Below are 57,671 nucleotides of genomic sequence, written 5' to 3' on the forward strand. Positions count from 1 at the left end.
TCAGCAGCGTATCGCCGAGGCGCGCGCGCCACGAATCCTGGGGATCGCGCCAGCCGCGCAGGCTCTGGCTGCCCGTTGCCAGGGCTTTGCTGAAGTGCTGGCTCAGCAGCACCAGCAGCAGGCAGCAAGCCAACTGCAGCAGCGCCAGCAGCGCAGCCCGTGCGGGATCGTAATCAAAACTCAGCGCCTGATAGATGGCCAGCTCCAGCGTGGTGGCCTGCGGACCGCCGCCCAGCGCCAGCACGGTAGCGAAGCTGGCAAAGCACAGCATAAAAATCAGGGCGGCGGTGGGCAGAATCTGCCGGCGCAGCCACGGCCACTCCAGCAGCCGGAAGAGATGCCAGCCGCGCAAACCAAGCTGCGCCGCCACCTGGCGCTGCTCCCCCGGGATATTCTCCAGAGCCTGTAGCAGCATGCGCGTCGCCAGCGGCAGGTTAAAGAATACGTGCGCCAGCAGAATGCCCTGCAGGCCGTAGGGGGAGAAGTGATACTCAACGCCGACCGCTGCGCACAGCTGCGCCAGCCAGCCGCTGCGGCCATAGACGCTTAACAGACCAAATACCGCCACCAGCACCGGCAGCACCAGCGTCATGGCACACAGGCGCAGCAGCAGATTGCGGCCGGGAAAACGGCGGCGATAGAGCGCACGCGCCAGCAGAATGGCCGGCAAAACCGAGAGCAGGACCGAAAGCAGCGCCTGTTCAAATGAGAACGCCAGCACATGGTGCAGATAACTGTCGCTCAGCAGTGTGCGCCAGTCGGTCGCGGGAGCCACCAGCACCAGGGCGCCAAACGCCAGCAGCGCCACCGCACACAGCAGCAGCGCCGTAAAGGTACCGGGGATCAGCCAGCCGGGCATCAGCGGCTGACGGCTTGTTGCCAGGTGCGGATCCAGGCCGCACGGTGATCGGCTACCTCTGCCGGGGTGAACTGCAGCGCGTTTTCCGGCACGCTCAGTGACTGATAGCCCGCGGGCAGCGTGCTTTTGATCACCGGATACATCCAGTTGCCGGTCGGGATAGTCTGCTGGAAGGCGGGCGATACCATAAACTGCATGAACTGCTGCGCCAGCTGCGGCTGTTTGCTGCTGGCAAGCTGCGCGGCAACTTCTACCTGCAGATAGTGGCCTTCGCTAAACGTTGCGGCTGCGTAATTCGCTTTTTTCTCTTCAATCAGGTGATACGCCGGAGACGTGGTGTAACTCAGCACCAAATCTCCTTCGCCCTTCAGGAACAAACCGTAGGCTTCGCTCCAGCCTTTGGTGACGGTCACGGTTTTCTGCGCCAGCTTCTGCCAGGCATCACTGACGTTGTCGCCGTACACTTTTTGCATCCACAGCAGCAGACCAAGCCCGGGCGTGCTGGTGCGCGGATCCTCATAAATCACGCGCCACTTCTCCGGGCTTTCGACCAGCTCTTTCAGGCTTTTGGGCGGATTCTTGAGTTTGTTTTTATCGTAGACGAAGGCGAAGTAGCCGTAATCAAACGGAATGAAGGTGCTGTTGGTCCAGCCATCCGGCAGCTGCAGATTGTGGGTATCCACCTTGCTGGCAGCAAACAGGCCGGTCTTCTCTGCAGCCTGAACCAGATTGTTATCCAGGCCCAGCACCACGTCGGCTTTACTGTTTTTGCCCTCCATGCGCAGGCGGTTCAGCAGCGAAACGCCATCCTCCAGCGCAACGTAGTTCAGTTCGCAGCCGCACCCGGCCTCAAAGGCTTTTTTCACCGCCGGGCCGGGCCCCAGTCGGCAGCAAAAGAGTCATAGGTATAGACGGTTAGCACAGGTTTGGCGGCAAAGACCGGGGCAGAGACCAGCAGCAAGACAGGCAGAACTTTGTTTAACACTTTGCGCTCCTTAAGGAGAGGATAACGTTGCATCGCAAAGGATCTGAGCAGCAGGCATCTCAAATCCCTACGCCGGTATCAGCCGGATCAGGTTCGACGGGTCTCTCTCAGCCAGTTAACCGGCACCCCGTTGAGAACGGCCTATAGTAGACATTTCTGTGACAGCGCGAAAGCATCACAGCTCCGGTGGGGCGAACCACGCGGATTTAAAGTCAAACCAGCCCAGCGTATTGAGGCGCACGCCACGCATACTGCGCTGTCCCTCCAGCAGCAGCCAGTGGTGGAACAGCGGATGCAGATAATCACTGTTCACCAGCTGTTTGCTCCACTCCGCCAGCGGCAGTGACTTTTCGCGCCAGCGCGTCGCATCGCCCTGCCAGTCGATGGGGATGCAGTGCTGCATCAGCGGCAGCTCGTAGAGCTGGGCGAACAGCGCATAGTCGAGCGGCAGCGTGAAGTTAACGCTGCCGAGCCAGATATCGCTCTCGCCCGCGCCCTCGAACCACGCTTCATAACTCACTTCACGGGTAATCAGCTCCACGCCCTGCTGCGCCAGTAGCGGCCGCAGCGCATTAGCAATGCCCTCATGCTCAACGTGATGGCTGTACCAGCTGAGCGTCAGCTGCGTCAGGCCGGCAGGTTTGCTGGCGGGCGTCAGATCGCGGCGATGGTGCCAGCGCGGCAGTAAGCCATACGCCGGAAACCAGTAGCGTTGATAGCCAACGCCGGCGTGGTTCAGCAGGGCGATGGGATTGAGCAGATAGCTGGCCCAGCGGCGAAACGCAGCGTCGCGGCCGCGTGCCGAGCGTTGATCGAACAAAAGAAAATAGCAGCCCTCCTCCAGACGGCTCTCTTCCGATTTCTCGTCCGCCGTCTCCCCCTCCAGCTTCACGCCTGCGTAGACCAGTTCGTCGCTGATCTCCGGCAATACCCAGATGGAGACGTCATCGATCAGTGCGCGATAACCGAAGTAGTCATCAAAGGCGGCGATTTTGAGCTGGCTGTACTGATTGCGCACCACGCTGTAGGGGCCGGTGCCGATGGGCTGGCGGGCAAAATGGCGCAGCGTCGGCCATTCACGCGGCAGGATCATGGCGCTGACGCTGCCCAGCAGCCATGGCAGCCAGTCATCCGGCTGGCGGAGGTGAATATCCAGCGTCCAGGGAGCAGGGGAGTGCAGCGTGTCGATATGGGAGAACAGCGGCTGGCTGCGCACCCGCTCCAGCGAGGCGATGACATCTTCCATCTCCAGCTCGCGTCCGTGATGAAAGCGAATAGCCGGACGCAGAAAGAAACGCCAGTGCAGCGGCGAGGTTTGCTGCCAGTGGTGGGCGATATCCGGCTCGATTTCCCCCTTTTCCTCATTTATCCGCGTCAGACCGCTAAATATCTGGCGTGCCAGGTGGGTCTCTGAACGACGCAGCGGAGAGCCGGGCAGAAGATTAGGCAACGGACGGTAGTAGAGCACGCGCAGGATATGTTTACCCTGCCGGAAGCTGCGGCCAAGATGCGCCGCAATCATCTGGCGCACCTGATTTTTGTCGCCCACCAGCTGTACCAGCTGGTCGATGCGATCCTGCTCCAGCAGATCCTCCGCGCGCTGCTGCTGCAGGGCCAGCCCGGTGTAGCAAAAACGCAGCAGAGAGCGCTTACCGCGGCCAGCCTCAGCCTGCCAGATCAGCCAGCCGGCCTGTTGCATGGCATTGAGCAGGTTGCGCATATGCCGACGCGAGCAGTGCAGCAATGCCGCCAGCTCATTCAGGGTGGTCTCCTGATCCTGGCCCTGGCAGTGTTGCCACAGGCGGATAAATTGCTGCTGCAGGCGGGCAGAGGACATAAAAGGGGAACTCCTTCTCAACTTCGCTCAGTTTTTCCTGCCTCATATTAGAGGCATACTGGCGGGCAATGGAAGAGCGGGAGGCATTCAGCAATGAGTGGCGCTCTGCCAGCGGTTCCGCTGCGGTGGAACCTTTTCTGAGTAGGGTGCACTTTCACCGCCAGCAGGTTATCTCTGCTGGCTTTTTTCGTTTTGCTGTGAAATCTTCTACGCTGTTTTTTTGGTCCTGCTTTCTCCTCAAAGGGATTTCTGCATGAAATCGCTGTTAACGCGGCAGCGCCGCCTGAATCCGATCTATCTCTCGTTTATGGCCGTGTCGTTTATGGTGGGCGTGGCCGGTGCGCTACAGGCGCCAACGCTGAGTCTGTTTCTGACGCGTGAAGTACAGGTGCGGCCATTCTGGGTCGGGCTGTTTTTCACCATCAACGCCATTGCCGGCATCGCGATCAGCCTGCTGATGGCGAAACGTTCGGATACGCAGGGCGATCGCCGCAACCTGATTCTGTTCTGCTGCCTGATGGCTGTGCTCAATGCGCTGCTATTTGCTTTTAATCGCCACTATCTGACGCTAATTACCGCTGGCGTATTGCTGTCGGCCATCGCCAGCGTGGCGATCCCGCAAATCTTTGCGCTGGCGCGTGAGTACGCCGATCAATCCGCGCGCGAAGTAGTGATGTTTAGCTCAGTGATGCGGGCGCAGCTGTCGCTGGCGTGGGTGATTGGCCCGCCGCTGTCGTTTGCGCTGGCGCTCAACTACGGTTTCGTCACGCTATTTAGCGTAGCGGCGGCCATCTTTCTGCTCAGCATGGTGCTGATCTGGCGCACGCTGCCCTCGGTGCCGCGCGTGGTGGCGACGCCGGAGCAGGTGCTGACGCAGCTCAGCCCGTGGAGAGACAGCCAGGTGCGGCTGCTGTTTATCGCTTCGGTTGTCATGTGGGCGTGCAATACCATGTATATCATTGATATGCCACTCTATATCAGCGCAACGCTTGGTCTGCCCGAGAAGCTGGCCGGGCTGCTGATGGGCACCGCCGCCGGGCTGGAGATCCCGATCATGCTGCTGGCCGGGCACTATGCCAGGCGCTACGGCAAGCGCCCGATGATGCTGCTGGCGCTGGTAGCGGGCATTCTGTTTTATCTCGGCATGGTGTTGTTCACGTCGCGCACCGCACTGATGGCGCTGCAGCTGTTTAACGCGGCGTTTATCGGCATTATCGCCGGTATTGGGATGTTGTGGTTTCAGGATCTGATGCCAGGACGTGCCGGGGCGGCGACCACCATGTTTACGACATCAATCTCTACCGGGCTGATTATTGCCGGTTTGATTCAGGGAACGCTGAGTGAGCGGTTCGGTCATGAAGCGGTGTACTGGCTGGCACTGGTCATGGCAATTGTGGCGCTGCTGCTGGCCGCGCGGGTGCGGGACGTGCGTACGTAAAACAGTGCGCCGCTACAGATCAGCGTGTAGCGGCGCAATGGGCTGCCCGGAAACCTTAACGCAAAAACGCCGGCTGGCTGGCTTCATAGTCCGCGATTGATGCTTCGTGCTGCAGCGTCAGTCCGATGCTGTCGAGGCCATTGATCATGCAGTGACGACGGAAGCTGTCGATCGCGAAGCTATAAACCTTGTCGCCCGCCGTGACCGTCTGCGCTTCCAGGTCCACGGTAAAACGGATACCTGGCTGAGCCGCCACCAGCTGGAACATCTCCTCAACCTGCTCTTCACTCAGCTTCACCGGCAGCAGCTGATTATTGAAGCTGTTGCCGTAGAAGATGTCAGCGAAGCTTGGCGCGATCACGACATGGAAACCGAAATCGGTCAGTGCCCAGGGGGCGTGCTCACGCGAGGAGCCGCAGCCAAAGTTTTCCCGCGCCAGCAGGATGCTGGTGCCTTTGAATTCCGGCTTGTTCAGTACAAAGCTGGCGGTCGGTTGGGTGCCGGCATCGTCATCAAAACGCCAGTCGTGGAACAGATGTGCACCAAAGCCCGTGCGCGTGACTTTCTGCAAAAACTGCTTTGGAATAATGGCATCGGTATCGACGTTAGCGGCATCCAGCGGCGCCACGATCCCGGTGTGCTGGGTAAATTTGTTCGCCATGGCTTATGCTCCCTGAGTCAATTCACGAATGTCGGCAAAACGTCCGGTCACCGCGGCAGCGGCGGCCATCGCCGGGCTCACCAGGTGCGTGCGCCCGCCGCGGCCCTGACGGCCTTCAAAATTACGGTTACTGGTTGAGGCGCAGCGCTCGCCGGGATTCAGGCGATCGTTGTTCATCGCCAGGCACATCGAGCAGCCCGGCAGGCGCCACTCAAAACCGGCCTCCAGGAAGATTTTATCCAGACCCTCGGCTTCCGCCTGGGCTTTCACCGGGCCGGAACCGGGGACGACCATGGCGACCACGCCCGGAGCCACTTTACGGCCCTTCGCAATTGCCGCAGCCGCGCGCAGATCTTCGATACGTGAGTTGGTGCAGGAGCCGATAAACACTTTATCGATCGCCACATCCGTGAGTTTGATACCCGGCTGCAAATCCATATAGGCCAGCGCTTTCTCCGCTGACGCGCGCTCGACCGGATCGGCAAACGACTGTGGATTGGGGATCGCCTGATCCACGGCCATTACCTGGCCCGGGTTAGTGCCCCAGGTCACCTGCGGCGCGATGTCGGCGGCGTTCAGGGTGACCACGGTATCGAATTTTGCATCGCTATCAGATTTCAGCGTGCGCCAGTAGTTCACAGCCTGCTCCCACTGCTCGCCCTTCGGTGCGAACTGCTTGTCTTTCAGATAGGCGAATGTGGTGTCATCCGGCGCAACCAGACCGGCTTTTGCACCCATCTCGATAGCCATGTTACACAGCGTCATACGGCCTTCCATGCTCAGCGCCTGGATGGCCGGACCGCAGAACTCAACAACGTGGCCGGTACCGCCCGCGCTGCCGGTTTTTCCAATAATGGCCAGCACGATATCTTTGGCGGTAATGCCCGGCGCAGCTTCGCCCAGCACTTCAATCTTCATGGTTTTAGCACGGCCCTGCTTCAGGGTCTGCGTGGCAAACACGTGTTCTACTTCAGACGTACCGATACCGAACGCCAGCGAACCGAATGCGCCATGCGTCGCGGTGTGCGAGTCACCACATACGATGGTCATGCCTGGCAGCGTCATGCCTTGCTCGGGGCCGATCACGTGAACGATGCCCTGGAACGGGTGATTCAGGTCATACAGCTGAATGCCAAACTCGGCGCAGTTCTTCATCAGCTCCTGCATCTGAATGCGCGCCATCTCGCCTGATGCGTTGATGTCTTTGGTCTGCGTCGAGACGTTATGGTCCATGGTGGCGAAGGTTTTTGACGGCTGGCGCACTTTGCGGCCGTGCGCACGCAGGCCATCAAAGGCTTGCGGCGAGGTCACTTCATGGATCAGATGGCGATCGATATAGAGTAACGGTGTCTCATCAGGCGCTTCGTGAACGACATGTGCATCAAATAACTTCTGGTATAAGCTTTTCATTTTGTTATTTTTCCTCGGCGATGAAGCCGGCAATAATGCTGCCCATTTCATCGGTGCTCACGGCAGGGCCGTTACCGGCCAAATCACGGGTGCGATGGCCCGCCTCCAGCGCGCGGCTGACCGCGTGCTCAATGCTATCGGCTGCAGCAGCAGCGTTCAGGCTGAAACGCAGCAGCATGGACAGCGAGAGAATTTGCGCAATCGGGTTAGCGATGTTCTGGCCCGCGATATCCGGGGCAGAGCCGCCAGCCGGTTCAAACAGGCCAAAGCCCTCTTCATTCAGGCTGGCAGACGGCAGCATACCCATTGAGCCGGTGATCATGGCGCACTCATCCGACAGGATGTCGCCAAACAGGTTAGAGCAGAGCAGCACATCGAACTGCGACGGATCTTTAATCAGCTGCATGGTGGCGTTATCAATGTACATGTGGCTCAGCTGCACATCCGGGTAATCTTTTGCCACTTCATTCACGATCTCGCGCCACATCACGGAGGTGGCCAGCACGTTCGCTTTATCAATCGACGTCACTTTGTTACGACGTTTGCGCGCAGCCTCGAAAGCGTTACGGGCAATACGTTCAATCTCAAAGCGGTGATAAACCTCAGTGTCGAAAGCACGCTCATGCGGACCGCTGCCTTCACGACCTTTGGGCTGACCAAAATAGATGCCGCCGGTCAGCTCACGCACGCAGAGGATATCGAAACCGCGTGCGGCGATATCGCTACGCAGCGGACAGAACGCTTCCAGACCTTTATACAGCGCAGCCGGGCGCAGATTGCTAAACAGTTTGAAGTGCTTACGCAGCGGCAGCAGCGCACCGCGCTCTGGCTGGCTGGCCGGTGGCAGATGCTCCCACTTCGGGCCGCCCACGGAGCCGAACAGAATGGCGTCGGCCTGCTCTGCACCATTGACGGTGGCGGGCGGTAACGGCTCACCGTGACGATCGATGGCGATGCCACCAACATCATATTCGCTGGTGGTGATACGCATGTCGAAACGCGTACGGATCGCATTGAGGACTTTCATGGCTTGCGCCATCACTTCCGGACCGATTCCGTCGCCTGGCATGACCGCGATATGAAATGACTTAGACATAGTTACACCGTTTCCTTCTGATCTTTAAATTTACGCTGCAATTCTTTCTCAACCTGTTTGGCACGCCAGATGTTGTTCAGGGCGTTGACCATCGCTTTAGCGGATGACTCAACGATATCGGTCGCCAGGCCTACGCCGTGGAATTTACGGCCGTTGTAGTTGACCACGATATCCACCTGGCCCAGCGCGTTCTCGCCGTGGCCTTTGGCGGTGAGTTTGTAGTTCACCAGCTCGGCTTCAAAGCCGGTAATGCGGTTAATGGCCTGATAGACGGCATCCACCGGGCCGTTACCGGTAGCGGCATCGGCTTTGCTCTCTTCACCACAGCCCAACTGCACAGATGCCGTGGCGGTAACGCTGGAGCCGGTCTGCACGTTAAACTCTTTCAGCTGGAAGTACTCCGGCTCTTCGTTCTGCTTATTAATGAAGGCCAGCGCTTCCAGATCGTAATCGAAGACCTGACCTTTCTTATCGGCCAGCTTGAGGAAGGCGTCGTACAGCGCATCCAGGTTATAGTCCGCATCTTTGTAGCCCATCTCTTCCATGCGGTGTTTCACGGCTGCACGGCCGGAGCGCGACGTCAGGTTGAGCTGGATTTTGTGCAGGCCTATCGACTCCGGCGTCAGGATTTCGTAGTTTTCGCGATTTTTCAGCACGCCATCCTGATGAATGCCCGATGAGTGGGCGAAGGCGTTGGAGCCCACGACCGCTTTGTTAGCCGGGATCGGCATGTTGCAGATTTGGCTGACAATCTGGCTGGTACGGTAAATTTCCTGATGATTGATGTTGGTGTGCACGTTCATGATCTGCTGGCGGGTTTTGATCGCCATGATCACCTCTTCCAGCGCACAGTTACCGGCACGCTCACCCAGTCCGTTCAGCGTGCCCTCTACCTGACGCGCACCGGCCAGCACCGCAGCGATTGCGTTGCCGGTTGCCATGCCCAGGTCATCATGGGTATGCACTGACAAAATGGCTTTGTCGATGTTAGGCACGCGATTGATCAGCTGACCAATAATGTTGGCGTACTCGCCTGGCAGGGTGTAGCCAACGGTGTCCGGGATATTAATGGTGGTGGCGCCAGCGTGAATCGCGGCTTCAACCATGCGGCACAGATCGTCGATAGGCGTACGTCCGCCATCTTCGCAGGAGAACTCCACGTCATCGGTGTAGTTGCGGGCATGTTTGATCATGTGCACCGCACGCTCAATTACCTCGGGCAACGTACTGCGCAGTTTGGTCGCAATATGCATCGGCGAAGTGGCAATAAAGGTATGGATACGGAAGGCTTCGGCAACGCGCAGCGATTCGTAAGCGGCATCAATATCCTTCTCAACGCAGCGGGCCAGACCACAGACGCGGCTGTTTTTAATGGTGCGCGCAATGGTTTGTACGGATTCAAAGTCACCAGGCGAGGAGACCGGGAAACCCACCTCCATAACATCCACGCCCATACGTTCCAGCGCCAGGGCGATCTGCAGTTTTTCTTTAACACTCAGGCTGGCCTGTAAAGCCTGTTCACCGTCGCGCAGAGTGGTATCGAAAATAATAACTTGCTGGCTCATGGTCTCTTCCTTTTTACATTTACTTCGCCGGTGCAACGAGCATAAAAAAACCCGCGCAGTGGCGCGGGTTTTTAACTTTCAGCAGGTTCGAATCAGTTGTTGATTCCGCCCACGAGTCTACCGCGCAAACTGGATGCGTTAAGTAGTAGACCGAGTAGGCGAGAAGTACGGAACATGAATCAAACCTCGTAAATTGAGTGCTGTACATATTGGTACTGGATTCGCCAGGCGATGTCAACCCTGATGCAAGGGGTATTTTGCCGAAGGATTAAGGGCGATGTGCTGGGATTTTTTATGGAAACAGAGCATTGCCATCTATTAACGTCGAAAAAAGGTCTGTCCGCGCTTAAAAAAACGTTTAAATAGCGCTTAATAATTTTAACTATTTGATTTTAAATGAATATTTAACTGTCAGTGCACGAGTTGATAAACAAGAACAGGCTTATTGCTTAGCAGAATGTGATGTGAGGGCACTAAATAGCAGTTAATCACGCCAGAAAGTGATGCAGCCAAAACATTGTGGGCTGAGCGGTTCAGCAATATGAAAATGATATTTCTTACAACACGCTGTAAATAATCTTTAAACCAGCATTTTCCTCTGTGCTTATGCCATGGTATTAGTTTAATCCTCGCGAGCAATAATCACGTGTCAGTGCCTTTTCTGCCGTATTAAGCCCGGTGCGGCGCTCTGACGTTTGCAGGCCGGGATTTCTGCGGTTATGGTAATCGGCCTACTCTCAAAAAATCCACGCAGGTAGTTTCCCTGTACCTGGAAGGCGGCAATGAATGACGTCTTCTGAGCATAAACATAAGATTTTGATCTTAATTGGCGAATAAGGGACAGAAGCGCAGTGGCGTGCTGGATAGCGCTGGCCGCGGCGTCTGTTGCTTGAGCCTGGAGGCAGAAAATGGAGATGTTGTCAGGAGCCGAAATGGTCGTCCGTTCGTTGATCGATCAGGGCGTAAAGCAGGTATTCGGTTATCCGGGCGGAGCAGTGCTCGATATTTATGATGCGCTGCAAACGGTCGGTGGTATTGACCACGTTCTGGTTCGTCACGAGCAGGGCGCGGTGCACATGGCGGATGGCCTGGCGCGCGCCACCGGCGAAGTCGGCGTGGTGCTGGTGACCTCCGGCCCCGGTGCCACCAATGCCATTACCGGTATTGCTACAGCCTATATGGATTCGATTCCGCTGGTCATTCTCTCGGGCCAGGTGCCGTCATCGCTGATTGGCTACGATGCGTTCCAGGAGTGCGATATGGTGGGAATCTCCCGCCCGGTGGTAAAACACAGCTTTCTGGTGAAAAGCACGGAGGAGATTCCCACCGTACTGAAAAAAGCGTTCTGGCTGGCGGCGAGCGGCCGCCCTGGCCCGGTGGTCATCGATCTGCCTAAAGACATCCTCAATCCTGCCAACAAGCTGCCGTACGTCTGGCCGGAAACCGTCAGCATGCGCTCTTATAATCCGACCATTCAGGGACATAAAGGTCAGATTAAACGCGCGCTGCAGACGCTGCTGGCTGCTCACAAACCGGTTATCTACGCCGGTGGCGGCGCGATCACCTCGGGCTGCGAAGCCGAACTGCTGCAGCTGGCGGAAAAACTCAATATCCCGGTTACCACATCATTGATGGGGCTCGGCGCGTTTCCTGGCACGCACCGCCAGTGCGTAGGTATGCTGGGGATGCACGGCACTTACGAAGCCAATATGACGATGCACAATGCCGACCTGATCTTCGGCATTGGCGTGCGCTTCGACGATCGTACTACTAATAATCTGGCGAAGTACTGCCCGAACGCGACCATCATGCATATTGATGTCGATCCAACCTCGATCTCGAAAACCGTCAGTGCCGATATTCCAATTGTCGGTGATGCGAAGCAGACGCTGGTACAGATGCTGGAGCTGCTGGCGCACAGCGAGGCGAAACAGGAGCTCGATAGCTTGCGCGACTGGTGGCAAACCATCGATGGCTGGCGCAGCCGTAAATGCCTGGAGTTCGATCGCACCAGCGACAAGATCAAACCGCAGGCGGTAATTGAAACCATTGCACGCCTGACCAAAGGTGAGGCTTACGTGACCTCGGACGTAGGCCAGCACCAGATGTTCGCTGCGCTTTACTACCCGTTCGACAAACCACGTCGCTGGATCAACTCCGGTGGTCTGGGGACCATGGGCTTTGGCCTGCCTGCCGCGCTGGGGGTGAAGATGGCGCTGCCGGATGAAACCGTAATCTGCGTGACCGGCGATGGCAGTATCCAGATGAACATTCAGGAGCTCTCTACCGCGCTGCAGTACGATCTGCCGGTGTTGGTACTGAACCTCAACAACCGCTTCCTTGGCATGGTGAAGCAGTGGCAGGACATGATCTACTCTGGCCGCCACTCACAATCGTATATGGAATCGCTGCCGGACTTCGTGCGCCTGGCGGAAGCGTACGGCCACGTTGGTATTGCTATCCAGCATCCGGCGGAGCTGGAAGAGAAGCTGCAGCTGGCGCTGGATACGCTGGCGAAAGGGCGCCTGGTGTTTGTGGACGCTACCGTGGATGGCAGCGAACACGTCTACCCGATGCAAATTCGGGGTGGCGCGATGGATGAGATGTGGTTGAGCAAAACGGAGAGGACTTAATTATGCGTCGTATTTTATCGGTTCTGCTGGAAAACGAATCCGGCGCATTGTCCCGCGTTGTCGGGCTGTTCTCACAGCGCGGCTATAACATTGAGAGCCTGACCGTGGCGCCCACTGACGATCCTACGCTTTCGCGCATGACGATCCAGACCGTTGGCGACGAGAAGGTGCTGGAGCAGATTGAAAAACAGCTGCACAAGCTGGTGGATGTATTACGGGTTACCGAGCTGGGGCAGGGCGCGTATGTTGAACGCGAAATCATGCTGGTGAAAATCCAGGCCAGCGGCTACGGTCGTGAAGAGGTAAAACGCAGCGCAGAGATCTTCCGCGGGCAGATTATCGATGTCACGCCAACGCTGTACACGGTTCAGCTTGCCGGCACCAGCGATAAACTTGACGCCTTCCTTAATACCGTGCGTGAAGTCGCGGAGATTGTAGAAGTGGCGCGCTCGGGTATCGTTGGCGTTTCACGCGGCGATCGCGTGATGCGGTAATTGCCTGAAGTTACCATCACTTTTTTAGCTAACCCGGCGTAATGCCGGGTTTTTTTATTTCATGCGCTTGTGACGTTTGCTGATGAAAAGCGGTTGCTCAGCGTAGTGTTCTGCGGTTAGATGTTACAAATGTTTTACCCATAGCTACTCTGCGGGCATTTTTGCCGCCCCGGGCTTATCAGAACGAAGGTGTCATCGTGAAACTGGATGAAATTGCGCGCCTGGCGGGCGTGTCGCGCACCACGGCCAGCTACGTAATTAATGGCAAAGCGCGGCAGTATCGTGTCAGCGAGAAAACCGTCGAGAAAGTCATGGCGGTGGTGCGTGAGCATAATTATCACCCGAACGCCGTTGCCGCAGGTTTGCGCGCAGGGCGTACGCGCTCGATTGGGCTGGTCATTCCCGATCTGGAAAACACCAGTTATACGCGCATTGCGAACTATCTGGAGCGCCAGGCGCGTCAGCGGGGCTATCAGCTGCTGATCGCCTGCTCAGAGGACCAACCGGACAATGAGATGCGCTGCATTGAACATCTGCTGCAGCGTCAGGTGGATGCGATTATCGTTTCAACCTCGCTACCGCCGGAGCACCCTTTCTATCAGCGCTGGATTAACGATCCGCTGCCCATTATTGCGCTGGATCGCGCGCTGGATCGTGAGCACTTCACCAGCGTGGTGGGGGCCGATCAGGATGATGCGCACGCGCTGGCCGCTGAATTGCGTCAGCTACCGGTGAAAAACGTGCTGTTTCTCGGTGCGCTGCCTGAGCTTTCGGTGAGTTTCCTGCGTGAAATGGGCTTCCGCGATGCCTGGCAGGGCGACGAACGCCCTATCGACTACATCTACTGCAACAGTTTCGATCGCGCCGCGGCGGCAACGTTGTTCGAAAAGTACCTGGAAGATCACCCGATGCCGGAGGCGCTGTTCACCACCTCATTCGGCCTGCTGCAGGGCGTCATGGATATCACGCTGAAGCGCGACGGACGTCTGCCAACCGACCTGGCGATTGCCACCTTTGGCGACCACGAATTACTGGACTTTCTCGAGTGCCCGGTGCTGGCGGTAGGGCAGCGCCATCGCGATGTGGCCGAGCGCGTACTGGAGCTGGTGCTGGCTTCGCTGGATGAACCACGGAAACCAAAACCGGGCTTAACCCGTATCCGGCGTAATTTATTTCGTCGCGGACAGTTAAGTCGCCGCACGAAATGAAGAGGCGGGCGGAATGTTCGCCCGCGCTTATTAATTCCTCATTTATTAACCTGCAATCCACACGGCGTAAAAAAGCGTAAATAATCGCCATCTGTTCTAACAAAATAACTTACCGCGCTTTTTCCGATTGTTTACATCTTCAGCAGTCGCCTATAGCAGAGCCGGCGCCATCGTGCCGGACATCCTTTCAGAAATCCCCTAAAATGCAGCCGCTGTCGCATATTGAGGGAGAATAATCGCAGCGGCAAAACGGGGCTGATTTTTGTGCGTTATTTACGTAGCCCATTTTTTTATACTGTTATTCATCAGTTTAATTTTAAATTTTCTCTGCATACTCCTCTTAATTCATTGCCCGCCAAATTTTCAACGGTGTAAAGAGTGATATTCACTTACCGTTGCGGCTTGACAAGGATTTCATCGGCTCCGTAAACTCGTTTCGTGGTAAAAAGTGGGATAAAGTGGTGAAAACGGGTAACTGAGGGGTAGGACTGGCATGTTCCGTGGGGCAACGTTAGTCAATCTCGACAGTAAGGGACGGCTGGCGGTACCAACGCGCTATCGTGAATTACTGCTCGCGGAGTCTCAGGGTCAAATGGTATGCACCATAGACCTCCATCAGCCCTGCCTGCTGCTTTATACCCTGCCCGAATGGGAAATCATTGAGAAAAAGCTGGCCCGATTATCCAGCATGAATCCGAATGAGCGCCGCGTACAGCGGCTGCTGTTGGGTCATGCCAGTGAGTGCCAGATGGATAATGCAGGACGCCTGCTGCTGGCTAATACGCTACGTCAGCACGCGAGCCTGAGTAAAGAAGTGATGCTGGTTGGACAGTTCAATAAGTTTGAGCTGTGGGATGAACAGACCTGGTATCAACAAGTTAAGGACGATATTGACGCAGAACAGTCGGCTCAGGAGCCTTTATCTGAGCGGTTGCAGGACTTGTCGCTATAGCTATGCAGGATAATTTTAAACACACCACGGTGCTGCTGGATGAGGCGGTTAACGGCCTCAATATCAGGGAAGACGGCATTTATATCGACGGCACTTTTGGGCGCGGCGGTCACTCACGTCTGATTCTTTCGCAGCTGGGCCCCAAAGGACAGCTTCTGGCGATTGATCGCGATCCGCAAGCTATTGCCGCGGCAGCAGAGATTGACGACCCACGTTTTTCCATTGTGCACGGGCCGTTTTCAGCGCTGGCGGAGTACGTTGAAGCGCGGGGCCTCACCGGCCGGATTGACGGCGTGCTGCTGGATCTCGGCGTCTCTTCACCTCAGCTGGATGATGCAGAGCGAGGCTTCTCCTTCATGCGGGATGGACCGCTTGATATGCGCATGGATCCTTCACGCGGACAATCGGCTGCCGAGTGGCTGATGAGCGCGGAAGAGGCGGATATCGCGTTTGTCATCAAAACCTACGGTGAAGAGCGCTTCGGTAAACGCATCGCGCGCGCCATTGTTGAGCGCAATCGTGAACAGCCGATGACGCGCACCAAAGAGTTAGCCGCAGTCATCTCTGCGGCTATGCCGGTGAAGGACAAATTCAAACACCCGGCGACGCGGACCTTCCAGGCGATTCGCATCTGGATCAACAGCGAGCTGGAGGAGATCGACACCGCACTCAAAGGCGCAACGGCGGTGCTGGCGCCTGGCGGCAGATTGTCGGTCATCAGTTTCCACTCGCTGGAAGATCGTCTGGTTAAACGCTTTATGCGCGATCAGAGTCGCGGCCCTCAGGTACCGGCTGGCATTCCGATGACGGAAAGCCAGCTGAAAGCGCTGGGCGGACGTGAACTGAAAACGCTTGGCAAGCTGATCCCGGGCGAAGCGAAGTGCGTGAAAATCCACGCGCGCGCAGTTCGGTGTTACGTATTGCTGAAAGGACCGCGTCATGATTGGCAATGAGCGTCACAGCCTGCCCGGTGTTATCGGCGGCGACCTGTTGCGCTTTGGCAAGATCCCTGTGCTGCTGCTGATTGCGGTGCTGGTCTCATCCGTACTGGTTGTCACTACCACGCACAAGACGCGTCTGCTGACGGCGCAGCGTGAGCAGCTGGTACTGGAGCGTGACGCGCTGGATATCGAATGGCGCAACCTGATTCTGGAAGAGAACGCCCTGGGCGATCACAGCCGGGTAGAACGGATAGCAACCGAAAAGCTGCAACTGCAGCACGTTGATCCTTCACAGGAAAATATTGTGGTGCAGAAATAAGGAATCGCAGACCTCAATGAGCGGCGCAGGCAAAACGCTGAAGTTACGAAAACAGGAAGATAAGGCCAGCTTTGTAAGCTGGCGTTTTGCGTTGCTGTGCGGCTGTATTTTACTGGCGCTGGGCGGGCTACTCTCCCGCGTGGCCTGGCTACAGGTCATCAGCCCCGACAAGCTGGTTAAAGAGGGCGATCTGCGCTCGCTGCGCGTGCAGGAGGTGCCCACCGCGCGCGGCATGATCAGCGACCGCGCAGGCCGCCCGCTGGCCGTAAGCGTGCCGGTAAATGCCATCTGGGCCGATCCCAAAGAGCTGACTGAGCACGGCGGCGTAACCGTGGATAGCCGCTGGAAAGCGCTGTCCGATGCGCTGTCGATCCCGCTCGACCAGTTGGCTGCACGCGTCAATGCCAACCCGAAAGGGCGGTTCATCTATCTGGCGCGCCAGGTCAACCCGGCCATTGGCGAGTACGTGAAAAAACTCAAGTTGCCGGGTATCTATCTGCGCCAGGAGTCGCGCCGCTACTATCCGGCCGGTCAGGTCACCGCGCATCTGATTGGCTTTACCAACATTGATGGTCAGGGCATTGAAGGTATCGAAAAGAGTTTCGATAAGTGGCTGACCGGTGAGCCGGGTGAACGTACGGTGCGTAAAGATCGCTTCGGACGCGTAATCGAGGATATCTCCTCTGTCGATAGCCGTGCCGCGCATAACCTCACCCTCAGCATTGATGAGCGCCTGCAGGCGCTGGTGTATCGCGAGCTGAACAATGCGGTGGCGTTTAACAAAGCGGAATCGGGCACGGCGGTGCTGGTGGATGTTAATACCGGTGAAGTGCTGGCGATGGCGAACAGCCCGGCTTATAACCCGAATAATCTCAGCAACACGCCGAAAGATGTTATGCGTAACCGCGCGATTACTGACATCTTCGAGCCGGGCTCCACCGTTAAGCCGATGGTGGTAATGACCGCGCTGCAGCGTGGCGTGGTCAAAGAGAACAGCGTACTGAATACCGTGCCGTATCGCGTTAATGGTCATGAGATCAAAGACGTGGCGCGCTATAACGAATTGACCCTGACCGGGGTTCTGCAGAAGTCGAGTAACGTCGGGGTTTCACGTTTGGCGTTAGCGATGCCCTCCTCAGCGCTGGTAGAGACTTACGCGCGCTTTGGCTTGGGAAAACCGACCAATTTGGGGCTGGTCGGGGAAAGTAGTGGCTTATACCCTCAAAAACAACGGTGGTCTGACATAGAGAGGGCCACCTTCTCTTTCGGCTACGGGCTAATGGTAACGCCGTTACAGTTAGCGCGAGTCTACGCAACCATTGGCAGCTACGGCATCAACCGCCCACTGTCAATCACCAAAGTTGACCCACCGGTCGCGGGCGAACGCGTTTTCCCGGAAGACGTGGTGAAAACGGTGATGCACATGATGGAGAGTGTTGCGCTGCCCGGCGGTGGTGGAGTGAAAGCCGCCATCAAGGGCTATCGTATTGCCATCAAAACCGGTACCGCGAAAAAAGTCGGGCCTGATGGACGCTACGTCAATAAATACATTGCTTATACCGCAGGCGTTGCGCCTGCCAGCCGCCCTCGTTTTGCTCTGGTGGTGGTCATCAACGATCCCCAGGCCGGTAAATATTATGGCGGTGCGGTCTCTGCACCGGTATTTGGCGCCATTATGGGCGGTGTGCTGCGCACCATGAATATCGAACCGGATGCGCTACCCACCGTTGATAAAGACGAGTTGGTGAAGAACAGAAGTGAGGAATCAAGTGACAGATCGTAACCTGCGCGACTTACTGGCCCCCTGGGTGCCTGGCGCGCCGGCGCGTCCACTCCGTGACATGACACTGGATAGCCGCGCTGCGGCTGCTGGCGATCTGTTTATCGCCGTGGCGGGCCATCATGCTGATGGACGTCGTTTTATTCCGCAGGCTATCGCGCAGGGTGTTGCGGCCGTTATTGCCGAAGCCGAAGGCGAAGCCAGCGATGGGGATATCCGTGAAATGCACGGTGTGCCGGTTATCTATCTGGCGCAGTTGCAGCAGCGTCTCTCTGCACTGGCCGGGCGCTTTTACCAGCAGCCTGCTGAAAAACTGAAACTGATTGGTGTTACCGGCACCAACGGCAAAACCACCACAACGCAGCTGATTGCGCAGTGGGCCAGCCTGCTGGGTGAAACCAGCGCGGTGATGGGCACGGTGGGCAATGGCCTATACGGGCAGCTGGTGCCGACAGAGAACACCACCGGTTCGGCAGTGGATGTACAGCATGTTCTGAACGATCTGGTCGATCAGGGCGCTACGCTGGCGGCCATGGAGGTCTCTTCGCACGGGCTGGTGCAGCACCGTGTGGCGGCGCTACCCTTTTCTGCCGCCGTGTTTACCAATCTGAGCCGCGATCACCTTGATTACCATGGTGATATGCAGAGCTACGAATCGGCCAAATGGCTGCTGTTCTCTGAGCATCAGGTGGGTGAAGCCATTATTAACGCCGACGATGAAGTGGGGCGGCGCTGGCTGGAGAGATTACCGGATGCGGTCGCGGTCACGCTGGAGAATAACCTGCAGCCCGGTTGCCACGGGCGCTGGTTGAAAGCGACGGCGGTCAATTACCACGATGGTGGCGCGCAGGTGCGCTTCAGCTCCAGCTGGGGCGAAGGCGAGTTTGATAGCCGCCTGATGGGCGCTTTTAACGTCAACAATCTGCTACTGGCGCTGGCCACGCTGCTGACGCTGGATTATCCGCTGGAGGCGCTGGTTGCCACGGCAGGCCAGCTGCAGCCGGTCTGCGGCCGCATGGAGGTGTTCAGCGCGCCGGACAAGCCGACGGTGGTGGTCGATTATGCCCACACGCCAGACGCGCTGGAAAAAGCGCTGGAGGCGGCGCGCCTGCACTGCAAAGGCCAGCTATGGTGCGTGTTTGGCTGCGGTGGCGATCGTGACAAAGGCAAACGTCCGCTGATGGGGGCGATCGCCGAGCAGTTCGCTGACATCGTTGTGATTACTGACGATAACCCGCGCAGCGAAGAGCCCGCCGCCATAGTGAATGACATTCTGACCGGTCTGCTCGATCCGGGCCGCGCCCGCGTGGTTGCTGGCCGCGCGCAGGCCGTTACCCACGCGGTAATGCAGGCAAAAGCTGACGATATCGTGCTGGTTGCCGGTAAAGGCCACGAAGATTACCAGATTATCGGCAACCGCCGCCTTGATTACTCCGACCGCGCTACCGTCGCCCGCTTACTGGGGGTGATGGCATGATCCCGATTACTCTGCAAACCCTGGCCGACATCAGCGGCGGTGAGCTGCTGGGTGACAATTTGACGATTGCCGAGGTCACCACCGATACGCGCAACGTTACTCACGGCAGCCTGTTTGTGGCGCTGGTTGGTGAGCGCTTTGACGCGCACGATTTTGCCAGCGATGCGATCGCCCGTGGCGCGCAGGCGCTGTTAGTGAGCAAGCGCTTAGCAGTTGATGTGCCGCAGGTGAGGGTAGCCGATACGCGCATCGCCTTTGGTCAGCTTGCTGCCTGGGTGCGCCAGCAGGCGAAAGCCCGCGTGGTAGGCCTGACAGGCTCATCGGGTAAAACCTCCGTGAAGGAGATGACCGCCGCGATTTTGCGCCAGTGCGGTGAAACGCTCTATACCGCCGGTAACCTGAACAACGATTACGGCGTGCCGATGACGCTACTGCGCCTGACCGCGCAGCACGATTACGCTGTGATTGAGATGGGCGCGAATCATCAGGGTGAAATTGCCTATACCACTAACCTGGTGCGGCCGGAAACGGCGCTGGTCAATAACCTGGCCGCTGCGCATCTGGAAGGGTTCGGTTCGCTGGCGGGTGTGGCGAAAGCCAAAGGGGAGATCTTTGGCGGATTGCCGGTACACGGTACGGCGATCGTCAATGCAGACAGCAACGATCTTGCCAACTGGCAGCCGCAGTTTGCTGATAAAACCCTGTGGCGCTTCTCGCCGCAGCCGATGGCTGATGCGGAGTTCCGCGCCAGTGACGTTGTGCTGCGCGCCGATGCCACGCTGTTTACCTTACATACGCCTCGCGGTGACATCGCCGTCGAGCTGCCGCTGCCGGGGCGTCACAACATCGCGAACGCGCTTGCCGCCGCAGCGTTGGCGCTCTCTGTGGATGCGCCGCTCACTGCGATTCAACAGGGCCTTAAAACCCTGCAGCCGGTTCCCGGTCGTCTCTTCCCGATTCGTCTGGCGGCCAGCCAACTGCTACTGGATGACAGCTACAACGCTAACGTCGGCTCAATGACGGCCGCCGCGCAGGTGCTGGGCGATATGCCGGGCTTCCGCGTGATGGTGGTGGGTGATATGGGCGAGCTGGGCGAGGAAGCGGCGTCCTGCCACCGCCAGGTGGGCGAAGCGGCAAAAGCTGCCGGCATTGATTGCGTACTGAGCACCGGTAACCTCAGCCATTTTATTAGTGAAAGCAGCGGTAAAGGCGAACATTTCGCCACTAAAGCAGCGCTGACTGAACGTTTACGTACGCTGCTGTCCCAGCATCAGGACATCACTATTTTGATTAAAGGTTCACGTAGTGCCGCCATGGAGCAGGTAGTACAGAGCTTACAGGAGAAAGGAACATGCTAGTCTGGCTGGCCGAACATTTGGTCGCATTTTATTCCGGCTTTAACGTCTTTTCCTATTTGACGTTCCGCGCCATTGTCAGCCTGCTGACCGCTCTTTTCATCTCGTTATGGATGGGGCCACGCCTGATTGCGTGGCTGCAAAAGCTGCAAATTGGCCAGGTTGTCCGCAACGATGGCCCGGAGTCGCACTTCAGTAAGCGCGGCACGCCAACCATGGGCGGCATCATGATTCTGACCTCGATTACCGTGTCGGTGCTGATGTGGGCCTATCCGTCCAACCCGTATGTCTGGTGCGTTCTGGCCGTGCTGATCGGTTTTGGCATCATTGGCTTTGTCGATGACTACCGCAAAGTGGTGCGTAAAGACACGAAAGGCCTGATTGCCCGCTGGAAGTACTTCTGGATGTCGGTGATCTCGCTGGGCGTCGCCTTTGCACTGTTTATCGCCGGGAAAGATACGCCGGCTACGCAGCTGGTGGTGCCATTCTTCAAAGATGTTATGCCGCAGCTTGGCCTGTTCTACGTGGTGCTGGCGTACTTCGTGATCGTTGGCACTGGCAATGCCGTGAACCTGACCGATGGTCTTGATGGTCTGGCGATTATGCCGACGGTATTTGTTGCCGCCGGCTTTGCGCTGGTGGCCTGGGCGACCGGTAACGTTAAGTTCGCGGAGTATCTGCATATTCCGTATCTGCGCCACGCCGGTGAGCTGGTGATTGTCTGCACCGCGATTGTCGGGGCTGGCCTCGGATTCCTGTGGTTCAACACCTATCCGGCACAGGTCTTTATGGGCGATGTCGGTTCGCTGGCGCTGGGCGGCGCGCTCGGTACGCTGGCAGTGCTGCTGCGTCAGGAATTTTTGCTGGTGATCATGGGCGGCGTGTTTGTGGTGGAGACGCTGTCGGTAATTTTGCAGGTAGGGTCATTCAAACTGCGCGGTCAGCGTATTTTCCGTATGGCACCTATACACCATCACTATGAACTGAAAGGCTGGCCGGAGCCGCGCGTGATCGTGCGCTTCTGGATTATCTCGCTGATGCTGGTGCTGATTGGCCTGGCAACGCTGAAGGTACGTTAATCATGGCAGACTATCGGGGCAGAAAGGTCGTCATCATTGGATTAGGCATTACCGGCCTCTCCTGTGTTGATTTCTTCCTCGCGCAGGGCGTCACGCCTCGCGTGATGGATACCCGTGTGTCACCGCCGGGGCGGGATAAACTGCCCGGGCAGGTTGAGTGCCATGTGGGCAGCATCAACAGTGACTGGTTACTGGCAGCGGACCTGATTATCGCCAGTCCGGGTATTGCCCTGGCGCACCCGGCGCTGAGTGAAGCCGCCGATGCAGGCATTGAAATCATCGGTGATATCGAACTGTTCTGCCGTGAAGCGCAGGCCCCGATTGTGGCGATAACCGGCTCTAACGGCAAAAGCACCGTCACAACGCTGGTAGGCGAAATGGCACGCGCCGCAGGCTGGCAGGTAGGCGTCGGTGGCAATATCGGCTTACCGGCTCTGACGCTGCTGAAAGCGCCCGCCCAGCTCTATGTTCTTGAGCTCTCCAGCTTCCAGCTGGAAACCACCTGGAGCCTGAAAGCGGCGGCGGCCACCATCCTCAACGTTACTGAAGATCACATGGATCGCTATCCGTTGGGTATGCAGCAGTATCGCGCGGCCAAGTTACGTATTTATGAAAATGCCAGCGTCTGTGTCGTTAACGCAGACGATGGCATGACGATGCCGGTGCGCGGCGTGGATGCACGCTGCGTCAGCTTCGGGATTGATGTGGGTGATTACCATCTCAATCAGCAGCAGGGCAGCACCTGGCTGCGGGTAAAAGGCGAGAAAGTGCTGGATACCCGTGAGATGAAGCTGGTGGGCCAGCACAACTACACCAACGCGCTGGCGGCGCTGGCGCTGGCCGATGCGGTAAATATCCCCCGCGCTTCCAGTCTGAAAGCACTGACCACTTACGGCGGCCTGCCGCACCGTTTCCAACTGGTGCATGAAGCGAAAGGGATACGCTGGATTAATGACTCCAAAGCCACCAACGTGGGCAGCACTGAAGCCGCGCTCAATGGCCTGCAGGTGCAGGGTACCCTGTGGCTGCTGCTGGGTGGCGATGGTAAAGGCGCCGATTTCAGCGCGCTGGCGCACTATCTTCAGGGCGACAATCTGCGTCTGTTCTGCTTTGGTCGCGATGGTGATGCGCTGGCCAGTCTGCGCCCATCGATAGCCACGCGCACGGAGACCCTGCAACAGGCCATGGCGCAGATAGCGCCGCAGGTGAAAGCGGGCGATATGGTACTGTTATCGCCGGCCTGCGCCAGCCTTGACCAGTTCCGTAATTTTGAGCAGCGCGGCGATCAATTCGCGCAACTGGCGAAGGAGTTAGGCTGATGCGTATTCCCGGTGCCGGTATCGCCAGTTTCCTCTCGCTGCGTCTGCGCGATTGGGTTATGGGCGCGCGCGACAGTGATGATGCGCCGGTGGTGCTGTATGACCGCACGCTACTGTGGCTCACATTTGGTCTGGCGATCATTGGTTTTGTGATGGTGACGTCAGCGTCGATGCCGGTGGGCCAGCGTCTCAACGAAGATCCCTTCTACTTCGCCAAGCGTGATGCGTTCTATATCGTGCTGGCGCTGGGCATGGCGCTGGTCACGCTGCGTGTGCCGATGGATTTCTGGCAGCGCTACAGTAATGCGATGCTGGTGGCATCCGTGCTGATGCTGCTGATCGTACTGGTAGTGGGCAGCTCGGTGAACGGGGCATCGCGCTGGATTGCGCTGGGCCCACTCCGTATTCAGCCCGCCGAACTCTCGAAGCTTTCGCTGTTCTGCTATCTCGCCAGCTATCTGGTGCGCAAGGTCGAAGAGGTGCGTAACAACTTCTGGGGCTTCTGTAAGCCGATGGGCGTGATGGTGATTCTTGCCGTGCTGCTGCTGGCCCAGCCCGACCTGGGTACGGTGGTGGTGCTGTTCGTAACCACGCTGGCGATGCTGTTCCTCGCCGGCGCCAAGCTGTGGCAGTTCCTGGCGATTATCGGCTCCGGCATTTTTGCCGTGGTGCTGCTGATCATCGCTGAACCGTATCGTATGCGCCGCGTCACCTCCTTCTGGAACCCGTGGGAAGATCCGTTCGGCAGCGGCTATCAGCTGACGCAATCGCTGATGGCGTTTGGCCGCGGCGAGTTCTGGGGGCAGGGCCTGGGCAACTCAGTACAAAAACTGGAGTATCTGCCGGAAGCCCATACCGACTTTATCTTCTCGATCATCGGTGAAGAGTTGGGTTATGTCGGTGTGGTTTTAGCGCTGTTAATGGTATTCTTCGTCGCTTTTCGCGCGATGTCGATCGGTCGCCGTGCTCTGGAGATCGATCAACGTTTTTCGGGCTTCCTCGCATGTTCAATTGGCGTGTGGTTTAGCTTCCAGGCGCTGGTTAACGTCGGTGCGGCAGCGGGTATGCTGCCGACCAAAGGTCTGACGCTGCCGCTGATCAGTTACGGTGGCTCGAGTCTGATCATCATGTCGACCGCCATCGTCTTTTTATTGCGCATAGATTATGAAACGCGCCTGGCGAAGGCGCAGGCGTTTACCCGAGGTGTACGATGAGTGGCAAACGGCTGATGGTCATGGCAGGCGGAACGGGCGGACACGTTTTCCCCGGCCTGGCGGTGGCGCATCATCTGATCGAGCAGGGCTGGCAGGTGCGCTGGCTGGGGACTGCCGACCGTATGGAAGCCGATTTGGTGCCGAAGCACGGCATTGAGATCGAGTTTATTCGCATCAGCGGCTTACGCGGTAAAGGCGTTAAGGCGCTGTTGCAGGCACCGGTACGGATTTTCACTGCCTGGCGCCAGGCGCGTCGCATTATGAAGCAGTGGCAGCCGGATGTGGTGCTGGGAATGGGCGGCTACGTGTCGGGCCCCGGTGGACTGGCGGCGTGGAGCTGCGGCATCCCGGTGTACTGCATGAACAGAACGGTATCGCCGGGCTGACCAACAAGTGGCTGGCTAAGATTGCCACCAAAGTGATGCAGGCGTTTCCGGGGGCGTTTCCCACCGCTGATGTGGTGGCAACCCGGTTCGCACCGATGTACTGGCGCTGCCGCTGCCGGCTGAGCGTCTCAGCGGTCGCACCGGACCGGTCCGTGTACTGGTGGTTGGCGGCAGTCAGGGCGCACGCATTCTGAACCAGACCATGCCGCAGGTAGCGGCTGAGCTGGGCGACGCCATTACGCTGTGGCACCAGACCGGTAAAGGGGGCCAGGCGATTGTGCAGCAGGCTTACCGCGAGGCCGGGCAGCCGCAGCATAACGTCACCGAGTTTATTGATGATATGGCAGCCGCTTACGCCTGGGCCGATGTGGTGGTATGCCGTTCGGGCGCCCTCACGGTGAGTGAAGTAGCCGCTGCAGGCTTACCTGCGATTTTTGTGCCGTTCCAGCACAAAGATCGCCAGCAGTACTGGAATGCGTTGCCGCTGGAGCAAGCGGGCGCCGCCAGAATTTTCGAGCAGCCGCAGTTTATTGCGTCTGCAGTAGCAGAGACGCTGCGTCACTGGGATCGCACCACACTGCTGACGATGGCAGAGAAAGCCCGTCAGGTGGCGATTCCTGATGCCACCGAACGTGTGGCGCGGGAAGTGGCTCGGGTCGCAAAATAAGTTAACCGGTCAGTTTGGCTGGCGCGCACCTCACGAGAGGTGCAAACGGGAAAATCAGGTAACAGAGACAGATGAATACACAACAATTGGCAAAACTGCGTTCTATTGTGCCCGAGATGCGACGCGTCCGGCACATCCACTTTGTCGGCATCGGTGGTGCTGGCATGGGCGGTATTGCCGAGGTGTTGGCGAACGAAGGTTATCACATCAGCGGTTCAGATCTGGCGCCTAACGCGGTGACTCAGCATCTGGCTTCGCTGGGCGCTACGATCTATTTCAACCATCGCCCTGAAAATGTCACGGACGCCAGCGTGGTGGTGGTCTCCACCGCTGTGGCCCAGGACAATCCGGAGCTGGTGGCGGCACGCGAGCAGCGTATCCCGGTCATTCGCCGGGCAGAGATGCTGGCTGAGCTGATGCGTTTTCGTCATGGCATCGCCGTTGCCGGTACGCATGGCAAAACCACGACCACAGCGATGGTAACCAGTATTTATGCGGAGGGCGGGCTTGATCCTACCTTCGTTAACGGTGGTCTGGTCAAAGCGGCAGGCACGCACGCGCGCCTTGGCTCCAGCCGTTATCTGATCGCCGAGGCTGATGAGAGCGATGCATCTTTCCTGCATCTGCAGCCGATGGTGGCGATTGTGACTAACATTGAAGCCGACCACATGGACACCTATCAGGGCGACTTTGAAAACCTGAAGCAGACGTTCATTAACTTTCTGCACAACCTGCCGTTCTACGGCCGCGCGGTACTGTGCGTTGATGATGTGGTGATCCGCGATCTGATCCCGCGCGTCGGACGCCAGATCACTACCTATGGTTTTAGCGAAGACGCGGATGTGCGGGTAGAGAACTACGAGCAGCGCGGTGCACAGGGCCACTTCACCCTGATTCGTCACGATAAGCCGGTGCTGCAGGTGACCCTGAATGCACCGGGCCGTCACAATGCACTGAATGCCGCAGCAGCGGTCGCCGTGGCCAGCGAAGAGGGGATTGACGATAACGCTATCCTGGCGGCGCTGGAGAGCTTCCAGGGCACCGGTCGTCGCTTCGATGTACTGGGCGATTTCGATACTGCGGCGGTGAACGGAAACCCCGGCAGCGCCATGCTGGTTGACGATTACGGACACCATCCGACCGAAGTGGATGTAACCATTAAAGCGGCACGCGCTGGCTGGCCAGAGAAGAAGCTGGTGATGGTATTCCAGCCACATCGCTATACGCGCACCCGCGATCTGTTTGATGACTTCGCCAATGTGCTGTCGCAGGTAGATGTTCTGCTGATGCTGGAAGTGTATCCGGCGGGCGAAGCGCCAATCCCGGGAGCCGACAGTCGCTCGCTGTGTCGGGCGATTCGCAGCCGTGGCAAGGTCGATCCTATCCTGGTGGCTGAACACGACGCGCTGCCGGATGCGCTGGCGCCGCTGCTGTCCGGCGACGATCTGGTGATTGTGCAGGGCGCCGGCAATATCGGCAAAATTGCGCGCAGGCTGGCAGAGACCGAACTGCAGCCTGCGGCTAAACCGGAGGTGCGCCATGGCTGAGAAAGTCGCCGTACTGATGGGCGGTACCTCTGCTGAACGCGAGGTGTCGCTGATGTCCGGCAGCGCTGTTTTAGCCGGACTGCGTGAGATGGGCATTGATGCGCACGGTGTCGATACCCGTGACGTGTCGGTTCTGGACCTGAAAGCGCTGGGCTTTGCGAAAGCGTTTATCGCGCTGCACGGCCGCGGCGGCGAAGATGGCACGCTGCAGGCGGTGCTGGAGTTTATTAACCTGCCCTATACTGGCAGCGGTGTCATGGCGTCGGCTATCACTATGGATAAGCTGCGCAGCAAGCTGCTGTGGCAGGGCAGGGGATTACCGGTCGGCAACTTTGTCTGGCTTACGCGCAGGCAGTATGCGCAGGGGCTGGATGCGGCGCAGCACGCCGCAATTGCTGCGCTGGGCCTGCCGCTGTTCGTCAAGCCGAGCTGTGAAGGTTCAAGCGTCGGCATCAGCCGCGTTAACAGTGCGGACGCGCTGCCCGCTGCCCTTGATGAAGCCTTCCGGCACGATGATGATGTGCTGATTGAAGCGTTTCTCAGTGGTGAAGAGTACACGGTAGGCATCGTGGGCGATGAAATTCTGCCTTCAATCAGAATTAAAACCGCCAGCGAGTTCTATGACTATGAAGCAAAATATATTTCTGACGATACTCAATACTTCTGTCCTGCGGGGTTGAGTGACGATCGGGAAGCTGCGCTGCAAACGCTGGTGCTGGAAGCCTGGCGGGCGTTAGGCTGTAGCGGCTGGGGGCGCGTGGATGTGATGGCGGATGGCGAAGGCAATTTCCAGCTGCTGGAGGTGAATACGTCGCCCGGTATGACCAGTCACAGCCTGGTGCCGATGGCCGCGAAACAGGCGGGCTACAGCTTCCCGCAGCTGGTGGCGCGTATTCTGGAGCTGGCTGACTGATATGTCTCAGGCGGCGCTGCGCGTAAGAAAAAATGAGCCTCAGGAGCGTGCGCGCTCCGGGCGAAGCAATGGAGCACGACTGTTCGGCATCGTGTTCCTGCTGTTGGTGGTGGGCGTCATGGCCGCCGGTGGGTTGGTGGTACTGAAGTGGATGAACGACGCTTCCCGCCTGCCGCTGTCGAAGCTGGTGGTCACGGGCCAAACGCACTACACCACGCACGATGACATTCGCCAGTCGATTTTATCGCTCGGCGCGCCGGGGACATTCATGTCGCAAAACGTGGATATCATCCAGCAGCAGATTGAGCGTTTACCCTGGATTAAACAGGTCAGTGTGCGGAAACAGTGGCCTGATGAGCTGAAGATTAACCTGGTGGAGTTTGTTCCGGTGGCGCGCTGGAATGACTCGCACATGGTAGATGCCGATGGCGTCTCCTTCAGCGTCCCGGCCAGTCACGTTGGTAAAGAGACATTGCCAATGCTGTACGGCCCGGAAGGCAGTGAAAAAGAGGTGCTGGCGGGCTATCACACCATGAGTGAGGTATTGCGGGCCAGCAAGTTTACCCTGAAGGTCGCGTCAATGACGGCGCGGCGCTCGTGGCAGCTGGTCACCAGCGACGATGTGCGCATTGAGCTGGGGCGCAGCGAGACCATGAAGCGTCTGAACCGCTTTATTGAGCTCTATCCGGAGCTTCAGCAGCAGGGCCAGAGTCAGAATCAGCGCATCGCCTACGTGGATCTGCGCTACGACTCCGGCGCTGCAGTCGGCTGGGCACCGCTACCGATTGAGCCACAAAACAGTAATCAGCAACAGAACCAGGCACAGGCTAAACCACAATGATCAAGGCAACGGACAGAAAACTGGTAGTAGGACTTGAAATTGGCACCGCGAAGGTCGCCGCCCTGGTTGGAGAAATTCTGCCCGATGGTATGGTCAACATTATTGGGGTCGGTAGCTGCCCATCACGTGGGATGGATAAAGGCGGCGTAAACGATCTGGAGTCGGTCGTGAAGTGCGTGCAGCGCGCTATCGATCAGGCGGAGTTGATGGCAGATTGCCAGATTTCGTCGGTGTACCTTGCTTTATCGGGCAAACATATCAGTTGTCAGAACGAAATCGGGATGGTTCCGATTTCCGAAGAGGAAGTCACTCAGGATGATGTGGAGAATGTCGTGCATACGGCGAAGTCGGTCCGCGTGCGTGACGAACACCGTATCCTGCATGTGATCCCTCAGGAATATGCCATTGATTATCAGGAAGGCATTAAAAATCCGGTCGGCCTTTCCGGCGTGCGTATGCAGGCCAAAGTGCATCTGATCACCTGTCACAACGATATGGCGAAAAATATTGTTAAAGCCGTTGAACGTTGTGGCCTGAAAGTTGACCAACTGATTTTTGCCGGACTGGCGTCCAGTTTTTCTGTTCTGACTGAAGATGAACGTGAGCTGGGTGTCTGTGTTGTTGATATCGGTGGCGGTACAATGGATATCGCGGTCTATACTGGCGGCGCGCTGCGTCACACAAAAGTGATCCCGTATGCGGGTAATGTGGTCACCAGCGATATCGCCTACGCCTTTGGCACACCGCCAACCGACGCCGAGGCAATTAAAGTGCGTCACGGTTGTGCGCTGGGCTCAATTGTGGGCAAAGATGAGAATGTGGAAGTGCCGAGCGTGGGTGGACGTCCACCGCGCAGTCTGCAGCGTCAGACGCTGGCAGAGGTGATTGAGCCGCGCTATACCGAACTGCTGAATCTGGTCAATGACGAGATTCTGCAACTGCAGGAGCAGCTGCGCCAGCAGGGCGTTAAGCACCATCTGGCGGCAGGCATTGTGCTGACCGGTGGCGCAGCACAGATTGAAGGCCTGGCGGCCTGCGCCCAACGCGTGTTCCACACGCAGGTGCGTATTGGTCAGCCATTGAATATCACCGGCCTGACCGATTATGCACAGGAGCCATACTACTCAACGGCGGTTGGCCTGCTGCACTACGGTAAAGAGTCACACATGAACGGTGATGCAGAGACGGAAAAACGTGTTTCAGTGGGCAACTGGTTTAAACGTATCAATAGCTGGCTGAAGAAAGAGTTTTAATTTTTGAAAAAAGGAGATCATGCAGGCAATGTTTATGATCTCCAGGCGACAGGCACATAACGGAGAGAAATCATGTTTGAACCTATGGAATTAACCAATGACGCGGTGATTAAAGTCATCGGCGTCGGCGGTGGCGGTGGCAACGCCGTAGAGCACATGGTACGCGAGCGTATCGAAGGTGTGGAATTCTTCGCTGTAAACACGGACGCGCAGGCGTTACGTAAAACGGCGGTCGGCCAGACGATTCAGATCGGGACCAACATCACTAAAGGTCTTGGCGCGGGTGCAAACCCGGAAGTCGGTCGTACCTCAGCGGAAGAAGATCGCGAAGCACTGCGTTCTGCGCTGGATGGGGCAGACATGGTGTTTATCGCTGCGGGTATGGGCGGTGGCACCGGCACGGGAGCTGCGCCGGTGGTGGCTGAAGTAGCTAAAGATCTGGGCATTCTGACCGTTGCGGTGGTCACTAAGCCGTTCAATTTTGAAGGCAAAAAGCGTATGGCTTTTGCTGAACAGGGTATCGCAGAGCTCTCTAAGCATGTCGATTCACTGATCACCATTCCAAACGACAAGCTGCTGAAAGTGCTGGGTCGTGGCATCTCACTGCTGGATGCTTTCGGCGCGGCTAACGACGTACTGAAAGGCGCAGTACAGGGTATCGCTGAGCTGATCACCCGCCCTGGCCTGATGAACGTGGACTTCGCGGACGTACGTACCGTGATGTCAGAGATGGGTTACGCCATGATGGGCTCTGGCGTGGCATGCGGTGAAGACCGTGCTGAAGAAGCGGCTGAAATGGCGATCTCCAGCCCGCTGCTGGAAGATATCGACCTGTCCGGCGCGCGCGGCGTGCTGGTCAACATCACGGCGGGCTTCGACCTGCGCCTGGATGAGTTTGAAACCGTGGGTAATACTATCCGCGCCTTCGCCTCTGACAACGCAACCGTGGTTATCGGTACGTCACTTGACCCTGAAATGAATGACGAACTGCGCGTTACCGTCGTTGCAACCGGTATCGGTATGGATAAGCGCCCGGAAATCACGCTGGTGACCAACAAGCCGGCTTCGCAGCCAGTGATGGATCATCGTTATCAGCAGCACGGTATGGCGCCGCTGCCGCAGGAGCAGAAGCCTGCAGCTAAAGTGGTGAATGACCAGCCAGCCGCGTCCGGCAAAGAGCCTGATTATCTGGATATTCCGGCCTTCCTGCGTAAGCAGGCGGATTAAGATTATCCTGAGAATTGGGAATCTCCGCTCTTTGTGCTAAAGTATTCGCCCGCCGGTAATTTATACTGGCGGTCGGATGGGTAATATTGCGAGATAATGCGATGATCAAACAAAGGACATTAAAACGTATCGTTCAGGCGACTGGCGTCGGTTTGCATACCGGCAAGAAAGTCACACTGACGTTACGCCCTGCGTCGGCTAATACCGGGGTCATCTATCGTCGCACTGACTTGAATCCACCGGTTGATTTCCCGGCTGATGCAAAATATGTGCGCGACACCATGCTGAGTACTTGCCTGGTGAATGATGAAGGCGTGCGTATTTCGACGGTTGAACACCTGAACGCTGCATTGGCTGGACTGGGTATCGACAACATTATTGTTGAAGTCGATGCGCCAGAAATTCCGATTATGGATGGCAGTGCCGCACCTTTTGTTTATTTGCTGATGGATGCAGGCGTCGAAGAGCTGAACAGCGCGAAGAAATTCGTGCGTGTGAAGCAGGCGGTGCGTGTTGAAGATGGTGATAAGTGGGCCGAGATTAAACCGTATAATGGTTTCTCGCTCGATTTCACTATCGATTTCAAACATCCGGCAATTGACTCAAGCTCGCAGCGTTACCAGCTCAACTTCTCGGCTGAATCGTTTGTTCGCCAGATCAGCCGTGCGCGCACTTTTGGCTTTATGCGTGAAATCGAATATCTGCAGTCTAAAGGCCTGTGCCTGGGCGGTAGTTTAGATTGTGCGATTGGCTTGATGATTTCCGCGTACTAAACGAAGACGGTCTGCGCTTTGAGGACGAGTTCGTTCGTCACAAAATGCTGGACGCGATTGGTGACCTGTTTATGTGTGGCCACAACGTGATTGGCGCATTCTCTGCGTTTAAATCCGGTCATGCGCTGAACAACAAGTTGCTGCAAGCGGTACTGGCAAAACAGGAAGCCTGGGAATGGGCGACCTCGAAGACGAGGCTGAACTGCCGCTGGCCTTCAAAGCACCAAATTTAGTGCTGGCATAAACCAGCATCTAAACGGCGGGTTCTCCTGACACTCTCTCCGGTCAGGAAGCCCGCCGTTTTTTATTGCCCGCTCCGCCTCCTGTAAGACCGCTCTCAATTTTCTGCTGTTGTGGTGAAACCCTGCGCAAAAAGCGTGAAATCCGCCGTAAGCCCTTTAATCGCTGGTGTCGAAGCCACACATAAGTGCTATTATCTGGCGCTCATATTAGCCGGCTGGCGTAATGCGCTGCCGCAGCTGTATAACTTCTTTGATGAAATTGTGGACGGATTGTGATCGGGATTTTCTCACGCTGGCGACAATTAGGCAGACGCTATTTCTGGCCTCATCTCCTGTTGGGGATGGTAGCGGCCAGTCTCGGTTTGCCTGCCTGTGCGCAAAGCGCAGAGTCATCAGCGGCCAGTGATTCCCCCGTCAGCAGCCTGTTTGTGGGCAACGTTGTTCATTTTGATCACCTGATTCGCCTGCAGGAGAGTGCCCGCCGGCCCAATTTCAGTGTCGATTACTGGCATCAGCATGCGATCCGCACAGTTATCCGCCATCTCTCCTTTAGCATGGCTCCCTCTGCGGAAGCGGAAGCTGAACATGTGCTGCCCTTTGTGGCGCAAAAACTGGCGCTGATTGACTCCTTACAGGCACTGCTGACCTCGCCTGCCCAGCCGCTGGCCATGGCCGAGCCGCACCGCAATCTGCGTCATAATGAACTCGCTATCCATACCTCTGCAGACTGGCAGGCCGCTATCCACGGCATTCGTGCCGGACCTTTCATTGCTTAACCGCTAACTTTTTTCCTATCCTGTTTTGATTTTGCAGCCCGTATACCACGGCTGAATTGAGAAAAATTTAATATGTTAATCAAATTGTTAACGAAAGTTTTTGGTAGCAGCAATGATCGTACTCTGCGTCGCATGCGCAAAGTGGTTGATGTCATTAACAAAATGGAACCGGCATTCGTCGAGCTTTCTGATGATGCGCTTAAAGCAAAAACCGATGAATTTCGTGAGCGCCTGAAAAAAGGCGAAACGCTGGAAAGCCTGATCCCGGAAGCTTTTGCTACCGTACGTGAAGCCAGTAAGCGCGTATTCGGTATGCGTCACTTCGATGTGCAGCTGATTGGCGGTATGGTGCTGAATGAGCGCTGCATCGCGGAGATGCGTACGGGTGAAGGTAAAACCCTGACCGCAACCCTGCCTGCTTACCTTAACGCGCTGAGCGGCAAAGGCGTGCACGTTGTCACCGTCAACGACTACCTGGCGCAGCGTGATGCCGAAAATAACCGTGCGCTGTTTGAATTCCTGGGGCTGACCATCGGTATCAACCTGCCGGGCATGCCAGCCGTGGCTAAGCGTGCAGCTTATGCTGCCGACATCACTTACGGTACCAATAACGAGTACGGTTTCGACTACCTGCGTGACAACATGGCCTTCAGCCCGGAAGAGCGTGTACAGCGCAAACTGCACTATGCGCTGGTGGATGAGGTGGACTCCATCTTAATCGATGAAGCGCGTACGCCGCTGATTATCTCCGGCCCGGCTGAAGACAGCTCAGAACTCTATACCAAAGTTAATAAAATCATCCCGCATCTGATTCGTCAGGAGAAGGAGGATAACGATAACTTCCAGGGTGAAGGCGATTTCTGGATTGATGAAAAAGCGCGTCAGGCGCACATGACCGAGCGTGGTCTGGTCAAGGTAGAAGAGTTACTGGTAAGCCAGGGCATTATGGAAGAGGGCGAGTCGCTGTACTCACCCACGAATATTATGCTGATGCACCACGTTACGGCCGCGCTGCGTGCGCATGCGCTGTTCACGCGCGACGTGGATTACATCGTCAAAGATGGCGAAGTGATCATCGTTGATGAGCACACCGGTCGTACCATGCAGGGGCGTCGCTGGTCAGATGGTTTGCATCAGGCGGTTGAAGCCAAAGAGGGCGTGGAGATCCAGAACGAGAACCAGACGCTGGCCTCCATTACCTTCCAGAACTACTTCCGTATCTACGAAAAGCTGGCGGGTATGACGGGTACCGCCGATACCGAAGCGTTTGAGTTCAGCTCTATCTATAAGCTCGACACCATTGTGGTTCCAACGAACCGCCCGATGGTGCGTAAAGATATGGCCGATCTGGTCTACATGACCGAGAAAGAGAAGATCGACGCCATCATTGAGGATATCCGCGCATGTACCGCTAATGGTCAGCCGGTTCTGGTCGGTACGATCTCGATCGAAAAATCGGAAGTGGTCTCGAACGAACTGACGCGCGCCGGTATTAAACACAGCGTTCTGAACGCCAAGTTCCACGCCAGCGAAGCGGATATCGTGGCACAGGCGGGTCAGCCGGCGGCGGTGACGATTGCCACCAACATGGCCGGTCGTGGTACCGATATCGTGCTGGGCGGCAGCTGGCAGGCCGAAGTGGCCGCGCTTGAGGAGCCAACCGAAGAACAGATTCAGGCAATAAAAGAGGCCTGGAAAGTGCGTCACGATGCGGTACTGGCGGCGGGCGGTTTACATATTATCGGTACTGAACGTCACGAATCACGCCGTATCGACAACCAGCTGCGCGGTCGTGCGGGTCGTCAGGGTGATGCCGGTTCATCCCGTTTCTATCTCTCAATGGAAGATGCGCTGATGCGTATCTTTGCCTCCGATCGCGTTTCGAACATGATGCGTAAGCTGGGTATGAAGCCGGGTGAAGCCATTGAGCACCCGTGGGTAACCAAAGCCATTGCCAATGCGCAACGCAAAGTGGAAAGCCGCAACTTTGATATTCGTAAGCAGCTGCTGGAGTATGATGACGTTGCTAACGATCAGCGTCGCGCCATCTACAGCCAGCGTAATGAGCTGCTGGATGTGGCCGATGTGTCAGACACCATCAACAGCATTCGCGAAGATGTGTTCAAAGCCACCATCGATACTTACATCCCGCCTCAGTCACTTGAGGAGATGTGGGACGTGTCCGGGCTGGAAGAGCGCCTGCGCAACGATTTCGATCTCGATCTGCCAATTGCCGAGTGGCTGGATAAAGAGCCGGATCTGCATGAAGAGACGCTGCGTGAACGTATCATGACCCGCGCCAGCGAGAGTTACGCGGCGAAAGAAGAGGTGGTTGGCGCTGAGATGATGCGCAACTTCGAGAAGGGCGTCATGCTGCAAACGCTGGATTCGCTGTGGAAAGAGCACCTGGCGGCGATGGACTATCTGCGTCAGGGGATTCATCTGCGTGGCTATGCGCAGAAAGATCCTAAGCAGGAGTATAAGCGTGAATCGTTCGCCATGTTTGCGGCAATGCTGGAATCACTCAAATATGAGGTGATCAGCACCCTGAGCAAGGTGCAGGTGCGTATGCCGGAAGAGGTTGAGGCGATGGAACAGCAGCGCCGCGAAGAGGCGGAGCGCCTGGCACAGCAGCAGCAGCTGAGCCATGTGGACGATGAAACCGCCGCCGCTGAAGCGCTGGCTGCACAGGGCGGTGAGCGAAAAGTAGGGCGTAACGATCCTTGCCCGTGCGGTTCCGGGAAGAAATATAAACAGTGTCACGGCCGTCTGGCCTGATAATGTGAAAGGAGCCTACGGGCTCCTTTTTCTTTTGGCGCTTAGCGCGTCATCGCCATCAGCTTCTCTTCATTCAGTCGCACACCGTGATACGGCAGGGTGACGATCAGCCTTCCGGTAAACCGTGACGTTTAAGCAGCGCCCGGCTCTGAAACAGCAGCTGGTGGTAGTTGTTGTCGCTTATACCCGGATAGCTCTCTTTCCAGACGGTGGCGATGATCTGCCGCTTGGAGGTAATGCGCAGCAGCAGGCAGGAAAAAAAACGTTTCTGCGCTTCATTGAGCATGATGGTTCTATTTTCCGGCCACCATGTCAGGGTGTTCCGCGCACTGTCCAGCGTCAGGATGTCATGAAAGACCAGATGGCGTAATGCGTTGATGTGTTTCTGTGCGTCCTGCGCCAGAAAGGTTGTTGCTTTAAGTTCCATAGGGAGTAGGGCCCGGCTGTGTAAAGTGGCTGCGAGTATTCCCAACATCCCTCAGTGCGATCATTACGACCTGTCTCAATCATGGTGCCTGCAGCGGCGTGAAAGGAGAACGGGAGGCGGTTAACATTGGCCCGTCTCTGCTTTACACTCAGCGCTCATTTATTAAAAGCGGAATCCAGCTAATGAAACACCTGCAGGTTGCAGTCGGCATCATTCGCAATGCCAGCCACCAGATCTTTCTTGCCCGGCGTGCGGCCAGCTCCCATATGGCGAACAAATGGGAGTTCCCGGGCGGAAAAATTGAAGCGAGTGAGACTGCGGAACAGGCGCTTAAGCGCGAGCTCATGGAAGAGACGGGGATTGAGGTAACGGCAGCCACCGCCATCGGGCAGGCTGAGCACAGCTATGATGACCTGCGCGTCACGCTGCATTTCTTCCTCGTCGAAAGCTGGAAGGGTGAACCCTATGGGCGTGAGGGCCAGCCGCAGCGCTGGGTTGAACAGCGCGATCTGGTCGCCGATGAGTTTCCACCGGCAAACCATCAGCTGATTGCCCGCTTAGTAGCCGGCGAGATTTAACGTAAAGGGGCTGCCTGCCCCTTCACGGTCAGCGTTGCTCTTCGCTCCAGTCATCGCTGTCTGTCAGATCGCCTTCGCTCGGAATACGTTTCTCTTCGGCTGCCCATTCGCCAAGATCGATCAGCTGGCAGCGCTTACTGCAAAATGGCCGCCACGGGCTAAGCTCATCCCACATCACATCTTTACCGCAGTTAGGGCAAGGTACGGTAATCATCTCTTCGGGCATAACATCCTCTAACAACAGGCTAATTCAAAATTCAGTCGGGCTGGCACTTCACCACGTTCGCTATCAAGCGGCAGGAAGCGGATGGCGTAACGGCTCTTATGGCCGGATATCTGCGGATAAAGCGCATCCTCCAGCGTCAGTTGCAGACGCAGCAGGTCAGAACCCTCCGCATTATCCTGGTAAAATCCGTTCAGGCTGGTTTGATGGCGAAATACGCCGGACTGGCGGATTAAATCCAGAATCATCGTCAGGCTGTTACGCAGCGGCAGAAGTGATGCCAGCCAGCCATCAACCTGTGCATCGCGTAGTGCTTGTTCCTGATGCAGCCAGATATGCAGGCCGGGTAGGTCAAAGCTGCAGCAGCCACCCGGAATACTCAGGCGCTGACGCACCAGCGCAATCAGGCGATCTTCACGCAGTAGCTGACCCATGCGTGGCGCGCTCATTAGTTCGCTGGATTGCTGTTTCAATTGATCGCGCAGATGACTGACGGTGTGTTCATCCACACCCGGGACATCCAGCCAGGCGCGCAATTTTTGCTGCTGCCGCTCCAGCTCTTTCAGCAGCTCGGTGCGCATATCGCCACGTTCAAAGATATCCAAAAGATCGCTGATGATGCGAAAAACACCGAGTGCAGAAACAGAATCCATCACCGGCACGGTGTCCTGCAGTTGGTTCAGTAAAAACTCAACGCGCAGCCAGGTGCGCATTTTCTCATTCAGTGGGTGTTCAAACAGAACGACTGTACTCATGATATTAATCCCGTCCGGTTGCTGCCAGGCGTAAATAGCGCTGGTGAAGTTCAGCAACGCGCGGTAGTGCCTGTTCCGGCGTGCCGCTATTATCAATGATGTCGTCCGCGCAGGCTAAGCGCTGCTGGCGGCTGGCCTGCGCGGCGAGAATATTTTTAGCCTGAGTGAGAGATATGCCGTCGCGCTGTTGGGTTCGCTGGAGCTGGATGCCTTCATCAACATCAACCACCAGCACCCGGTCAGCCTGATGCTGCAAACCATTTTCTACCAGCAGTGGCACCACCCATAACACGTAAGGCGATGTTGCCAGCGCTTTCAGCTGCTGGGTACGGGCATTAATTAAAGGATGCAGTAACTGATTCAGCCAGTTTTTCTCTTTGGGCTGCCGAAAAATTATCTCACGCAGCCGGGCGCGATACAGCGTACCCTCTGCTGTCAGAATTGATTCGCCATGACGCCTGACAATCGCCTGTAACGCGGGGGAACCGGGTTCAACCACTTCGCGCGCAATCACATCGGCATCAATAATCTCTACACCCAACGCGGCGAATGCGTTAGCAATAGTCGTTTTACCACTGCCAATGCCACCGGTAAGTGCAACAGTAAAAGGCATCGCGTTCTCTCAATGTTGATGTCACCAGGCAACCATCCGCTACTGCAAGATGAGAGCACGATCACAATCGCTTTTCTCAGCTAAATTTAAGGGATTGTAGCTTAAATAAAGTAAAATTCGCAGTCTTGTCGCGGAACGAATGGCGCGTATGATAACGACACTGGAGCCGTGAGCGCTACCCGAACTGCGGTTCGTCGTCACTAACCAGGACACTCAGCTATGCGTATTGAAGAAGATGTAAAACTCGGCTTTAAAGATGTTTTGATCCGCCCTAAACGTTCCACGCTGAAAAGCCGTTCCGAGGTTGAACTGGAGCGCACCTTCACCTTCAAACATTCAGGCCTCAACTGGTCCGGCGTACCGATCATTGCTGCGAATATGGACACCGTTGGCACCTTTACCATGGCCGAAGCGCTGGCGAGCTTTAACGTACTGACGGCGGTACATAAGCACTACAGTGTTGACGCCTGGCAGGCGTTTATCCAGCGTGTACCGGCGACGGTACTGAACCACGTCATGGTCTCCTCCGGTACGTCAGAGGGGGATTTTACTAAGCTGAGCGCGATTCTGGCGTTATCGCCGCAACTCAACTTTATCTGTATTGACGTGGCGAACGGCTATTCCGAGCACTTTGTCGCCTTCCTGCAGCGCGTGCGTGAAACTTTCCCCGGCAAGACCATCTGTGCCGGTAACGTCGTCACCGGTGAGATGGTGGAGGAGCTTATCCTCTCCGGCGCCGACATTGTAAAAGTAGGTATCGGTCCAGGTTCAGTGTGCACAACGCGGGTCAAAACCGGCGTTGGCTATCCGCAGCTATCGGCGGTCATTGAGTGTGCCGACGCGGCCCACGGCCTGGGCGGCCAGATTGTCAGTGATGGCGGCTGTGCGGTACCAGGGGATATAGCAAAAGCTTTTGGTGGCGGAGCGGATTTTGTCATGCTGGGCGGTATGCTGGCAGCGCATGATGAGTGCGAAGGCACCCTTGTTGAGGAGCAGGGCGAGCAGTTTATGCTGTTTTACGGCATGAGCTCTGAATCCGCTATGAAGCGCCACGTAGGTGGCGTAGCGCAGTACCGTGCAGCAGAAGGCAAAACGGTGCGCCTGCCACTGCGCGGGCCGGTTGAGGAGACCATGAAGGACATCCTCGGCGGTCTGCGTTCGGCCTGTACCTATGTAGGGGCGGAGCGCCTGAAAGAGCTGACCAAGCGCACCACCTTTATCCGCGTGGCTGAGCAGGAAAACCGCGTGTTTAACCGCTAATCCGGGAATCGAAACGGGTGCGCTTGCGCGCCCGTTAGCGTATTGCATCCCCCAGCCCGAATACCGGCAGGTACATGGCAATCACCAGCGCACCCACTATGCCGCCAATCACCACCATCATTAATGGCTCAAGCGAGGCAGCCAGCGCATCGGCGCGGGCCAGCGTCTGTGTCTCATGCCACTCGGCTAATCTCGCCAGCATCACATCCAGCGCACCGGCCTCCTCCCCGACGCGCACCAGCTGCATGCACAACGGTGTAAACAACAGGGAGCGTTCAAGCGCCTGATGCAGTGGCGCACCGGCCGCAATGTGCTGCTGTAAATGCGCGATAGCATCGCGCCAGAGCGGCGAAGCCAGCGTTACCTCAACAGCCTGCAGGCTGTGCAGTAACGTCAGGCCAGCCTGCTGGGTCAGTTGCAGGATGGCATAAATCTGGCTGAGCTGGCCGCCACGCCATAGCGGTGACAATAGCGGTAGTCGCAGAAAGGCCCGCTGTGCATGCATTTGCCATTGAGGGGAGCGTCGGTAAAGCTGGCGTAATACCATCCACAGCACTGTTCCGATCAGCGTGAGCGGTAGCGCTGCCTGTTGTAATCGTTCAGATAGCGCGATCACGCCAGCGGTAAAGGCGGGCAGCGGCGCATCAAAGCTGGCATAGACCGCGACAAACTCTGGCAGCACAAAGAGCAGCATACCGGCGCTGACCGCCAAGGCTACCAGCAGAATGAACAGCGGATAGCGCAGCGCTTTAACCACCTTCTGGCGCAGATACTGCTGCTTACGTTGCTGTTCAGCCAGCTGACGGCAGCACTCATCCAGCTGTCCCGTCAGCTCGCCCACCTGCATCAGGGCGGGAAACAGCGGGGGAAAGATCTGCGGCCACTCCCGTAGCGCCTGAGAAAAGGGCTCGCCAGCCATCACGCGCTGCTGCAAACCGTGCAGCAGCACGCGCCATCCGGCATGAGGGTGGCCCTCCGCCAGCAGGGATAGACTCTCGGCCAGCGGCAGTCCTGCCCTGAGCAGCGTAGCCAACTGACGCACCAGATCGATCTTCTGCTGCCACTTCCAGTCACGCACGCGCCAGCACTTACCGCGTTGCCAGCTCACCGGTAACATGCCGCGATCGGAGAGCTGATGCAGCAGGGCCGTCTGGCTGCTTATCAGTGATTCGCCCTCCTGCAGCAGACCCATGGTGTCCAGCGCCTGCCAGCGGAACTGATACAGGTTAGCCATCGCCCAGCCCTATTACGCGCTGCATCTCTTCGAAGGAGGTGTCGCCACGGCTCACCGCTTCCAGCCCGGCAGAGAGCAGCGTTTTCATTCCCTGCTCGCTGGCCAGCGCCAGCACATGCTCCAGCGGCATATCCGCAGATATCGCGTTTTGCAGCTTGCTGGTCATCGGCAATATTTCAAACAGCGCCAGGCGTCCATAGTAGCCAGAGAAACAGTGATCGCAGCCCGGCGCGCGCCATGTTTGCAGCGTACCCGGCCAGAGTTCTGGCGGCAGGTGGGCGATGGCCTGCGCCGGCTGGCGACAGTGCACACATAACCGCCGGACCAGCCGCTGCGCCACCACCAGCTGCAGCGCCGGGCCGAGTAAATAGCCCGGAATATCCATCTGCCTGAGCCGCGTCAGGGTTTCGGCGGTGGAGTTGGTGTGCAGCGTAGAGAGCACCAGATGGCCGGTTTGGGCGGCTTTTACCGCGATGCTGGCCGTTTCCGCGTCACGAATTTCACCGACCATGATCACATCCGGATCCTGGCGCAGCAGGGCACGCAGTACGCGGTTGAAATCCAGCCCACTGCGCGGCTGAATCTGCGTTTGGTTGATGCCATCCAGCGGAATTTCCACCGGGTCCTCCACGCTACAGACATTTTTTTCCGGCACATTAAGCGCGCTCAGGCCGCTGTAAAGCGTAAACGTTTTACCGCTGCCGGTCGGTCCGGTCACCAGAATCAGACCCTGCGGTTTAACTAAAGCCTGTTTCAGCAGACGCAGCTGCGCCACGGGCATGCCGAGCTTATCCAGCGTGATGGCGTTGCTTTGGCTCTGCAGCAGGCGCACCACCGCTTTTTCACCCCGGCTGACAGGCAAGGTAGACAAGCGAAAGGCCGCCGGTTTCTCATCAATTTCCAGCGTGAACTGCCCATCCTGCGGCAGCCGGCGCTCCGCAATGTCCAGCCCACCGAGAATTTTCAGGCGCGCCAGCACGGCTGCGGGCTGCGCTTCCGGCGGCTGTGGCAGTTTGTGCAGGACGCCATCAATGCGTAGCCGTACACGCAGGCCGTTACGCTGCGGTTCAAAATGCACATCCGAGGCGCGCCGCTGAAGCGCCTGACGCAGAATCTGGTCGACGGCGTTGATGGCCGATGCTGCATTGGCCTGTTCAGGTGGCGCCGGGATATTTCCCGGCTGATGCAGTAGCTGCTCCAGCCGCGCAGCCGGCCAGCACTCCACCTCGACCGTGCACTGGCTGGCAAACTGCAGCGCCTCCAGCAGCAGTGGATCGGGCGTTTCCGCCACGGCCACGCGCAGTTGCGTGGCGTCATGCTGCAGAATCACCGCCTGGTAGCGAGCGCACAGCGCCTGTAGTGAGCTATCCGGCTTATCCATTGCTGCCATCCTTGTCTGCAAAGCGGAACTGCTCAAGACAGCTATCACGCAGCGCAGCACTGTTGCTGGTGCAGCTGCGCTGCCAGCTCAGCGCCCCTTCGGCCGCGTTCCACACCGGCAGCATCTCTACCGTCAGCCCGGCAAGGCTCTCCTGTCCGGTCAGGGTGATAGCGCCATTCACTACGCTGAGGGTGGCGACATAGCGTGAACCTTTGGCGGCAGGGATACCGCGCTCACCGGCCTGACACTGAGCCGGTCCGCCGCGCTCAATCGCGCAGAGCTCTACCGCTGTTTTATACGGCACCATGGTTTGCAACATGTCGGTGAGCGCAGCGCGCTGCAGGTAGTTTTGGTAAGCGGGCAGGCCAATAGCACTGAGAATGGCGACGATACCGATAACAATCATCAGTTCAATCAGGGTGAAACCACGTTGTCTGTCCATCGTTAAGCTCCTTGTCATGGAGCTGCTACGGTAGAAAAGCGCGGTGAAAAGCGGAAGGGAGTCAGTAATGATGCTGGAAATGTCGCGCAAACAATCTTCAGGTTTGCAGTCAGGGAGACAATAGGATGGAAGCCAGCGCGCAGATCCGCCGCCGCACAGGCGGCGGTTGCGTTCGTCAGATATCGCGAAAACGCATCGACAGATCCAGCGCACGTACATGTTTGGTCAGGGCACCCACCGAAACAAAATCGACGCCGGTTTGGGCAATGTGCGGTAGCGTCGTTTCAGTGACATTGCCGGATACTTCCAGCAGCGCACGCTTCCCGGTGCGTTCTACCGCCTCATGCATCATGGCGAAACTGAAGTTATCCAGCATGATGATATCGGCACCGGCATCCAGCGCCAGCTGCAGCTCATCCAGCGTCTCAACCTCCACCTCTACCGGGACATCAGGGTGCAGCCCCAGCGCTTTTTCCACCGCATTTCTGACGGAGCCGCTGGCGATGATGTGGTTTTCTTTGATCAGGAAGGCATCAGAAAGACCGAGACGATGATTACTGCCGCCGCCGCACAGCACTGCATATTTCAGTGCAGTACGCAGGCCAGGCAACGTTTTACGCGTGTCCAGCAGCTGAGTTTGACTACCCGCCAGCAGCGCAACGTAGCGGCTGACCTCTGTGGCCACGCCGGAGAGCGTCTGGACAAAGTTAAGCGCAGTACGCTCCGCCGTAAGCAGCAGGCGCGCCGGGCCCTGCAGCTCAAACAGCAGCTGATCGGGCTGGATCGGTTGCCCATCTTCTACATGCCATTTAATCGTCACGCGATTGCCCAGTTGCATGAGACTTCTTCTACCCAGCGTTTACCACAGAAAACACCGGCTTCCCGGGTGATGATGCGCGCTTCAGCCTGTTGATTGGCAGGCAGCAGCAGGGCAGTGATGTCATGATCGGCATCTGCTGTTCCGCCTAAATCCTCCCGAAGCGCGCGGGCCACGGCTTCCGGAATATCTTGCTCAATACGCTTAATCAACGCCTGACGACGCTGCTCGGGATCGTAACGACGCGATGCCATGACTTGCCACTCCATGAGACGTTTGCAGTGCGCCCACCTTAGCCTGATTCCACAGACGTTGCCAGCGATCGGCGTAAAAATGTTTAGTATACTTAACAAGGCTGGTGTGCCGCATTTAGTCGCAAGCAGCACACCAGAATCATGATATTCTCAGCCAGATTTCGTTCAGGAAGAGATGTATGAAACTGGAACAGGGCTGGATCAGCAGCGCGCGCAAAGTGCCGTCGCCGCACTTTAACCAGCGGCCGGAAAATGAAGTACCTTCGCTACTGATTATTCACAATATCAGCCTGCCGCCCGGCGAGTTTGGCGGACCGTGGATCGATCGCCTGTTCACCGGCACCTTACCGGCTGATGCGCATCCTTACTTTGCTGAAATCGCTCATCTGCGCGTGGCGGCACACTGCCTGATCCGGCGCGATGGTGAACTGGTGCAATATGTCTCTTTCGAACAGCGTGCCTGGCATGCCGGCGTTTCGCAGTTCGACGGGCGGGACAACTGCAACGATTTTTCCATCGGCATTGAGCTGGAGGGCACCGACACGCTGCCCTATACCGATGCGCAATATGCCACTTTGCAGCAGGTTAGCACGTTGCTTTTGCAACACTATCCGTTGACGCCGGAGCGCATCACGGGCCACAGCGATATCGCGCCGGAGCGAAAAACCGATCCGGGCCCGGCATTCGACTGGGTGCGCTATAAACATGCTATTAAGCAGGAGAAACCCTGACACCGCAGGAGCAGGTATGACGTTGTTTAGTTTGTTATTGGTTTTAGGCTGGGAACGCCTGTTTAAACTGGGTGAACACTGGCAGCTGGATCACCGGCTGGAGCCGCTGTTCCGCAGGCGGCAGCACTTTTCGCTGCTGCGCACGCTATTCATGACCGCGATCGCCATGCTGATTGTCTGGCTGGTGGTCTGGAGCCTGAAAGGCATTCTGTTTGGCGTTGTGCAGCTGCTGTTCTGGATCATGGTAGGGCTGCTGTGCATCGGTGCCGGCTCGGTACGCCTGCACTATCATCGCTATCTTAAAGCGGCAAGCCATGATGATGAAGCCGCACATCAGGCGATGGCCGCCGAGCTGACGCTGATTCATGGCGTGCCGGTGGCGTGCAGCGAGCGTGAGTTTTTGTGCGAGCTGCAAAATGCGCTGATCTGGATTAATTTCCGTTACTATCTCGCGCCGATGTTCTGGTTTGTGGTGGGCGGCCCGTACGGTCCGGTACTGCTGGTCGGGTATGCCTTTTTACGCGCCTGGCAGAGCTGGCTGGCAAAACACCGCTCGCCGCTGGAGCGCGCGCAATCCGGGGTTGATCGCATACTGCATCTGCTGGATTGGGTGCCAGTGCGTCTGGCGGGCGTGGCTTACGCACTGCTCGGTCACGGGGAGCGTGCGCTACCGGCCTGGTTTGCCTCACTCAGTGACCGGCATCGCCCACAATATCAGGTGCTCACCAGCCTGGCGCAGTTCTCGCTGGCGCGCGATCCGCATCTGGATAAAGTGGAAACGCCACGGGTGGCCGTGGCGCTGGCAAAACGTATCTCCCTGGTGCTGGTGGTCGTGGTGGCACTGCTGACGATTTACGGTACGCTGGTGTGATCGGCAGGCGGTACACCGAAATCCGGTGTACCGTCTTTGCGCCAGGTAAAGTATTTCAATCGTGTGTGGCGATTCGGATCCCACAGCGGATCGCCCTCAATTTCGGTGTAGTTACGCGCGTGATACACCAGTACATCCTGGCCTTTCTCATCCTGCGTGAAGCTATTGTGTCCCGGTCCGTACTGCTGGTTATCCCAGCTGGTACTGAACACCGGTCGCGCGGATTTCTGCCATGCCCGGCTATCCAGCGGATCGGCCAGCGCATCAATGCTTAACATTCCCAGACAGTAGTTCTCATCCGTGGCGCTGGCGGAGTAGGTGACAAACAGCCGATCGTTATGGCGAATCACGGCCGGCCCTTCATTGACGCTAAAGCCTGCACACTCCCACTCATATTCCGGCCGGCTTAGCATCACGGGCGTGCTCTTCAGCGTCCAGGGGTTGAGCAGTTCCGCCAGATAAAGGTTGGAGTTACCAGGAATCGCCGGATCTTTCTGCGCCCACAGATACCAGTTTTTGCCCTGATGCACGAAGTGAGTCGCATCCAGTGCGAAGCTGTCAATGTGGTATATACCCGGCGGCATGGCTGCCAGTGGCCGCTCAGGGGATCGGCATCGTCACACACCAGCGCATACATGCGGTGCTGGAATAACCCCTCTTTGATGGCGCGCGTGGGGGCTGCGGCGAAGTAGATCACCCACTGCCCGTTAATATGGTGCAGCTCCGGCGCCCAGATCAGTTCGCTGTACGGTCCGGTATCCGGCTTCTGCCACACCGTTACCGCTTCCGCCGCGATCAGGCCATTTAGCGTGCTGGCATAGCGGATCTCCAGCCGGTCATACGCCGGCACTGAAGCGATAAAGTAGTAGCCGTCGCCGTGCCGCAAAATAAACGGATCGGCGCGTTGAGTAATAAACGGGTTAGGCCAGCTCATTTGATCTCTCCGGGTTGAGTAGTGGCGGTGGCGGAGGGTGCCGATAAGTCACGGAAATTAGCGCGGCGCAGTGCCAGGTCATCCTGAATGGTGCGCATTAGCTGGCGATCGACTTTGAGCAGTCGCACCACGCCCGCGGTGATCAGGTAACCGACACCGGGGATAACGGTGAACAGCAGCATGATGCCATTGATCGCCTCAGCGGATTGCTGCTTCGCGCCCGCATTGTAGCCATAGATGGACAGTAAAAAACCGACCATCGCACCTGCTACTGCCAGGCCGACTTTCAGGAAGAACAGATTGCCGGAGAAGCTCATGCCGGTAATGCGTTTACCGGTTTTCCACTCACCGTAATCATCAACATCGGCCATCAGCGACCAGTGCAGCGGCGAGGGAATCTGGTGCAGGATATTTAGCAGGAAGTAGGCAATCACTACCGCGACAGTGGCATGCGGATCAATCCAGTAGAAACCGCAGGAGAAGAGCGCCAGTGCGATGTTGGTCCAGAAGAAGACTTTCAGCTTGCACCAGCGATCGGTAAGGATTTTTGCCAGCGTGCTGCCGAACATCATGCCAATCACGCCCAGGCTGATAAACAGCGTGGCGAAGTGCGTGGACTGACCCATCACCCAGGTGACGTAGTACATGGTGGCCGCCATGCGAATAAAGCCAGGGCAGACGTTGCAGAAGGTCAGCAGCAGGATGCGCACCCACTGATCGTTCTTCCACACATCCCGCAGATCCTTCTTCAGGTCATCATTGCTCGGCACTGCCGGACGAATACGCTCACGCACCGTGGCAAAGCAGAACAGGAACATCGCCAGACCGATCAGCGCCAGTACGCTCATCGCCAGCTGATAGCCGCGCGCTCTGTTTTCACCACCAAACCACTCGGCCATGGGCAGCAGCGAGAGTGAGAGGATCAGCGTTGCCACGCCAACCATGACAAAACGATATGACTGGCAGGAGACGCGTTCGCTCGGGTCATTCGTGATAACGCCGCCCAGCGAGCAGTAGGGAATGTTGATGGCGGTGTAGGTGAGCGACATCAGGAAGTAGGTGACAAATGCCCAGATGACTTTGTTGTCATAGCTCCAGTCTGGCGTGGTGAACATCAGCACGCTAAACAGCACGTAAGGCACTGAGACCCAAAGCAGCCACGGGCGAAAACGGCCCCATCGGCTCTGCGTACGGTCAGCGATAGCGCCCATAATTGGATCGGTTACCGCATCAAGCACGCGCACGGAAAGCAGTAGCGTGCCCACCAGCGCCGGGGCGAGGCCAAACACATCAGTGTAAAAATAGTTGAGGAAAAGCATGATGGCGCCGCCAATCATGTTACATCCGGCATCGCCCATGCCGTATCCCAGTTTTTCTCTGAACGAGAGGGCTGCTCCTTTCATAGTCGTCTCCTGCGACAGGTGGAGCAAAAATTATCTGCGTAAAATCAGCAGTCTGGTGGTAAATAATCGGTCGGGTAGATGGACAAAATGCGCGGAGGAGGAAAAGTGTGAGGCAGATCGGCTGAATGGCCCGACGCTAATTTGTCGGGCCGCAATACATTAGGCTTTCTGGACTTTATTTTTGATGGTGTAACCTATCGCCAGCACCACCAGCCAGACCGGAATCAGCCAGACAGAGATCGCCATGCCCGGCGTGATAGCATGATGACCAGCACGGCAGCCATGAACAGCAGGCAGATCCAGTTACCCAATGGATAGAGCACCGCGCGAAAACGGGTAGTTACGCCCTGCTGATCTTTCTTTTTACGGAATTTCATGTGGGCAAGGCTAATCATCGCCCAGTTGATCACCAGCGCAGAGACCACCAGTGACATCAGCAGGCCGAAGGCTTCGCCAGGCATGAGGTAGTTGATCAGCACACACAGCGCGGTAGCCACCGCAGAGACCAGAATAGTGCCGACCGGAACGCCGCGGCGATCCACTTTCAGCAGCGCTTTCGGCGCGTTGCCCTGCTGTGCCAGACCAAACAGCATACGGCTGTTGCAGTAAACGCAGCTGTTATAGACCGACAGCGCGGCGGTCAGGATCACCACGTTCAGTGCATTGGCAACCAGCGCATCGCCCAGTTCATGGAAGATCAGCACGAAGGGGCTGGTCTCTTCCGTTACGCGCGTCCACGGCATCAGCGAGAGCAGCACAGCCAGCGAGCCAATATAGAAGATCAGAATACGCCACAGCACCTGATTGGTGGCTTTAGGGATGCTCTCTTCCGGATTGTCCGCTTCTGCGGCAGTGATGCCAACCAGCTCCAGCCCGCCGAATGAGAACATGATAATAGCCATCATCATGACCAGGCCCGTCATACCGTGCGGCAGGAAGCCGCCCTGACTCCACAGATTGCTGACAGAGGCTTGCGGGCCGCCGCTACCGCTGAACAGCAGCCAACCGCCAAACAGAATCATGCCAATAACCGCCACCACTTTAATGATCGCGAACCAGAACTCCATTTCGCCAAACACTTTGACGTTAGTGAGGTTGATGGCATTGATAACCACGAAGAAGATCGCGGCGGTAGCCCAGGTAGGGAAATCCGGCCACCAGAACTGGATATATTTGCCCACGGCCGTGAGCTCAGCCATCGCCACCAGTACATACAGCACCCAGTAGTTCCAGCCAGAGGCGAACCCGGCAAAGTTGCCCCAGTACTTGTAGGCAAAATGGCTGAAGCTGCCGGCTACCGGCTCTTCTACTACCATCTCACCCAGCTGCCGCATAATCAGAAAGGCGATGAAACCGGCGATCGCATAGCCGAGAATGACCGCCGGACCCGCCGATTTAATCACTGACGCGCTACCCAGAAACAGGCCTGTGCCTACGGCACCGCCCAGCGCAATCAGCTGAATATGGCGATTTTTTAAGCCGCGATGCAGCGTTTCGCCATGCTGTTGTTCCATACAAACCTCGTTATGTAGTTATTGTGCGCCTGCAGTGCGCGCACTGTAAGGCTGTTTTGCTCAATGTAATCTTTTCTTTACGGCATCTGGCGTGCTGTGTGCATGCACTGGCTACCATGGCGACCAGAATAGTGATAAGCGCGTCGCTTTGCACCTGCTTTTGCTTTTTGTGCTAAGAGATGGCTGAAAAAGCAGCAGCATCCTCTGCCTGCCCTAATGAATATTTTTGCCACGAATAAAAGCAGTACACGAATAGCTTTCCCTTATGGCTGCAAGGGAGATGCCGGGCTAACTCAGTGTAAGGTTTGGTAAAAGTGAAATTTGTTAACATTTGCCTGCACTCAGACATTTCTTGCCTGATACCGGTAAGTTAGCGCGCTGTATCAGGAATCTACCCCGGAAGGGTGACCGGCGGCATCTGGACACAAGGTGAATACTTTGTTACTTTACCGGCACCATTTTTCAATTGGTATTACCAATTTACTCCGGACGTTTGGCTCATAAGAAGGGAAGATGGCTTACAGTAAAATTCGCCAACCCAAGCTCTCCGATGCGATTGAGCAGCAACTGGAATCGCTGATCATGGAAGGCACGCTCCAGCCGGGTGAAAAACTGCTTCCCGAACGCGAACTGGCCAAACAGTTTGATGTCTCACGTCCGTCACTCCGTGAAGCGATTCAGAGTCTGGAAGCCAAAGGTTTGCTGATGCGCCGCCAGGGTGGCGGGACGTTTGTGCAGCAGAATCTTTGGCAAAGCCTGAGCGATCCGCTGGTTGGCCTGCTGGCTGAGCATCCGGAATCACAGTTTGACCTGCTGGAGACGCGCCATGCGCTGGAAGGCGTAGCGGCCTATTATGCGGCGTTGCGCGGTACCGATGAAGATCTGCAGCGCATCCGCGACTGCCACATACATATTCAGCAGGCGCAGGAGAGCGGCGATCTCGATGCGGAAGCAGATGCCGTAATGAAGTATCAGATCGCGGTCACAGAAGCGGCCCATAATGTGGTGCTTCTGCATTTGCTACGCTCTATGGGCCCTATGCTGGAACAAAACGTCCGTCAGAATTTCGAATTGCTCTACGCTCGCCGGGAAATGCTGGCGAAAGTGAGCGGTCACCGCGCCAGTATTTTTGAGGCGATTGTGGCTCGTGAGCCGGAACAAGCACGCGAGGCATCCCATCGTCACCTGGCGTTCATTGAGGAAATCTTGCTGGACAGAAGTCGGGAGCAGAGCCGTCGTGAACGCTCCCTGCGTCGTTTACAGCAACGTAAGGAATAACGCACGGCAATGAACGTGCGACATAAACGACGGGCCTGTCTTCTTGTGCTGTGAACCTGAAGCAAAGCATAAGAAGACAGGCTCCTGATAATTCAACGTATTAGACACAGATAAGGAATACACCCCATGTCAGAACGTTTACAGAATGACGTGGATCCGATCGAAACTCGTGACTGGCTACAGGCGATCGAATCGGTCATCCGTGAAGAAGGTGTTGAGCGCGCGCAGTATCTGATTGACCAGGTATTAAGTGCTGCCCGCAAAGGTGGTGTGAAAGTGGCTGCGGGCGGTAACGCCGTAAGCAACTACATCAACTCTATTGCTGTTGAAGATGAACCGGACTATCCGGGCAACACCTCTCTTGAACGTCGTATCCGTTCCGCAATTCGCTGGAACGCCATCATGTCAGTTCTGCGTGCGTCGAAGAAAGATCTGGAGCTGGGTGGCCACATGTCCTCCTTCCAGTCCTCTGCCACCATTTATGAAGTGTGCTTTAACCACTTCTTCCGTGCGCGCAGCGAAAAAGACGGTGGCGATCTGGTTTACTTCCAGGGTCACATCTCTCCAGGTATCTACGCACGCGCGTTCCTGGAAGGGCGTCTGACTGAAGAGCAGATGAACAACTTCCGTCAGGAAGTGCACGGCAACGGTCTCTCCTCTTATCCGCACCCGAAACTGATGCCGGAGTTCTGGCAGTTCCCGACCGTTTCTATGGGTCTGGGTCCGCTGAATGCGATTTATCAGGCTAAATTCCTGAAGTATCTGCATCACCGTGGTCTGAAAGATACCGCTAACCAGACCGTTTACGCCTTCCTGGGCGATGGCGAAATGGATGAGCCGGAATCAAAAGGCGCAATCACCATCGCGACCCGTGAGAAGCTGGATAACCTGGTCTTCATCATCAACTGTAACCTGCAGCGTCTGGATGGCCCGGTCACCGGTAACGGCAAGATCATTAACGAGCTGGAAGGCATCTTTGCCGGTGCTGGCTGGAACGTGATCAAAGTGATCTGGGGCGGTCGCTGGGATGAGCTGTTGAAGAAAGACACCAGCGGTAAACTGATCCAGCTGATGAACGAAACCGTTGATGGCGATTATCAGACCTTTAAATCCCGCGATGGCGCTTACGTACGTGAGCACTTCTTCGGTAAATACCCGGAGACCGCCGCGCTGGTGAAAGACTGGTCCGACGAAGAGATCTTCGCCCTGAACCGCGGTGGTCACGATCCGAAGAAAGTCTACGCTGCCCTGAAGAAAGCGCAGGAGACCAAAGGTCAGCCAACGCTGATTCTGGCACATACCATTAAAGGCTATGGTATGGGCGACACCGCGGAAGGCAAAAACATTGCGCACCAGGTGAAGAAGATGAACATGGATGGCGTACGCTACATCCGCGATCGCTTCAACGTGCCAGTGGCCGATGACAAAATCGAAGATCTGCCTTACGTCACCTTCGAAAAAGGCTCTGAAGAGTACAACTACCTGCACGGCCAGCGTGAAAAACTGGGCGGCTACCTGCCAACCCGCCAGCCAAACTTCAGCGAGAAGCTGGAGATGCCTGCGCTGGAAGAGTTCAGCGCGCTGCTGGAAGAGCAGAACAAAGAGATCTCAACCACCATCGCTTTCGTGCGTGCACTGAACGTGATGCTGAAGAACAAGTCGATCAAAGATCGCCTGGTACCGATCCTCGCGGACGAAGCCCGTACCTTCGGTATGGAAGGTCTGTTCCGTCAGATTGGTATCTATAGCCCGAACGGCCAGCAGTATACGCCTCAGGACCGTGAGCAGGTTGCTTACTATAAAGAGGACGAAAAAGGCCAGATCCTGCAGGAAGGGATTAACGAGCTGGGCGCAGGTTCATCCTGGCTGGCGGCGGCAACGTCTTACAGCACCAACAATCTGCCAATGATCCCGTTCTACATCTATTACTCGATGTTTGGCTTCCAGCGCATCGGCGATCTGATGTGGCTGGCGGGCGATCAGCAGGCGCGCGGCTTCCTTGTCGGCGGCACCTCTGGTCGTACTACGCTGAACGGCGAAGGTCTGCAGCACGAAGATGGTCACAGCCACATTCAGTCGCTGACTATCCCGAACTGTATCTCTTACGATCCGTCTTACGCCTACGAAGTGGCAGTCATCATGCATGATGGCCTGGTACGTATGTACGGTGAAGCGCAGGAAAACATCTACTACTACATCACCACGCTGAACGAAAACTACCACATGCCAGCGATGCCGCAGGGTGCGGAAGAGGGTATCCGTAAGGGTATCTACAAGCTGGAGACGGTAGAGGGCAGCAAAGGCAAAGTGCAGCTGCTGGGCTCAGGTTCTATCCTGCGCCACGTACGTGAAGCCGCACAGATCCTGGCGAAAGAGTACGGTATCGGTTCTGACGTCTACAGCGTGACCTCGTTCACCGAACTGGCGCGTGATGGCCAGGATTGTGAGCGCTGGAATATGCTGCATCCGACCGAAGAAGCGCGTGTACCTTACATCGCTCAGGTGATGAACGATGCGCCGGCTGTGGCATCAACCGACTACATGAAGCTGTTTGCAGAGCAGGTTCGCAGCTACGTACCGGCCAGCGACTATCGCGTGCTGGGTACCGATGGCTTCGGGCGTTCTGACAGCCGCGAAAACCTGCGTCACCACTTCGAAGTGGATGCATCGTATGTGGTGGTAGCTGCGCTGGGTGAGCTGGCTAAACGCGGCGAGATCGATAAGAAAGTGGTTGCGGACGCGATCGCGAAATTCGATATCGACGCCGATAAAGTTAACCCGCGTCTGGCTTAAGAGGTAAGAGAGTAATGGCTATCGAAATTAACGTACCGGATATCGGGTCAGACGAAGTTGAAGTGACCGAGATCCTGGTGAAGGTGGGCGACAAGGTTGAAGCTGAGCAGTCGCTGATCACCGTGGAAGGCGATAAAGCCTCAATGGAAGTGCCTTCGCCGCAGGCCGGCGTGGTGAAAGAGATCAAAATCTCTACCGGTGACAAAGTGAATACCGGTTCACTGATCATGATCTTTGACGCGGAGGGTGCCGCAGAGGCTGCACCTGCCCCGGCGGCAGAAGAGAAGAAGGCCGAAGCGGCGCCAGCAGCAGCGGCATCCACTGAAGCGAAAGACGTCAACGTGCCGGATATCGGCGGCGATGAAGTCGAAGTAACCGAAATTCTGGTTAAAGTCGGCGACAAAGTTGAAGCCGAGCAGTCGCTGATCACCGTGGAGGGCGATAAAGCTCCATGGAAGTGCCTGCACCGTTTGCGGGCGTGGTGAAAGAGATCAAGATCGCTACCGGCGATAAAGTGAACACAGGTTCACTGATCATGATCTTCGAAGCCGAAGGCGCAGCGCCGAAAGCTGACGCGAAGCCGGAAGTGAAAGAGGCTGCTGCCTCTGCACCGGCTGCGGCTGCGGGTGCGAAAGAGGTCAACGTACCGGACATTGGTGGCGACGAAGTGGAAGTCACCGAAGTGCTGGTTAAAGTGGGCGACAAAGTTGAAGCTGAGCAGTCACTGATTGTGGTTGAAGGCGATAAAGCTTCGATGGAAGTTCCGGCGCCATTCGCTGGTACGGTCAAAGAGCTGAAAGTCTCAACGGGCGATAAAGTCAGCACCGGTTCACTGATCATGGTGTTTGAAGTCGAAGGCGCAGCGCCTGCGGCATCGGCACCGGCAGCGAAACAGGATGCCGCACCGGCAGCAGAAGCGAAGCCCGCGGCAGCGCCTGCGCCAGCCGCAGCGAAAACCGAAGCGAAGAGCGAGTTTGCTGAGAACGATGCTTATGTCCACGCGACGCCGGTGATTCGTCGCCTGGCGCGCGAGTTCGGCGTGAACCTGGCGAAAGTCAAAGGCACCGGCCGCAAAGGCCGCATCCTGAAAGAGGATGTGCAGACTTACGTGAAAGACGCCGTTAAGCGTGCAGAAGCGGCACCGGCTGCGGCTGCTGGCGGCGGTCTGCCAGGCATGCTGCCATGGCCGAAAGTGGACTTCAGCAAGTTCGGCGAAATCGAAGAAGTGGAGCTGGGCCGTATCCAGAAAATCTCGGGTGCTAACCTGAGCCGTAACTGGGTGATGATCCCGCACGTGACTCACTTCGATAAAACCGATATCACCGATCTGGAAGCGTTCCGCAAACAGCAGAACGCTGAAGCTGAGAAGCGTAAGCTGGATGTGAAGTTCACGCCTGTCGTGTTCATCATGAAAGCAGTAGCGGCTGCGCTGGAGCAGATGCCACGTTTCAACAGCTCGCTGTCTGAAGATGGTCAGAAACTGACGCTGAAGAAGTACATCAATATCGGTGTAGCGGTGGATACGCCAAACGGTCTGGTGGTTCCGGTGTTCAAAGACGTGAACAAGAAGGGCATCACCGAGCTGTCGCGTGAACTGATGGCGACCTCGAAGAAGGCGCGTGATGGCAAGCTGACCGCCAGCGACATGCAGGGCGGCTGCTTCACCATCTCCAGCCTCGGTGGCCTGGGCACCACGCACTTCGCGCCGATTGTGAACGCGCCGGAAGTGGCTATCCTCGGTGTCTCTAAGTCAGCGATGGAGCCGGTCTGGAATGGCAAAGAGTTTGCACCGCGTCTGATGATGCCCATCTCGCTCTCCTTCGACCACCGCGTGATCGACGGTGCTGATGGTGCGCGCTTCATCACCATCATCAACAATATGCTGTCTGATATTCGCCGTCTGGTGATGTGACGTTAATCAAGGCCGGCGAATGCCGGCCTTGTTGTAAGCATTCGGAGTTGCCGCGGTTGGCAGTTTGTTAACAATTCTGTAAACTCTCGCGGTGAAATGTCCCGGTGGATATAGGGCATCCGGAGTCTGGGATAGACTCTACGTCTGGCCGCCGGAAATCTAACAAGAGGTCATGATGAGTACAGAGATTAAAACTCAAGTCGTGGTACTTGGGGCAGGTCCTGCAGGTTACTCTGCAGCCTTCCGTTGCGCTGATTTAGGTCTGGAAACCGTTCTGGTTGAGCGTTACAGCTCCCTCGGTGGTGTGTGTCTGAACGTAGGCTGTATCCCATCGAAAGCGCTGCTGCACGTCGCGAAAGTGATTGAAGAGGCGAAAGCGCTGGAAGAGCACGGTATCGTGTTTGGTCAGCCTCAGACTGACATCAACAAAATTCGTACCTGGAAAGAGAAAGTCATCACTCAGCTGACAGGCGGACTGGCCGGTATGGCCAAAGGCCGTAAAGTGAAAGTGGTGAACGGTCTGGGTAAATTCACCGGTGCCAACACCCTGGTGGTGGAAGGTGAAGGCGGCGCGACCACCATCAACTTCGATAACGCCATCATCGCTGCAGGCTCACGTCCAATCGAACTGCCTTTCATTCCTCATAGCGATCCGCGCGTATGGGACTCTACCGATGCGCTGGAGCTGAAAGAAGTACCGAAGCGTCTGCTGGTTATGGGCGGCGGTATCATCGGTCTGGAGATGGCGACCGTGTACCATGCGCTGGGTTCAGAGATTGATGTGGTCGAGATGTTCGACCAGGTTATCCCGGCAGCCGATAAAGACGTGGTCAAAGTCTTCACCAAGCGTATCAGCAAGAAGTTCAACCTGATGCTGGAGACCAAAGTTACCGCTGTTGATGCCAAAGACGACGGTATCTATGTCTCTATGGAAGGCAAAAAAGCGCCAGCTGAAGCACAGCGTTACGATGCGGTACTGGTGGCAATTGGCCGCGTACCGAACGGTAAAGGTCTGGATGCCGGTAAAGCGGGCGTGGAAGTGGACGACCGCGGCTTCATTCGCGTTGACAAGCAGATGCGCACCAACGTGCCACACATCTATGCAATCGGCGATATCGTCGGTCAGCCAATGCTGGCGCACAAAGGTGTGCACGAAGGTCACGTCGCGGCAGAAGTGATCTCGGGCCTGAAGCACTACTTCGACCCGAAAGTGATCCCATCTATCGCCTATACCGAGCCAGAGGTTGCATGGGTCGGTCTGACCGAGAAAGAAGCAAAAGAGAAGGGCATCAGCTACGAAGTCTCCACCTTCCCTTGGGCAGCTTCAGGCCGTGCTATTGCTTCTGACTGCGCAGACGGTATGACCAAACTGATCTTCGACAAAGAGACGCATCGCGTGATCGGTGGTGCAATTGTCGGCACTAACGGTGGCGAGCTGCTGGGTGAAATTGGTCTGGCGATTGAAATGGGCTGTGATGCGGAAGACATCGCGCTGACCATTCACGCGCACCCAACGCTGCATGAGTCAGTCGGTCTGGCAGCTGAAGTGTTTGAAGGCAGTATTACTGACCTGCCAAATGCGAAAGCGAAAAAGAGATAAGCTTTGTCTCTGAATAAATAAAGTAACGGCTCCCGAAAGGAGCCGTTTTTTATTACAGGTACAACTTAAAAATATCGATAAAAAAGGCGCAAGGGCAAACATCCCGCGATGCCGGAATAGCGGGAGCGAACTCCCGCTAAAGAAGTTTACGGTTGAGCTTCGTAGGCCATGATAGCCGATAATTCAGCAGTGAATATCCGCAGTCGTAATTCGCAAAGCGAACTGCGACTGGCCAGACACAAACTTAACAGTATGAGCCCGCTGATAATCAGCGTGCTGAATCTTAACTTCATAATCACTTACTCCTTGCAATAGCACGAGCGAGCGACTACCCTGACATTGCTTAGGTGTCAGTGGGTCGCTCGCTCGTGCGGTTAATGAAAATTAATCGCACAACTCACTCCTCACTATCCACCTCACTTGTCAGAACTTAAGGCAGATAGCCTCAAGCGCCGCAGGCAGTCTACGCGTTTTCCCTCTTATTTCATTATTTATTTCTTCTGTTTTGTTATTTTACTGAATGTTATTAATACATTTATCTTTTACGGGATTATTTAACTTAATTAGCCCATGAATATCATTTTTCTTTTATTTATTAAAAGATAACGGGATTGTGTGAATACAAA

43 protein-coding genes, 8 pseudogenes and 1 riboswitch are annotated in these 57,671 nt (G+C 56.7%); of the genes and pseudogenes, 31 read left to right on the top strand and 20 right to left on the bottom strand.

The genetic code is table 11. The annotated features are described in order from the left end of the window. From thiP to sgrR, 3 genes and pseudogenes are all read right to left on the bottom strand, one after another. A partial coding sequence (gene thiP, locus HA48_RS07845; protein ID WP_208613116.1) for a thiamine/thiamine pyrophosphate ABC transporter permease occupies positions 1 to 883 on the bottom strand: 883 nt, incomplete at its 3' end. Then, positions 859 to 1,844: pseudogene (gene thiB, locus HA48_RS07850) on the bottom strand (thiamine ABC transporter substrate binding subunit). The gene thiP and the pseudogene thiB, both read right to left, overlap by 25 nt. A gap of 46 nt (positions 1,845 to 1,890) precedes the next feature. Further along, a riboswitch (TPP riboswitch) is annotated at positions 1,891 to 1,984 on the bottom strand. 35 nt (positions 1,985 to 2,019) lie between these two features. Then, the gene (gene sgrR / locus HA48_RS07855) at positions 2,020 to 3,681 is read right to left on the bottom strand and encodes an HTH-type transcriptional regulator SgrR (protein ID WP_128600520.1); all 1,662 of its coding nucleotides are present in this window, start codon (positions 3,679 to 3,681) and stop codon (positions 2,020 to 2,022) included. A gap of 253 nt (positions 3,682 to 3,934) precedes the next feature. Between sgrR and HA48_RS07860 the strand changes: the two genes are divergently transcribed. Then, a complete protein-coding gene (locus HA48_RS07860; protein WP_128600521.1) occupies positions 3,935 to 5,119 on the top strand; it encodes a sugar efflux transporter in 1,185 nt (394 codons plus the stop codon). Positions 5,120 to 5,174: 55 nt separating this feature from the next. Here HA48_RS07860 and leuD read toward each other — a convergent pair whose 3' ends face one another. The 5 genes from leuD to leuL all read right to left on the bottom strand — a co-directional run bounded on the left by leuD (position 5,175) and on the right by leuL (position 10,027). Then, on the bottom strand, positions 5,175 to 5,780 hold the full coding sequence (leuD, locus tag HA48_RS07865) for a 3-isopropylmalate dehydratase small subunit (protein ID WP_128600522.1): 606 nt from the start codon (positions 5,778 to 5,780) through the stop codon (positions 5,175 to 5,177). A 3-nt stretch (positions 5,781 to 5,783) separates the two neighbouring features. Beyond that, on the bottom strand, positions 5,784 to 7,190 hold the full coding sequence (leuC, locus tag HA48_RS07870) for a 3-isopropylmalate dehydratase large subunit (RefSeq protein WP_128600523.1): 1,407 nt from the start codon (positions 7,188 to 7,190) through the stop codon (positions 5,784 to 5,786). Between the two features lie 4 nt (positions 7,191 to 7,194). Continuing rightward, positions 7,195 to 8,286 (bottom strand): 3-isopropylmalate dehydrogenase, encoded by a 1,092-nt coding sequence (leuB, locus tag HA48_RS07875; protein WP_128600524.1) that lies wholly within the window; start codon positions 8,284 to 8,286, stop codon positions 7,195 to 7,197. Positions 8,287 to 8,288: 2 nt separating this feature from the next. Then, positions 8,289 to 9,851, bottom strand: coding sequence for a 2-isopropylmalate synthase (gene leuA, locus HA48_RS07880; RefSeq protein ID WP_128600525.1), 1,563 nt, complete (start codon positions 9,849 to 9,851; stop codon positions 8,289 to 8,291). 92 nt (positions 9,852 to 9,943) lie between these two features. Further along, entirely contained in the window at positions 9,944 to 10,027 is an 84-nt protein-coding gene (gene leuL / locus HA48_RS22925) for a leu operon leader peptide (RefSeq protein WP_128600575.1), read from the bottom strand. A gap of 732 nt (positions 10,028 to 10,759) precedes the next feature. Here leuL and ilvI point away from each other — a divergent pair. The 22 genes and pseudogenes from ilvI (at position 10,760) to secA (ending at position 36,025) form a co-directional block, all read left to right on the top strand. Next, entirely contained in the window at positions 10,760 to 12,484 is a 1,725-nt protein-coding gene (ilvI, locus tag HA48_RS07890; RefSeq protein ID WP_128600526.1) for an acetolactate synthase 3 large subunit, read from the top strand. A gap of 2 nt (positions 12,485 to 12,486) precedes the next feature. After that, entirely contained in the window at positions 12,487 to 12,978 is a 492-nt protein-coding gene (gene ilvN, locus HA48_RS07895) for an acetolactate synthase small subunit (RefSeq protein WP_128600527.1), read from the top strand. A 197-nt stretch (positions 12,979 to 13,175) separates the two neighbouring features. Next, positions 13,176 to 14,186: a catabolite repressor/activator gene (gene cra, locus HA48_RS07900; RefSeq protein ID WP_128600528.1), complete on the top strand. Its 1,011-nt coding sequence runs from the start codon at positions 13,176 to 13,178 to the stop codon at positions 14,184 to 14,186. Between the two features lie 493 nt (positions 14,187 to 14,679). Next, a complete protein-coding gene (gene mraZ / locus HA48_RS07905; RefSeq protein ID WP_128600529.1) occupies positions 14,680 to 15,138 on the top strand; it encodes a division/cell wall cluster transcriptional repressor MraZ in 459 nt (152 codons plus the stop codon). Between the two features lie 2 nt (positions 15,139 to 15,140). Continuing rightward, positions 15,141 to 16,081, top strand: a pseudogene (gene rsmH / locus HA48_RS07910) (16S rRNA (cytosine(1402)-N(4))-methyltransferase RsmH). Next, positions 16,078 to 16,398 (top strand): cell division protein FtsL, encoded by a 321-nt coding sequence (gene ftsL, locus HA48_RS07915; RefSeq protein WP_128600530.1) that lies wholly within the window; start codon positions 16,078 to 16,080, stop codon positions 16,396 to 16,398. Before rsmH ends, ftsL begins: the two are co-directional and overlap by 4 nt. A 16-nt stretch (positions 16,399 to 16,414) precedes the next feature. Next, positions 16,415 to 18,181 (top strand): peptidoglycan glycosyltransferase FtsI, encoded by a 1,767-nt coding sequence (locus HA48_RS07920; RefSeq protein WP_128600531.1) that lies wholly within the window; start codon positions 16,415 to 16,417, stop codon positions 18,179 to 18,181. Then, on the top strand, positions 18,168 to 19,655 hold the full coding sequence (gene murE / locus HA48_RS07925) for a UDP-N-acetylmuramoyl-L-alanyl-D-glutamate--2,6-diaminopimelate ligase (protein WP_128600532.1): 1,488 nt from the start codon (positions 18,168 to 18,170) through the stop codon (positions 19,653 to 19,655). The genes HA48_RS07920 and murE overlap by 14 nt, the downstream gene beginning before the upstream one ends. Next, complete coding sequence (murF, locus tag HA48_RS07930; RefSeq protein ID WP_128600533.1) at positions 19,652 to 21,013, top strand: UDP-N-acetylmuramoyl-tripeptide--D-alanyl-D-alanine ligase; 1,362 nt, start codon at positions 19,652 to 19,654, stop codon at positions 21,011 to 21,013. The genes murE and murF overlap by 4 nt, the downstream gene beginning before the upstream one ends. After that, the gene (mraY, locus tag HA48_RS07935) at positions 21,007 to 22,089 is read left to right on the top strand and encodes a phospho-N-acetylmuramoyl-pentapeptide-transferase (protein ID WP_128600534.1); all 1,083 of its coding nucleotides are present in this window, start codon (positions 21,007 to 21,009) and stop codon (positions 22,087 to 22,089) included. The genes murF and mraY overlap by 7 nt, the downstream gene beginning before the upstream one ends. A gap of 2 nt (positions 22,090 to 22,091) precedes the next feature. Beyond that, positions 22,092 to 23,408: a UDP-N-acetylmuramoyl-L-alanine--D-glutamate ligase gene (gene murD / locus HA48_RS07940; protein ID WP_128600535.1), complete on the top strand. Its 1,317-nt coding sequence runs from the start codon at positions 22,092 to 22,094 to the stop codon at positions 23,406 to 23,408. Further along, a complete protein-coding gene (gene ftsW / locus HA48_RS07945) occupies positions 23,408 to 24,622 on the top strand; it encodes a cell division protein FtsW (protein ID WP_128600536.1) in 1,215 nt (404 codons plus the stop codon). Before murD ends, ftsW begins: the two co-directional genes overlap by 1 nt. A gap of 20 nt (positions 24,623 to 24,642) precedes the next feature. After that, positions 24,643 to 25,202: pseudogene (locus HA48_RS22930) on the top strand (glycosyltransferase). Beyond that, on the top strand, positions 25,169 to 25,675 hold the full coding sequence (locus tag HA48_RS22935) for a glycosyltransferase (protein ID WP_425270661.1): 507 nt from the start codon (positions 25,169 to 25,171) through the stop codon (positions 25,673 to 25,675). The pseudogene HA48_RS22930 and the gene HA48_RS22935 overlap by 34 nt, the downstream one beginning before the upstream one ends. A 71-nt stretch (positions 25,676 to 25,746) precedes the next feature. Then, the gene (gene murC / locus HA48_RS07955; protein WP_128600537.1) at positions 25,747 to 27,222 is read left to right on the top strand and encodes a UDP-N-acetylmuramate--L-alanine ligase; all 1,476 of its coding nucleotides are present in this window, start codon (positions 25,747 to 25,749) and stop codon (positions 27,220 to 27,222) included. Then, positions 27,215 to 28,135: a D-alanine--D-alanine ligase gene (locus tag HA48_RS07960; RefSeq protein WP_128600538.1), complete on the top strand. Its 921-nt coding sequence runs from the start codon at positions 27,215 to 27,217 to the stop codon at positions 28,133 to 28,135. The genes murC and HA48_RS07960 overlap by 8 nt, the downstream gene beginning before the upstream one ends. A 1-nt stretch (position 28,136) precedes the next feature. Next, positions 28,137 to 28,976, top strand: coding sequence for a cell division protein FtsQ (gene ftsQ, locus HA48_RS07965; protein ID WP_128600539.1), 840 nt, complete (start codon positions 28,137 to 28,139; stop codon positions 28,974 to 28,976). After that, positions 28,973 to 30,229, top strand: coding sequence for a cell division protein FtsA (gene ftsA / locus HA48_RS07970; RefSeq protein ID WP_128600540.1), 1,257 nt, complete (start codon positions 28,973 to 28,975; stop codon positions 30,227 to 30,229). The genes ftsQ and ftsA overlap by 4 nt, the downstream gene beginning before the upstream one ends. A 72-nt stretch (positions 30,230 to 30,301) precedes the next feature. Next, positions 30,302 to 31,456, top strand: coding sequence for a cell division protein FtsZ (gene ftsZ, locus HA48_RS07975; RefSeq protein WP_128600541.1), 1,155 nt, complete (start codon positions 30,302 to 30,304; stop codon positions 31,454 to 31,456). Between the two features lie 101 nt (positions 31,457 to 31,557). Next, positions 31,558 to 32,473 (top strand): annotated as a pseudogene (gene lpxC, locus HA48_RS07980) (UDP-3-O-acyl-N-acetylglucosamine deacetylase). 270 nt (positions 32,474 to 32,743) lie between these two features. After that, entirely contained in the window at positions 32,744 to 33,247 is a 504-nt protein-coding gene (gene secM / locus HA48_RS07985) for a secA translation cis-regulator SecM (RefSeq protein WP_128600542.1), read from the top strand. A 72-nt stretch (positions 33,248 to 33,319) separates the two neighbouring features. Next, on the top strand, positions 33,320 to 36,025 hold the full coding sequence (gene secA, locus HA48_RS07990; protein ID WP_128600543.1) for a preprotein translocase subunit SecA: 2,706 nt from the start codon (positions 33,320 to 33,322) through the stop codon (positions 36,023 to 36,025). Positions 36,026 to 36,131: 106 nt separating this feature from the next. Here secA and HA48_RS07995 read toward each other — a convergent pair whose 3' ends face one another. After that, on the bottom strand, positions 36,132 to 36,452 hold the full coding sequence (locus tag HA48_RS07995; RefSeq protein ID WP_244182816.1) for a response regulator: 321 nt from the start codon (positions 36,450 to 36,452) through the stop codon (positions 36,132 to 36,134). 182 nt (positions 36,453 to 36,634) lie between these two features. Here HA48_RS07995 and mutT point away from each other — a divergent pair, with 182 nt between their 5' ends. Further along, positions 36,635 to 37,030 carry an 8-oxo-dGTP diphosphatase MutT gene (mutT, locus tag HA48_RS08000; RefSeq protein WP_128600544.1) on the top strand — a complete coding sequence of 132 codons (396 nt, stop codon included), beginning with the start codon at positions 36,635 to 36,637 and terminating at the stop codon, positions 37,028 to 37,030. A 28-nt stretch (positions 37,031 to 37,058) separates the two neighbouring features. Here the strand turns inward: mutT and yacG are convergent, their stop codons facing one another. Genes yacG through coaE form a run of 3 tightly spaced genes read right to left on the bottom strand, consistent with a single transcriptional unit; the run spans position 37,059 to position 38,621 of the window. Next, positions 37,059 to 37,256, bottom strand: a complete 198-nt coding sequence (yacG, locus tag HA48_RS08005) for a DNA gyrase inhibitor YacG (protein WP_128600545.1) — start codon at positions 37,254 to 37,256, stop codon at positions 37,059 to 37,061. Between the two features lie 8 nt (positions 37,257 to 37,264). Continuing rightward, on the bottom strand, positions 37,265 to 38,008 hold the full coding sequence (zapD, locus tag HA48_RS08010; protein ID WP_128600546.1) for a cell division protein ZapD: 744 nt from the start codon (positions 38,006 to 38,008) through the stop codon (positions 37,265 to 37,267). A gap of 4 nt (positions 38,009 to 38,012) precedes the next feature. Further along, positions 38,013 to 38,621 carry a dephospho-CoA kinase gene (gene coaE / locus HA48_RS08015; RefSeq protein ID WP_128600547.1) on the bottom strand — a complete coding sequence of 203 codons (609 nt, stop codon included), beginning with the start codon at positions 38,619 to 38,621 and terminating at the stop codon, positions 38,013 to 38,015. 219 nt (positions 38,622 to 38,840) lie between these two features. Between coaE and HA48_RS08020 the strand changes: the two genes are divergently transcribed. After that, positions 38,841 to 39,881: a GMP reductase gene (locus tag HA48_RS08020; RefSeq protein ID WP_128600548.1), complete on the top strand. Its 1,041-nt coding sequence runs from the start codon at positions 38,841 to 38,843 to the stop codon at positions 39,879 to 39,881. Between the two features lie 34 nt (positions 39,882 to 39,915). Here the strand turns inward: HA48_RS08020 and hofC are convergent, their stop codons facing one another. From hofC to nadC, 4 genes and pseudogenes are all read right to left on the bottom strand, one after another. Further along, a complete protein-coding gene (gene hofC / locus HA48_RS08025; protein WP_128600549.1) occupies positions 39,916 to 41,115 on the bottom strand; it encodes a protein transport protein HofC in 1,200 nt (399 codons plus the stop codon). Continuing rightward, entirely contained in the window at positions 41,108 to 42,496 is a 1,389-nt protein-coding gene (gspE, locus tag HA48_RS08030; protein ID WP_128600550.1) for a type II secretion system protein GspE, read from the bottom strand. Before gspE ends, hofC begins: the two co-directional genes overlap by 8 nt. Further along, positions 42,489 to 42,938: a prepilin peptidase-dependent pilin gene (ppdD, locus tag HA48_RS08035; protein ID WP_128600551.1), complete on the bottom strand. Its 450-nt coding sequence runs from the start codon at positions 42,936 to 42,938 to the stop codon at positions 42,489 to 42,491. The genes gspE and ppdD overlap by 8 nt, the downstream gene beginning before the upstream one ends. Before the next feature lie 175 nt (positions 42,939 to 43,113). After that, positions 43,114 to 44,009 (bottom strand): annotated as a pseudogene (nadC, locus tag HA48_RS08040) (carboxylating nicotinate-nucleotide diphosphorylase). A 179-nt stretch (positions 44,010 to 44,188) separates the two neighbouring features. Here nadC and ampD point away from each other — a divergent pair. Beyond that, on the top strand, positions 44,189 to 44,740 hold the full coding sequence (gene ampD / locus HA48_RS08045) for a 1,6-anhydro-N-acetylmuramyl-L-alanine amidase AmpD (RefSeq protein ID WP_128600552.1): 552 nt from the start codon (positions 44,189 to 44,191) through the stop codon (positions 44,738 to 44,740). A gap of 16 nt (positions 44,741 to 44,756) precedes the next feature. Then, a complete protein-coding gene (gene ampE / locus HA48_RS08050) occupies positions 44,757 to 45,611 on the top strand; it encodes a beta-lactamase regulator AmpE (RefSeq protein ID WP_128600553.1) in 855 nt (284 codons plus the stop codon). On the opposite strand, the pseudogene HA48_RS08055 reads toward ampE, so the two are convergent. The 3 genes and pseudogenes from HA48_RS08055 to aroP all read right to left on the bottom strand — a co-directional run bounded on the left by HA48_RS08055 (position 45,593) and on the right by aroP (position 49,462). After that, positions 45,593 to 46,545: pseudogene (locus tag HA48_RS08055) on the bottom strand (glycoside hydrolase family 43 protein). The gene ampE and the pseudogene HA48_RS08055 sit on opposite strands and share 19 nt — an antisense overlap. After that, complete coding sequence (locus HA48_RS08060; RefSeq protein ID WP_128600554.1) at positions 46,542 to 47,948, bottom strand: glycoside-pentoside-hexuronide (GPH):cation symporter; 1,407 nt, start codon at positions 47,946 to 47,948, stop codon at positions 46,542 to 46,544. The pseudogene HA48_RS08055 and the gene HA48_RS08060 overlap by 4 nt, the downstream one beginning before the upstream one ends. Before the next feature lie 159 nt (positions 47,949 to 48,107). Beyond that, positions 48,108 to 49,462 (bottom strand): annotated as a pseudogene (gene aroP, locus HA48_RS08065) (aromatic amino acid transporter AroP). A 513-nt stretch (positions 49,463 to 49,975) separates the two neighbouring features. On the opposite strand from aroP, the gene pdhR reads away from it, so the two are divergent. The 4 genes and pseudogenes from pdhR to lpdA all read left to right on the top strand — a co-directional run bounded on the left by pdhR (position 49,976) and on the right by lpdA (position 57,045). Next, the gene (pdhR, locus tag HA48_RS08070; RefSeq protein ID WP_128600555.1) at positions 49,976 to 50,740 is read left to right on the top strand and encodes a pyruvate dehydrogenase complex transcriptional repressor PdhR; all 765 of its coding nucleotides are present in this window, start codon (positions 49,976 to 49,978) and stop codon (positions 50,738 to 50,740) included. 126 nt (positions 50,741 to 50,866) lie between these two features. Continuing rightward, entirely contained in the window at positions 50,867 to 53,533 is a 2,667-nt protein-coding gene (aceE, locus tag HA48_RS08075) for a pyruvate dehydrogenase (acetyl-transferring), homodimeric type (protein ID WP_128600556.1), read from the top strand. Between the two features lie 14 nt (positions 53,534 to 53,547). Beyond that, positions 53,548 to 55,445 (top strand): annotated as a pseudogene (aceF, locus tag HA48_RS08080) (pyruvate dehydrogenase complex dihydrolipoyllysine-residue acetyltransferase). A gap of 175 nt (positions 55,446 to 55,620) precedes the next feature. Beyond that, positions 55,621 to 57,045 carry a dihydrolipoyl dehydrogenase gene (lpdA, locus tag HA48_RS08085; RefSeq protein WP_128600557.1) on the top strand — a complete coding sequence of 475 codons (1,425 nt, stop codon included), beginning with the start codon at positions 55,621 to 55,623 and terminating at the stop codon, positions 57,043 to 57,045. A 146-nt stretch (positions 57,046 to 57,191) separates the two neighbouring features. On the opposite strand, the gene HA48_RS22785 is transcribed toward lpdA, so the two are convergent. Further along, positions 57,192 to 57,338: a Hok/Gef family protein gene (locus HA48_RS22785; protein WP_128600558.1), complete on the bottom strand. Its 147-nt coding sequence runs from the start codon at positions 57,336 to 57,338 to the stop codon at positions 57,192 to 57,194. Between the last annotated feature and the right edge of the window lie 333 nt (positions 57,339 to 57,671).

The sequence above is a fragment of the Pantoea wallisii genome (genome assembly GCF_002095485.1).
GTDB lineage: Bacteria > Pseudomonadota > Gammaproteobacteria > Enterobacterales > Enterobacteriaceae > Pantoea > Pantoea wallisii.

Excerpts from the sequence above, each read along its gene's own strand:
- leuC (WP_128600523.1), bottom strand. The coding sequence starts at position 7,190 with ATGAAAAGCTTATACCAGAAGTTATTTGATGCACATGTCGTTCACGAA.
- mraY (WP_128600534.1), top strand. The coding sequence starts at position 21,007 with ATGCTAGTCTGGCTGGCCGAACATTTGGTCGCATTTTATTCCGGCTTT.
- ftsZ (WP_128600541.1), top strand. The coding sequence starts at position 30,302 with ATGTTTGAACCTATGGAATTAACCAATGACGCGGTGATTAAAGTCATC.
- sgrR (WP_128600520.1), bottom strand. The coding sequence starts at position 3,681 with ATGTCCTCTGCCCGCCTGCAGCAGCAATTTATCCGCCTGTGGCAACAC.
- aceE (WP_128600556.1), top strand. The coding sequence starts at position 50,867 with ATGTCAGAACGTTTACAGAATGACGTGGATCCGATCGAAACTCGTGAC.
- murC (WP_128600537.1), top strand. The coding sequence starts at position 25,747 with ATGAATACACAACAATTGGCAAAACTGCGTTCTATTGTGCCCGAGATG.
- leuL (WP_128600575.1), bottom strand. The coding sequence starts at position 10,027 with ATGTTCCGTACTTCTCGCCTACTCGGTCTACTACTTAACGCATCCAGT.
- ampD (WP_128600552.1), top strand. The coding sequence starts at position 44,189 with ATGAAACTGGAACAGGGCTGGATCAGCAGCGCGCGCAAAGTGCCGTCG.
- ilvI (WP_128600526.1), top strand. The coding sequence starts at position 10,760 with ATGGAGATGTTGTCAGGAGCCGAAATGGTCGTCCGTTCGTTGATCGAT.
- ppdD (WP_128600551.1), bottom strand. The coding sequence starts at position 42,938 with ATGGACAGACAACGTGGTTTCACCCTGATTGAACTGATGATTGTTATC.
- pdhR (WP_128600555.1), top strand. The coding sequence starts at position 49,976 with ATGGCTTACAGTAAAATTCGCCAACCCAAGCTCTCCGATGCGATTGAG.
- HA48_RS08020 (WP_128600548.1), top strand. The coding sequence starts at position 38,841 with ATGCGTATTGAAGAAGATGTAAAACTCGGCTTTAAAGATGTTTTGATC.
- ftsA (WP_128600540.1), top strand. The coding sequence starts at position 28,973 with ATGATCAAGGCAACGGACAGAAAACTGGTAGTAGGACTTGAAATTGGC.
- gspE (WP_128600550.1), bottom strand. The coding sequence starts at position 42,496 with ATGGATAAGCCGGATAGCTCACTACAGGCGCTGTGCGCTCGCTACCAG.
- mutT (WP_128600544.1), top strand. The coding sequence starts at position 36,635 with ATGAAACACCTGCAGGTTGCAGTCGGCATCATTCGCAATGCCAGCCAC.
- hofC (WP_128600549.1), bottom strand. The coding sequence starts at position 41,115 with ATGGCTAACCTGTATCAGTTCCGCTGGCAGGCGCTGGACACCATGGGT.
- mraZ (WP_128600529.1), top strand. The coding sequence starts at position 14,680 with ATGTTCCGTGGGGCAACGTTAGTCAATCTCGACAGTAAGGGACGGCTG.
- secA (WP_128600543.1), top strand. The coding sequence starts at position 33,320 with ATGTTAATCAAATTGTTAACGAAAGTTTTTGGTAGCAGCAATGATCGT.
- HA48_RS07920 (WP_128600531.1), top strand. The coding sequence starts at position 16,415 with ATGAGCGGCGCAGGCAAAACGCTGAAGTTACGAAAACAGGAAGATAAG.
- leuB (WP_128600524.1), bottom strand. The coding sequence starts at position 8,286 with ATGTCTAAGTCATTTCATATCGCGGTCATGCCAGGCGACGGAATCGGT.
- HA48_RS22785 (WP_128600558.1), bottom strand. The coding sequence starts at position 57,338 with ATGAAGTTAAGATTCAGCACGCTGATTATCAGCGGGCTCATACTGTTA.
- ampE (WP_128600553.1), top strand. The coding sequence starts at position 44,757 with ATGACGTTGTTTAGTTTGTTATTGGTTTTAGGCTGGGAACGCCTGTTT.
- ftsW (WP_128600536.1), top strand. The coding sequence starts at position 23,408 with ATGCGTATTCCCGGTGCCGGTATCGCCAGTTTCCTCTCGCTGCGTCTG.
- HA48_RS08060 (WP_128600554.1), bottom strand. The coding sequence starts at position 47,948 with ATGAAAGGAGCAGCCCTCTCGTTCAGAGAAAAACTGGGATACGGCATG.
- ilvN (WP_128600527.1), top strand. The coding sequence starts at position 12,487 with ATGCGTCGTATTTTATCGGTTCTGCTGGAAAACGAATCCGGCGCATTG.
- HA48_RS07960 (WP_128600538.1), top strand. The coding sequence starts at position 27,215 with ATGGCTGAGAAAGTCGCCGTACTGATGGGCGGTACCTCTGCTGAACGC.
- lpdA (WP_128600557.1), top strand. The coding sequence starts at position 55,621 with ATGAGTACAGAGATTAAAACTCAAGTCGTGGTACTTGGGGCAGGTCCT.
- ftsL (WP_128600530.1), top strand. The coding sequence starts at position 16,078 with ATGATTGGCAATGAGCGTCACAGCCTGCCCGGTGTTATCGGCGGCGAC.
- leuD (WP_128600522.1), bottom strand. The coding sequence starts at position 5,780 with ATGGCGAACAAATTTACCCAGCACACCGGGATCGTGGCGCCGCTGGAT.
- yacG (WP_128600545.1), bottom strand. The coding sequence starts at position 37,256 with ATGCCCGAAGAGATGATTACCGTACCTTGCCCTAACTGCGGTAAAGAT.
- leuA (WP_128600525.1), bottom strand. The coding sequence starts at position 9,851 with ATGAGCCAGCAAGTTATTATTTTCGATACCACTCTGCGCGACGGTGAA.
- coaE (WP_128600547.1), bottom strand. The coding sequence starts at position 38,621 with ATGCCTTTTACTGTTGCACTTACCGGTGGCATTGGCAGTGGTAAAACG.
- ftsQ (WP_128600539.1), top strand. The coding sequence starts at position 28,137 with ATGTCTCAGGCGGCGCTGCGCGTAAGAAAAAATGAGCCTCAGGAGCGT.
- HA48_RS07860 (WP_128600521.1), top strand. The coding sequence starts at position 3,935 with ATGAAATCGCTGTTAACGCGGCAGCGCCGCCTGAATCCGATCTATCTC.
- zapD (WP_128600546.1), bottom strand. The coding sequence starts at position 38,008 with ATGAGTACAGTCGTTCTGTTTGAACACCCACTGAATGAGAAAATGCGC.
- murD (WP_128600535.1), top strand. The coding sequence starts at position 22,092 with ATGGCAGACTATCGGGGCAGAAAGGTCGTCATCATTGGATTAGGCATT.
- HA48_RS07995 (WP_244182816.1), bottom strand. The coding sequence starts at position 36,452 with ATGGAACTTAAAGCAACAACCTTTCTGGCGCAGGACGCACAGAAACAC.
- murF (WP_128600533.1), top strand. The coding sequence starts at position 19,652 with ATGATCCCGATTACTCTGCAAACCCTGGCCGACATCAGCGGCGGTGAG.